Here is a 57,671-nt window from a genome sequence, read left to right on the forward strand (position 1 = left end):
TTGATTGGCTAAGGTAAGCGTACCCCATTGCTTCATGCCTGGACATTGAGCAATCTTGCCGTCGCAGTATTCTGAATAAAAAGGCTCCGCAAAATTACGTTTGCGCAGATATTGATTAAATACCTCATCTACCAGTACACTCATGCTTTCATAGATATTGCGGTTTTTTACGAAAGCCTGATCAAAGGCTGTCGAGTTGGTAATATCATAATTGTAGCCCTTGCTTGGATACCATTCGGTATATACACGATTCAAAGCCAAAGAAACCTGAGCATGGATATTGGCCAGCAGCGCTTCCCGCGGCCAAGTTGGATATACCTCTGAGGAGCAGACATTTTTAATATAATAGATAAAATCAACGGTCACATTTTCAGCACTGGCGGTCGGTCGTCCTAGATGCACTCTGATCTTACGGGGAATGACAACTCCCTTTAAAACAAATACATCACGATGCGGCGGATTGATTTCACCTTCCTCAACCATGCGGTAATCATTAACACAGCGGCGGTTTGCCGGTGATTGATTGATATTGTCACCACCGTAATTTGTCAGCAAATGATGATCAGGAATTAAATCCACCTCGTCGCTGGCAGGCGCTGTGCCGTCGGTTGGAACCATTGAAACCGGCAGTACGCTGAGTTCATCGGCAAAAATCTGAACGCCCTGAATAATCTGGGTTTGATAACCAGCCAGCATAATTTCTACACTGTAAATTTCATAGGGACGGGTGCGGTTGTTTTCATTAAGCGACAGCGAGCGCGCCGGCGCTTCCAGCTGCAGAACTTCTGTTTTACCCTCATCATCAGTAATCAAATAATCTTCAAAAACTATTTCATTGTTTAGGTCTTTATAAACACGCACAATAGCATTGCCGACAGCAATTGCCTGATCCGCCATTGTCGTGATCACCTGTAAAGTACCTTTTGCCATACTTCACCTCCTGTATTAAGCTATGTATCATTCAACATTTGATAAAGGTAAATGCCTAAACGATGAAAATTGTATACAAAAGGTACGCAAATGGAGTAGAATGGATGCGAGGTGAAACTATGCCTAATATCATAACGCATTATTTATTTGCGGAAAGTGTGAAACAGGAAATAAATGATTCCGCAACGCTTTCTGCAATCAAAGAATACCCAAATGAATATATTATCGGCAGCAATGGGCCGGATTTCTTTTTCTTTTACCATTTTTTCAGCCAGAAGCATGAAGATGTGCGCTTTCGCAGTTACGGCAATGTACTGCATAGCTCGCATGTCAATGATTTTTATCAAATGGCAATTGATGCGATGAAAGCGGAAAGCGATCCTGATGTAAAGGAAGCGATGCGCTCATACATAGCCGGTCATCTGTGTCATTGGGCCCTTGACAGTACCACGCATCCGTATATTTTTTATCGAACCGGTAATTATACGGGAAACAGTGCCAGCATGCATCATCGGTTTGAATCAATGATGGATACGATGATGCTGAAAAAATTACTTGATACGGATATCAGAAAATTTCATTTTCCATCACTTACCCGGCCGGGATTAATCAGTGACCGGGTTATTGCTAATGTGTACCGGCCAATTATTAAAGCGGTTTTTAATGATGACATTACACAGCAGGATATTAAGGACGCATTAGCTGACTGGGAGAAGCTGCAGCGCTGGCTGTATGATCCAAAGGGCTGGAAAACAAGGGTTGTCAAGCAGTATGAAAAGCTGAAACATCAGCCATGGCTTTACAGCGGCAATATTGTTCCCGCCAAGCTTGACAGCCGTTACGATGTATTGAATGAACAGCATCGTTTATGGAAATATCCGGCTGAGCCAAGCCGTGAGAGTACGGAATCCTTCATGGATTTGTTTGAAAAGGCAAAGAAGCTGGCTGGTAAAGTGATACAGGCAATGGACAATGTGAATGAGTGCCTATTGATTCTTGATGATAGGACATATGATAGCGGTGTTAAACCAGGAATCGCAATGACTGCGTTCGATTTGATTTATGAGGAGGAAGCATGAAATTTTTTGACCTGCATGCCGATATCGGCGATGATGTAGTAAAGAAGCATTTGAATCATGAAACCCATGTATTAAAGCGATACCATTTAGATAAGCTGAGACAGGGTGGTTTTGAGGGAGTCTGCATGGCCAGCTTTTTTGATGGTCATGAAACATGGCAGGATATGCAGCTGGAAATCCTTGCCTTGGAAGCAGAGCTGAATGAATCAAATGATTTTGTGAGAGTTTTGAATGCAGAGGATCTGTGTTCAAATAAAATAAAAGCATTAATGTCGGTAGAAGGCATGTGCGGAATTCTTGATGATGAAGTTAATAAAATACAATGGCTCTATGATCATGGTATCCGCTTGGCAACGCTGACGTGGAATGAAGGCAATGCATTGGCAAACGGAGTTAAGGGACAAGCAGATAAAGGCTTGAGTGCAAAGGGTAAAAATGTTATCCACAAAATGAATCAGCTGCATATGATCGCAGATGTATCACATGCCAATGAAAAAACTTTTTGGGATATCATGAATCTGAGTGACGGCTTAGTTATTGCTTCGCATTCCAATTGCCGCACCCTCTGCAACCATCCGCGTAATCTTGATGATGAGCAATGTCTGGCCATTAAAGCTAAGGGCGGTCTGATCGGGATGAATTCAGCCCGTTATTTTGTGGATCAAAATGAAGCAAATCAAACGGTGGCTAAACTTGCAGAACATGCGGCTTATTTAAAGACATTGGTGGGTGTTGAAACTATCGCCTGCGGTTTTGACTTTATGGACTTCTTTGAAGATGGCATTGGTACAGCAGCCAAGGGAATTGAAACGGCTCTTGACGCCCCGCGTTTTGCGCTGGCTTTAGCGGATGCCGGCTTTAGTGAGCTTGAAATTGAAAAGATTTGTTATACGAATGTTATTGAAAAATTCAGCAGCTATCTGAAATGACAGCTGCTTTCTGTTTAGAATTTACATTTTTATAATTGATAGTCATAAATAAAGAAATTCATTTTTGCTTGTTGATTCTTAATATTAAAAAGATGCTCTCGCTCACAGCGGCGAACCAATCCCTGATGCTCATAAAATCCATAATTACAGCTTGTATCTGTAAACAAGTAAAATTCATTAAGTTTTTGTTCTTTTAAATATTCAAGGGCAGCGTTAAAGAGTTGTTTGCCGATACCTTTGCCGCGGCATGAGCAATCAACCGCAAATAGGGAAAGCTCAGCTGGATATGATTTATTCACATCGGCTAAAAGCTGCTTATCGATACCGTTTACGCTGCCAAATATTTTAGATACTTTTCGCCCCTCTTTTGAAAGATACAAGGATAGAATAGATTTTATTTGTTTTAATCTATATTTTACGGGACATTTATGAATTGCTCTATTTTTGACTAAGATGATACCAACCGGTTTGTTGTTTAATAAGGCAATACGGGAAAAAGTATGATTTGTTAAGCAGCTGCTTAAAAATACACCAGCTAATTTTGCGGCGGTTTTAGGACTGCAGAATTCATCATAATGCCATGTTTTGCGAACAATGGCTTGTAATTCTTTAAAATCTTCTTTTTGATAATCTCTTAATGTGATTTGCATTTTAATTCTCCTTGTCATATCTATTTACAATTTGTATAATAATCTTTACAGTAACTGTAAAGTCAATGAGGAAAGTTAAATTATGAAAAAAAGCAATATTCAATTAACCACCGCGCAATTTGCGAAACTGCATGAAGTAAATAAACGCACCTTGCATTATTATGATGATATCGGCCTTTTTTCTCCTAATACAAAAGGGGAGAATGGGTACAGATATTATGATTTATCACAGAGTGTTGATTTTGAGTATATTCGGATGCTGAAAGAATTGAATATGAGTATTGAGGAAATTGAAGCCTATTATAAAAATCCTAACGCTGATAGTTTTCTTAAAATCGCAGATTCAAAAATAAAGGAAATCGATGCAAAGATCCAAAAAATGAAAGCAATTAAAAGGATTTTGAATGCCAAGATAGAGAATTTAATCTTTTGTGAAAACTTGCGGGAACAAATGATAAAGGTTGAAGAACACCCTTCTGAGACTCTATTGATCACGGCTTATGATTTTTCAGAGGACGATGTTTCAGAAGTGTTTGGTTATCTGAAGGACACATGGAGCATTGAACAAATTCGTATGGGAATTGGCGGATTTATTTCCCTTGATAAAGTTATTGATGAAAATTTTGAAAAATATGACGGTCTTTATACACTGGCTCTAAGCAGTAATTCATCAGCTAAGAAGACAATTAAACCGAAAGGTAAATATTTGTGCGGTTACCAAAAAGGAGCATGGGATCAGCTGCCTGGTATGTATAAGAAAATGCTTGCTTATGCCAAACAAAATAAGCTGACGCTTACAGGTTATGCTTATGAGATCGGCTTGAATGAGTTTGCCATCTCTGATCCGATGGAATATGTTACAAAGATCATGATTATGATTGAAGATACTATTTATTGACTGCAGATATTAAAGCAACTAATTATAAAAAGGACGCTGGTTAGGCGTCCGTAAGTTTTTATATCTGTCTTAATAGCTTATTTGATGAAGGAAGCGCGGTAAGCTGTTTCATTCATCTGTTTGATTTCCTCATCGGTGAAATGATAATGCTTTTTGATAAATTCGTATTCCTTTTTCAGATTTGTGTTTGACATTGTCATGTTGTCAGTGTTGATTGTAACGAGGATGCCATAATCAAATAATTTTCTTAATGGATAGTCCTTCATGTCATCCACCACTTTTGTATGCAGATTGCTGATTGGGCATACTTCAAGGACGATTTTCTCATCGCGAACCCGTTTCATTAATTCAGGATCTTCATATACACGGATACCATGACCCAATCGTTTGGCACCGAAATCCAAAGCAGCTTTAATGCTTTCAGGGCCGTCGCCTTCACCGGCATGAATTGTATATGGAACACCTAAAGCACGTGCTTTGGCAAATAAATCAGCATATAGATGTGTTTTAAACACAATTTCAGCACCGGCAATATCAAAGGCAATTACACCTTTGCCAAGATATTCCTTCACTAGCAGCAGGGTTTCCATATTGTCTTCAAATGAATTGCCGCGCATCGCACAAAGAATCAAGCCTGCCTTCATACCAGTTTCCTGAATACCGCGGTTTAAACCACGGATCGCGGCTTCCACAATTTCCTTTTGATCGGCAGTTCCGGCACATGATTTAGGGGCGAAACGCAATTCAGCCTGATCCAATCCCTGGGCTGCCAGATCAATCAATAATTCATAAGTAACCCGTTCAACAGCGGCCGGTGTGCGGATTACCTGCAGCGGCAGTGTGAAGCGTTCAAGATATTCTTCCAGACTGCGGCAGTCTTCAGGAACTTGAATAAAAGGCAGCAGCCCTTCTACACTATCAGCCGGCAGCGAAATATTCATTTCTTTAGCTAATTCATAAATAGTCTGCGGTCTAAATGACCCATCGATATGTAAGTGTAAATCTATCATAGTATCTCCTTGCAATTGACAGTTTTCGTCAGTGATTTAATTCATTATACATGAAAACAATTAAAATAGGTAGTCATTCATCAAATTAATTAAACGGAATAAGCCCTTCAATAAAAAGCTTACAAAATAGACTCTTTGCGGTTATATTTGAGAGTGGGAAAGGCATGGATTTAAATTTTAAAAAAACCAGTTTCTTTGACTGGTTCAGCTTATTGATGATGGCTTCAATTGCCTTTATTTGGTAATCGGGAAACAGTGGTTTTTCCCCTTACGCTTCCATTATACACGATTTGAAAATAAAAGAACAGACTGTTAGTTAGAAAAAGATAACGTATAATATTAAGTATAGATAAGGAGGGATTTTAGATGAAAGTCCAAATCTACGGTAAGAATGTTACAATTACTCCTGGTATGCAGGAAAAGGTTGAGACAAAGCTGAAATTCTTAGAGAAATATTTTATTATTGATGATAGTGTCACAGCTAATGTGTTGGTGAAAATCCACAAAAAGGATATTAAAATTGAAATTACAATCCCAACAAAGATGGCTGTTTTAAGAGCTGAGGTCGCCCACCCTGATTATTATGCGGCGGTGGATCTGGCAATAGATAAATTAGAGGATCAGATCAGAAGACAAAAGACACGCCTTGAAAGAAAGCATAAGGATAAATTAGCGATGGCCTTTATCGGTGAAGCATTAGAAGATGAAGAAGAGGATGTATTAGTTAAGACGAAGACGATTGCTCCTTCTGTAATGGATCTTGAAGAAGCTATCATGCGTATGGAAATGCTGGGTCATTCATTCTTTATTTATCGTGATGAAGAAAGTGAAACCGTATCCGTAGTTTATAAACGCAATGACGGCGGTTATGGCTTAATTGAAACTGAATAAACTAATAGTGGGAACAGAGTGATCTGTTCCTTTTATTTTGGGCATCTGAAGGTTGCATTTAATGTAGGAATTGAGCGGGATCAAAGCGATAGGAATGATGATTGAATAGGCAGGCTCATACGCTTCCTATTATCATTTACTATGTGGTTGTAACCCTTGATAAATGCTGACTGCTAAACATATCAATGAATCACTTATCTAAAATGTGGGCAAATAAATGATTGCTTCAAAATTCATATGATATGATAAGAATAAAGTTAGATAGAGGTGAAGCTGATGTGTGAAAATAAGTGGGAAGCATTAAAGCAAAAGGCTGCTCAGCAAGGCTGTATGTATATTCATGATGGTATGAAGGTTGGGTTAGGCAGCGGTTCAACCATGGTTTATGCGTTAAAATATTTGGGTGAGCTGGTCAAAGCAGGATTGCGGATACAAGCCGTTTGTTCATCTGATAAAACAGAAGCGCTGGCCCGTGAATTGAAGCTGCCGATGATTGAAGATCCATCTAAGATTTCCCTTGATATTAATCTTGATGGTGTGGATCAAATCGATCCTCATGGTAATGTTATCAAGGGCGGCGGGGCAGCGTTAACCAGAGAAAAAATGCTTGCCCAATGGGCAGCAAAAACAATCTGGATCATGGATGAGCGGAAAATAGTTGACAAGCTTGATCAATATCTGCTGCCGGTGGAGGTTCTGCCGTTTAATCATGAGCATATGCGCACCGTTTTGATTACGATGGGTTATCAGGTGACGCTAAGAAAGCATCAAGGTCAGCCGCTGATTACGGATAACGGCGGTTTAATTTTTGATGTTCGCATACCGATCGGTAAAACAATGAGTCAAGCTCATCAGGAGCTGATTCAGCTGGCAGGCGTCGTTGAAACCGGTTATTTTGAAAAACGGCTGTCAACAGCTGTCATTGCCGGCAGCGAGGGTATCAAAATCATTGATTTTAAGGATCAATGAACCTTTTAATTATGATGATGAATGTCAGAAGCGGCAGTGAATCTTAGTCTTGCATTTATTGGTCGCTTCTAGCTATAATAAGTAAACAAAGACCGGGTGAGAGTATGAAGATTTTGATCGTAGAAGATGATGCGGCAATTAATCAAATGATTTGTGATTATTTAAGGAAGCGTTCCTACCTTTGTAAATCTGCCTATTCAGGCAGTGAGGCTGAACTGATTCTTAATAATGAAAGCTTTTCTTGTATCATTCTGGATTTAATGCTGCCTGGCATCAGCGGTGAAGAATTGATGCGGAAGATTCAGGATAAAAAGATCCCAACAATTGTTTTATCAGCCAAGGATTCTGTGGAAAGTAAAGTTAACTTACTTCAAAACGGTGCAGACGATTATATGTGCAAACCCTTCGATTTACAAGAATTAGAGGTGCGAATTCAGGTTCAGATCAGAAAGCATATAAATACTGGTATGGATAAGTGTATGGGCAGTCTTGTGTTAAAACCGGATTATCGCAGTGTACAAGTTGAAGGGCATACCCAAACACTGACTAAGCATGAATATAAAATATTAGATTTGCTGGTCAGCAATCCACAGCGTGCGTTTACTAAAAAAGAAATTTATGAATATGCATGGGAAGATGATTATTATGGTGATGATAAAACAATTAATGTACATATCAGTAATTTGCGCAGCAAGCTGTCAAAATTCAGTAAGCATGAATATATTCAAACTATTTGGGGAATCGGATTCAAATTAAAAATCTGATTCTTTTTCTTTATACTTTCTTAACCTTTGCTTAGCTTTTATTAAATATTTGAATGATAAACTATTCATATAAAGGAGATGAACATGATGGCTGAGAATATTCTTGAGGTGTATGAGCTTACCAAAATGTACAATCATTTTACGGCTTTGGATCATATAAGCATAACCATTGAAAAGGGTGCAGTTTATGGCTTAATTGGGCAGAATGGCGCCGGTAAATCAACGTTGATGAAGTTAATCAGTGATTTGGCGCATCCAAGCAGCGGCAGTTTTAAGCTTTTTGGACATGCTCCTAATGATGATCCGTATGTCTATCGAAGAGTGGGAGTTTTAATTGAGAATTCAGGTCTTTATCCTTCATTAAATGCATTTGATAATATGAAAATGAAAAGCTTGGCTATGGGCTGTTTTAATCGAGCTAAAATTCTGAATCTATTAGCTTTATGCGGTTTGAAGGATTGTGGTTCAAAACTGACTAAAAATTTCTCTATGGGCATGAAGCAGCGATTGGGAATAGCCATGGCGCTGCTGAATGATCCGGAGTTTCTGATTCTTGATGAGCCGACCAATGGTCTTGATCCGCAGGGAATTCTGGAAATAAGAAATTTATTAATTAAATTAAACCGTGAACAGGGGTTAACGCTTTTAATAAGCTCTCATATTTTGGAAGAGTTGAGTAAAATTGCGACGCATTATGCGATTATCAAAAATGGCAGACTGGTAGAATGCTTAACCAGTGATGAACTTTTTGAAAAATGCAAGGATTGCTTGGAAATACATGTCGATGATTCATCAAAAGCGGTTTTATGCTTGGAGCAGCAATGTGGTGTGATCAATTATAATGTCTTGGCAAAGAATGTAATTCATATCTATGATCATTATGATAAGCCGGAAATTATTGTGAAGGAATTGGTAATGCGGGATGTGCTTGTTTACAATATAACAATGAATAAATTAAGTCTTGAAGATTATTATTTAAAGAAATGTGGTGATGAAGATGTTGATTAATTATTTAAAAATGGATATGTATCGGATGGTTCGGCAGAAATCGTTTTATGTATGTACAGCTATGTTGCTGATTTTATTTAATACATCAAATCATGCCATGAATAATTTCCTGTATTATTTCCCTAAGGCACTGCTGCTTCCATTTTCTGTCTTGTTATTCATGGCTTTATTTATTAATGAAGAAATTACCAGCGGTTTTATTAAACATATCTATCCGCTCTATCAAAAAAAATGGCAGATGCTTGCGGAACGTTTCTTATTTACATGTGTTGTATATTTAAGTATGTGGCTGTTTGTTGTTATTATAGCTCTGGTTTTAGGAGTGCTGAATATCTTTACAATAAGTGCGTTTTCTGTCTTTGATTATCTTGCTTATATTGTTATGCAAATGTTGGTGATTGCTTCGGTAAGCAGCTTTGTTACAATGCTGTATATGCTTACGCGAAGCCATGTGATTACTGTGCTTTATGTAATCGGGTATTCATTTTCTATCTTTTATGCACTGCATATGTATCTATCTGACGCGTTTATTTCATATTATGAATATACGTTATATCATATAGGGATTACACTGCCGGAGACATTTGATATGCTGACATATGGCAAATCATTGTTGATTATTATAACCAGCGCATTCTTATATAACGGTATCACCCTGTTGATTCTTAAAAAACGGGATATAGCTTAAAAAGCTTGAGAGGTAAATATATGGTCTTAATGCTGGCGGTGAGTTTGCTTATTAATATGGTATTGATATTTCTTTATACTTCATTAAAGCGTGATTTAAAGGAGCTTAGAAGTCAAATACAATATGCGAATGAAAATAATAGCCGTTTTCCTTTCTTTACCGGCAGTGTGAATCATGATTTGAAAAAGATTATCTGTTTATTGAATATTAAAAAGGAAGAAAGTATAAAAATAATGAATCAGATATGCCGGATGGATCAAAACTTAAAGGATATGATTGCTGATATCGCGCATGATATTCGCACACCGTTAACAAGTGTCTGCGGGTATGTGCAATTGTTAGAAGAATGTGATGATCAAGCAGATAAGGCCCGCTATTTTGAAATCATTAAACAGCGGCTGGCTTATCTTAAAACCTTGCTTGAGGAGCTGTTCTTCTATACTAAGCTGGTAAATGGCAGCATAGACTTTACTTTGAGTAAAGTATGTCCGGCCGAGGTGCTGCGTAAGACGCTGATGCATTTTTATAATCAATTTGAAGCAAAGCAGCTTGCTTTAACCTTAGATATTGAAAATGAAAATTGTATGATTGAAAGTGATGAATTGTATCTGCAGCGGATTTTAGATAATTTATGCGGCAATGTGTTAATGCATGGTGCTCATTATCTAAAAGTAACTCAGCATGTCTATGATGATTTTATCTGTATTCAATTTAAAAATGATTATGCAGGGGACGCTTTGCAGGCTGATCAGCTTTTTCAAAGATATTATACGAGTTCTGTTCATCAGCAAGGCAGCGGTCTAGGTTTAGCAATCGTGAAGGAGCTCGCTGAGGGATTGGCGGGAAGTGCAGATGCACAGATAGAAGCAGGTGAGCTTTGTATCAGTTTGTACTTTCAAAAACGTTTAACTCAATATGAATAAAAACATTGTGTTTTCAGGGAGGTTTTATGATAAAACGTAAGATCTTTATATTATTGCTTCATTTTTCAGATATTGGTTCTTTAGCAATGCAGTATTGTACTGACTTTTATTATACTCATGCTTCAATTGGACTGGAAGAGGATATGAATACATTTTATAGCTTTGTATATAAGGGTTTTTTAGTAGAAAAGCTGACATATTATGCGATGAAGGAGGCAAAAAAGGCATGCTTATTATATGAGATTGAGGTTAAGCCTGAAGTTTATCAGCAGGTCAGAGAGCAGCTGCTGGCATTTAAAAAGCAGGCATCTGTTTTCAGCTATACGCGTATCGGTTTATTGCTTGCCTTGCTGCATCTGCCTTTTAAATGGCCGGGACACTATTTCTGTTCACAATTTGTTGCAGAGATTTTAAAAAAGAGCGGAGCCGTGCGGTTAAATAAGCGATGCTGTCTCTGCCTGCCTTATGATTTTACTTTATTAGCTGAAGCGAAATGCTGTTTTGAAGGCAGCATAACCGGTTTACTTCATCGCTTCAATCTGAATTATAGTTAAAAAAGTCTATATAGGACGGTGCCGATCCCCATCATTAGATTTGGGTCTGACTTTCGGATGTTACCTCTGTTCTATATAGACTTTTTAGTTTGTTATAAAAAATGTGAATACGCGCGGGATTGTAATACAATCAGGCTTTCAGTATAATGAAACTGAATTTATTTCTTTTGCTTTTGGTCAGCTGCCTCTGACTGTGCGTTATCCAATTTACGGATTCGGGATTGAAAAACACTGGCTGCGACAAGAAAAAACACGGTCAGCATGCCAAATAAATAAGTGAAAAAGGCATTGCCTGCCCAGCGGAAATAGATTGTAAGGGCAAAGGTTATGCACCAGCAGATTAAAGCGGTGCGGCGGTGGGATTGGTTTTCTTTTTTCATAAGTCACCTCTAAACACGGTTAGTATAACATATTTCTTTATCATTGTGCGAATGAATCAGGAAAGGATGATTCCTATGGAAACAAAACGATTAATACTGCGTAAATTCGCTCAGCGTGATTTGTTTGATTTTTTTGAGTATGCGAGTCAATCTGATGTGGGAATCAATGCGGGTTGGAAACCCCATGTCAAAATCTCTGAAAGCTTTGAAATATTGAAAAATTTTATAGCCTCTGATGAAATTTTAGGCATCGAAGAAAAAGCAAGTCATAAGCTGATTGGATCAGTGGGGCTGCATCTTGATGAACGTTTTCGTCGCGGGATTGCCAGCCGTGAATTAGGCTATGTTTTAAATCATGATTATTGGGGGCATGGCTATATGAGTGAAGCGGTCAGCGCGGTGCTGTATGTTGGGTTTGTTAATATGCATCTGGAAATCATCACTTGCGGACATTATCCAAAAAATGATCGAAGCCGCAAAGTCATCGAAAAAAATGGCTTTAAATATGAGGGCCTGATCCGTCATCATTCACGTTTATATACCGGGGAGATCATGGATCTCTGTCAATATTCAATCACCCGCGAAGAATACATACAGAAAAAATAACCATCAGTGAGACGGTTTTGCTTTATGATATGTATAGCCGACGCCAATTATTGCAAGGATTAATAGAAAAGGCAGTACAATTCTCATATCATCAGGTTTATTTAAATCATCAATATCTGCCGCGCATGGATTCTTTGTGATTTCAATCAGTAATTCAATCTGGGTATCAGTAAAGCCGATCTGATGCAGCTGGGTAAGCTGACTATCATCTAATTCACTGCTGCCGTTGATGATCCTGCGGGCTTCCTCAAGCATCCCAGCATCAAATTCAAAACGATTGTTTGGATTTTTATGGCTTGTATCAGTGTCTGTTGCAATCGGTGTTTCTGATGCATGAACAAGTGCTGACTGGGTAAAGGAAAGGGTAAAAATCATTGTAAGCAGCAGGCCCATTACTAGTATGAATTTATAGAAATATTTATTTTTGACCATGCCATCACCTCGATTTTTAATCATTATAAGTGGTAATTGTGAAAATTAGCTGAACAATTGCGGAAAATATGATGAAAAAGACATATCATTTCGATATGTCTTTAAGCGGTAATTCAAACCAGAAGGTCGTTCCTTTATTTAATTCAGAGCTGACACCAAATTGAGCATGATGCTGTTCAAGAATACGCTTGACAATACTCAAGCCGATGCCGCTGCCGACTTTGGCACGCGTGTGATCGCTGTTGGTTCGATAGTAGCGTTCCCAAATTTTATCAATTTCTTCTTCGCGGATGCCTTCACCGGTATCAATGATTGCTATCTTTATCGTCTGATCATGGATGCTTTGTACGATGCGCACCGTTTTATCTTCACCAGTATAATTGATTGCATTGGTACAGAGGTTATAAAGTACCTGTGAAATCTGCAGTTCATCAGCTTCGGTATAAACTTTATCATGATAATCAAAGTGTATATGATAACCCTCTTGACTGGTTAATGCCTGAAGCCGCTCGATGACAGCAAGGATGGAATCGGTGATACAATACGTTTTTAACGTACATTCACTGGCGCCGGAACGCAGTTTAGAAAGATCAAGGACATCATTGACCAAGCGGCTTAAATGATTAGTTTCATCAAGGATCACCTGGATATTCTCCGGCGTGTTTTCACCTGGCAGATCCCGCATCATTTCCGCATAGCCGCTGATCATTGTCAAAGGGGTACGCAGATCATGAGAAATATTGGCAATCAATTCATTGCGCAGCTTTTCAACCTGCTGGAGATCCTCGGCGGCCTGATTCAGCGTTACTGACAGCTTCTGTACTTCACGGTAGCCATTTACGATTTGATGCACATCATAATCACCGCTTGCCAGCTGCTGCGCCTGTTCCGTAATTGTTAATAGCGGTTTAGTAATCTGCTTGGAAAGCAGCCAGCCAAGCCATAATGCAAAGAGGGACAGGATGACAGTAACCATAACTAAAAGGATTCGAATCAGATCGACAGTTGAATCCAGCGGTGTCAGACGGGCATCAAGCATAACGATATAAGTACGATTTTCGGTATGCACAATACCGGTATAACTGATCTGTTTAATAATCCGCATTGTCTGCTTGAATTTAATTGAACCGGGATCAGAAGCATTGATATCAAATACGGGTTCTTCCTTGAAAAATGTATTTACATAGATTCCGTTATGAATCTGCGCATCATGAATCCGCAGCATAAAATCATCCAGCGAGATCTTGGCGTTGCAGTCACGATTATTGATGCCTGAGTAGATTGAATTGCCAAATTCATCGGTAACTGCCACACAGACATCATCCTCACGGGAGATTTTTTCTATCAGCTTGTCCGCGTGTTTTTTATCAACCTCTTCAACAATGCGGTTGCCGGCGCGGGTTAATGAATCCTGCTTAACAAAGGTATAGATGTTTTCAAAAAACACAACCTCTACCAGCCATAAGAGAATTAAGGTCGTTAAGACAAAAACCAACAGGTAGAAGGGCAGCTTAACTTTAATCGAGCTGTTTTTAAGGTCGAACTGTTTCAGCTTATCTAATAAGCTTTTTATTTTATTCTTCAGTTTCAAATCGATAACCTACCCCTCGGCATGTGACGATGCAGCTGCCATAAGCACCAAGATTCTTTCTCAGTGTTTTGATATGGGTATCCAATGTGCGGTCATCACCATAGAAATCATATCCCCAAACCGTAGACAGACATTGTTCACGGGAAAGAGCAATTCCTTTATTTTTTACTAAATAGAAAAGTAAATCATATTCTTTTGGAGACAGATGCAGCTTCTCACCATCGACACTGACCGTCCGCGCAGAAAAACTGATTTTTAATCCTTTATAAGTAAATTCATTCAGATCGCTGCCCTGTGTTCTTTTGATGATTGCGGCAATCCGCATCATCAGTTCACGAACCGAAAACGGTTTGACTACATAATCATCAACGCCAATTTCAAATCCATGAATACGGTCATATTCTTCACCCTTAGCGGAGAGCATGATCACCGGTGTCTGAGCTGTTTTGCGGATCTCCTTGACCGCGGAATAACCATCAAGCTCAGGCATCATGATATCCATCAGAATCAGATCAAAGCGCATACTCGCGCATTTCGCGATGGCCTCAAAGCCATTCGCCGCTTCCACAACTTCATAGCCTTCAAAAACAGCATATTTTTTAATCAGGGTACGAATTTTTTCTTCATCATCTACGATCAGCAGCTTAGCCATTTCATTCACCTCATTCTTTTCTTAATTATGCCATAAATTTGTGAAGACTGGCTGAAATTCTTAAAAAAAGTCCAAGTTTTTAGTTTCTTTAGAGTATAATAAGTAATGAATACAGAGTAAGGAGCTATCATGGGGAAATTTTTGAAAGGATTCATATCAATATGCTGCTGTCTGATCTTCACTCAGCCATTATCAATTTCGGCTGATGAGATTGCCAGTCAGTATTATGTTCTGATGGATGCGAAAACATCAAGAGTGATTGAGGGCAAGGGTGAAGATGATCTTATTTATCCTGCCAGTATGACAAAAATCATGACGCTGCTTGTAGCGGTTGAACAGCTGAAGGATTTAGATGAAAAAATAACGATCACAGATGAAATGCTGGCGGGTTTGGCGGAAGCAAATGCCAGTGTAGCCGGTTTTGTCAGCGGTGAAACAGTCAGTGTCCGTGATTTGTTTTATGGCCTGATGCTGCCGAGCGGGGCTGATGCGTGTGTGGCATTGGCTGTGCGGATTGCCGGCAGTGAAGCGGCCTACGTGGAGCTGATGAATGAGCGGGCAGCTGAATTAGGTTTGACGCAGACGCATTTTGTCAACACGACGGGTCTGCATGAGGACGCGCATGTATCAACGGTAAGAGAGATTGCTTTGCTGCTGAAAGCGGCGCTGCGAAATCCAGTCTTTAAAAATATATTTGAGACTAAGGAAATTATCACTGAAACAACATGGGCCCATCCTGAAGGCATCTATCTGATCAGTTCTACCTTCCGCTATGCAGATCCATCTATGGATTATCTAATCGGCGGCAAGACCGGTTTTACTTATGAAGCAGGGCTTTGTTTAGCCAGTGCCGCTGAAAAAGAGAATATGAGTCTGATTCTAGTGACGGCAAAGGCGCCGGTTGAACTGGGTTATCAGCCTATTCATATTCAGGATGCGAAGCTGATCTATGACAGAGCTTTTGATGAGTATCATCAAGTGGTTCTGTTAAGTAAAGATGAAGCATTGCCGGCACTGACAATCAAACAGAAATTCAAAGCGAATGAGATTGATTTAAAGGCACCTGAGACAATCACAGCCATTTTGCCGAAGAACATTGAGCGGGAAAGCTGCAGCTATACTTATCTGAATGAATCACTGACACCGCCGATAACTCAGGGGGAATTGATTCAGACACTGATGATAACATGTCAGGGAGAAGCGATTGCCAGTCTGCAATTTACGGCCGAGGAGAATATTGAAAAGGATTTGCTTTTCCAGTTGTTTACTAAGGAGAATACAGCCCTGCTGTTTGTCATTCTATGCGCGGTAACCGCATTTATATATCGGTTTTTACACCGCAGGGATAAAATAAATAATGAAGTATAAAAGACGCATCAAGTGTCTTTTTCTTTATTTATTGGTTTAATGTTTAACTGGAATTTTCAGTTTTTATCATAGATGCAGCGTGTGCCCTGATGAGCCTGCATGCCGCCCAGACATTTCTTGTTGCAGGCCATGCAGTAATGAATTTCATTTTCACGTCCGGCATTGACTTTATTCAGCCATTGATCATCAGCTAACAGCTGCCGGCTCATTGCGGCTAATTGAATGCGTCCTTCAGACAGCTGTTTTTCAATCATATCAGGATGTGTCAGACGGCCGACGCCGCATAAGGGTTTATCACTTAATTCACGCACCTCATCACAATACTTCAGAAAGCAGCCTTCCGTTTTGAAGTATGGGTGGGTTAAGGGCGGTATTGTATCAGATAAGTCAGAATGATTTGCTAAAGCAACATGAAAAGCATCAGCACCGGCGGCTTCAAGCAGCGGCACGAAAACAGCTAATTCACTTTCTAATACACCGGCATTGCCGTAATGGGGATTTTCCTGACGAATTGCCAGCTTATAATCGATAGGCATATCGGGTACAGCTTCACGCACCGCCATGATTGCTTCACAGGCAAAACGGGCGCGATTTTCAGGACTGCCGCCATATTCATCAATGCGATGATTATAAATGCTTGAAGACATACTGCCGCACATGCGGTCGCCATGGATCTGAATGATATCAAAGCCAGCCTTCTGCGCCAGTTTTGCCGCCTCGCCAAACTGTTTAATAATTGTTTTGATTCGATCAATCGGCATTGAGGTTATATAATCCGCAGTCAGATCATTCAGTAAAGCGCGCAATTGATTTGGCGAATAACGGCCAGCTTTAATATCCGGCATATATTTCATCATACCCTTAATGTCAGAATCAGACATATGCAGCTGAGCCGCGGCTAACGCGCCGAATTCATGGATATGCGTTATCAGTTTTTGATAGGTTATAAAGCCATTTTCTTCAAATAGGGAAGACCCGCGCGCCGGTTCAATAGCAACATCGCCAAGAATGATCAAGGCAGCTCCGCCCTTGGCTATACGTCCCAGCTTTTCCATTGCTTCATTGGCTGAAAGTCCCAATGTCGTAGGGGCAAATACAAGCCGGTTTTTAAGTATTACGCCTCGCAGTGTAAAAGGTGAATTTAAAAAATCGTACATTCTTTATCTCCAATCCGCTGATCCTTTGATCAGAACTTTATTTATTGAGAAGTATTTGACTTTTATGAAGCATAAGCTTGTCAATAAATACTTGACAAAGTCAATAATACACCTTTATATGACTAAGTCAAGTAATTTGGTATTGGATTGAAGAACAAGGGATTCTAAAGCTTAAAAAGGGATATCTACCGACAGTCGATTGTAATTTTTGTCTATGCACGGTACTATTTTAGCGAGGTGATACAATGGTACAGATCGACAATCAGAAAATCGGCGCTTTCATTGCGGCAAAGCGTAAAGAAGGGAATATGACACAGAAGGAGTTAGGAGATAAGCTGTTTGTATCCGATAAGACGGTAAGTAAATGGGAGCGCGGCTTAAGCATTCCTAATGTGGTTTTATTGATTCCGCTTGCCGAGGTCTTGCATGTCAGCGTTACTGAGCTTTTGCGGGGTGAACAGATCAATGAGGATCAGGTATTGAATGCTGATGAGGTAGAGCGTTTAGTTACTGATTCTTTGGACTTAACGCTGCAGCATACGATAAAACAAAGACGTCAGGGCTGGCGGCTGGCTTATTTGATCTGCCTTTTAATTGGGGCTGCTGAAATTACTTTACTGCTGCGGATCGGCTTGACATGGCATGCATTAGCGGAAAATGTTTTGCTGTTTATGGGCATGATGTATTTGTTTGCCGGCTGGTTCTGCTTCTTTGCCAAAGAACTGCTGCCAAGCTATTATGATGAAAATAAGATTAATTATTATGCGCAGGGTGTTTTTCGCATCCATCTGGCAGGTCTGCGATTTAATAATAGTAATTGGCCGATTATCAGCATTGTTATGAAAGCCGGCATGCTTTTAGGCGCGCTTCTTTATCCATTCATTTGCTTAGTGAGCGTCACATATTTTGGCATCGCTTTTTGGGATACAATAAAAATTTTTGTGATGTTTGGTTTATTGCTTGCATTGCTGCTTGCTGTTTATGCGGCTGGCAAGAAATATGAATAAGAAGGGCTGATATTTGAAGAATCAAAGGGAGGTGCTTGTGTCAAGCATCTTTTTGCTTTTCTGTTATAAAAAATCCGACAAACTTTACTGAGCGCTTCCATTATACTCATAGGGGAGGTGAAACATGGAAAGTTATGTGGAGGTTGCTTTCATTCAAGCGCTTCTGGTCAATCTGGTAAGTGTGCTGACTGCCCTCTATGCGGCGGCCTATCCGCTGGCCTTAAGAAAATGTGTGAGCTATGCGGTTTTACTTGCGGCCCTTGCCAGCTTTTGTTTCCATCCTTGGGCTGCTGCTTTGCTGCTGATCATCGAAGGGCTGTGCGCCTGGCTGTTTTTTCGATATCGGCTCAGCGCTTATTTCGCATCAATCGCTCTGCGCCTATTGATAACTGGCAGCTGTTTCAAGCTGGCCGGCGGCAGTATCTATAACTTTACATGGTTTCCGCCCCTTGATTATAATCCGTTTTTGATCTGGCTGCTTTTGCTGATCATATTAGCGGCTTTGATTATGAAATGGGGACATACTTTGAACCAGCTGGCTTTTGTCTATGCGGTTGAATGCTGTTCACTGACGCTTCGCGGTTACTTAGACAGCGGCAATAACTGTGTGATTCAAGGCTATCCCGTCATGTTTGTACGTCCTAAAGTTTTTGAAAAAATCAAAGGCAGAGACATAATCAAGGGAAAAATGCATACATTGTCTAATGAAGTAGAAATAGAAGGAAAATTGAGTGATGTCAGGGTCAAAGGAGGAAATTGGATGAGTGTAATGGTAGTTGTTGGTGATCAGCATTTCCCGATGCAGGCAGACTGCTTGCTGAATCTGCGGCAGATAAGTGAGGTGGATAAACATGAAATTCATAAAACGAATCTTTGATTTTTTATTTCGGGAAAAGGCTGAGCAGGAGGTTTATTACATTCAGGGAAGTGATGTACTGCCGCAGCCGTTAAGCGCACAGGAAGAAAAGGAAGCAATCAAACGCTGGGAAGATGGCGATCTTGAAGCCCGCAATCTGCTTGTGGAACATAATCTTCGATTGGTTGTTTACATAGCCAAACGTTATGAAACCAACCCGATTTTTATGGAAGATCTGATCAGTATCGGTTCCATTGGTCTGATTAAAGCGGTGAACACCTTTAAGAGTGATAAAAATATTAAGTTAGTAACTTATGCGTCCCGCTGTATTGAAAATGAAATTCTGATGTTTTTGCGCAAGAAAAGCAAACGGCGCAGTGAAGTATCGCTGGATGAACCGCTGAATGTCGATTATGACGGCAATGAATTACTGCTGAGTGATATTATCGGTACAGATGATGATTTAGTAACTAAGGAATTTGAAAAGAATGAAAATAAACGTGAGCTGCTGAAGGCAATGGATTCCTTGAAGGACAGAGAAAAGCTGATTTTACAGATGCGCTATGGCATTGAACATGATGAATGTACACAAAAGGATATCGCGCAAAAGCTTGGTATTTCACAAAGCTATATCTCCAGACTTGAAAAAAGAATTATCGCTCAGCTTAAAGTGCAGCTGAATCATACAAAATAGATTGTTGATCCCCTTATTTTGTGCTAAACTATTCGCAATATTATGCGGAGGTTAGATATGAAACAAAAGGGGATTTTTTATACGATATTATCAGCGGTTTCTTTTGGCATCATGCCATTGCTTTGCTCACAGGCTTATGATTTGGGAGCCAATGCGGAAACGCTTGTATTTTTGAGAAATGTATTTGCGATTATGATCCTTTTTGTGCTGATGAAACAAAAGCACATTTCCTTTGCTATCAGCCGCAAGGATTTTAAGAATACGGCTCTGGTCGGCATCTTTGGCATAACGCTTACCGCTTTGCTGCTGTATAATGCTTATTCTTATATTTCACTGGGAACAGCGACGACCCTGCACTTCCTTTATCCCGCCTTTGTAGCTTTGATTAATTATGTGTTTTATAAAGAACATTTAGCAAAGTCAACGGTGTTGGTGCTGCTGGCTGCAACGCTGGGCATCTTCTTCTTTTTTGAACCGGGCAATGGTAATTCTTCAATAGGTATCCTTCTAGCTATCGCCTCCAGCATCTCCTACGCGTTTTATATGACGGGTGTGGAACGGCGCCGCTTAAATCAGTTAAATTCATACAAGCTGACATTTTATCTGGCGCTGATTGCCTGCTTTGTAATGTTTTTCTACAATTTAGTGTTAAATAAGATGGTTTGGCAGCTGCCGCTTGCCGCTTATGGGTATGCTTTTTTGATTGGTTTTGGCTGTTCGTTTTTTGCGGTATTTACTTTACAGCTAGGCATTAAGTATCTGGGTGCTTCTACGGCGGCTATTTTCTGTATGTTTGAGCCAGTGACGGCAGTGCTTGCGGAATGGATGTTATTCGGCGAGGCATTAAGCGTTAGTAAAATCATAGGCTGTCTGTTGATTTTGGGAGCGGTGAGCGTACTGATTTTATTGGATAAAAAGCAGTCATCAGCAAGCCGGGAAGAGCTGATTGAACAATTTGCGGATTAAAACGCAACAAGGGGTTGCTTGCCGGGCAGTTTTGGCAATGATAGAATGAGATAAAGGAGGCATTATCATGGAAACAAAAGAGGTAATCCTTGATTTACGCAAAAAACTGAAATTGTCTCAGGATGAATTTGCGGCTAGATTATTTGTCACAAGACAGGCAGTCTCACGCTGGGAGACAGGCGAAACGATTCCCAATGTTGATACGTTAAAGCTGATTGCGAAAACCTTTGACATCTCTGTGGATGAACTATTGGGTCAGCCAGTCAGCATTTGTCAAAGCTGCGGTATGACAATGACGAAGGAAAGTGATTTAGGGAGTGAAAGTGATGGCCGCCGTTCTCACGAATACTGCGCGTTTTGTTATCAGCACGGCGCCTTTACAGCAGATCTGACAATGGCTGAATTGGCTGAACAGAATTTACAATCACTGGCTGAATGGAATAAAGAAAACAACTTGAACCTGAATGTTGAAGAAGCGAGAGAACAATTATTGGCGTATCTGCCGACATTAAAGCGCTGGCAGGGGAAATAAATCTATGAGAATGGGCATTTAATGCTCATTTTTTTGTGTTACCCGCTTTGATGCAGTATAATAAAAATATAGAAAACAATGAATGAATTATTTATTGTTGGACAGTGGGAGGAATGTGTATGAAGAAGTACCTTATATTAAGTATTGCTGCAGTTATTCTATTTACCTCCGTATATTTCTACATCACTTTTAATCAAAATCCTATAACGCTTAATATTTATATTGAACCAACAAATATTTCCGAACAGAATATCAGTACGGTAACCTTTTGTACAGAGTATGATCAGAATGCGAAATTCAGTCAGACCATTGACGCGGATTTAATTCTTCAGCTGATGGAATTAGCACCTGAAGGCAACCCTAATAATCAGACGCCGTCAGCGAAAAATCATTGTACAAGTGAGACAAAGATATTGATTGATATGAACAAAACAACAAATGATGAGCTGATTGATCTATTAGCTCAAAAGGAAATTTTATATGGTATTGATGATAAAAAGGGCACGATAATTATCGAGAAGGATATGATTCACGTTTTGGATTAAATATAAAATATATTAAGATAGAGTATAGACCCTGAAAGGGGAGGGTTTAATGAAACGATATATTTTGGTCATGCTTGGCTTTTTGTTATTCAATTCCTCAGCATTATCTCAAAACGATCTACACAAGATTCATCCGGAAAATGATTATGTCTACTATTTAGATGCGGCAGTTGAAAATGAAACAGAAGGTGACTGGTTCAAAACAAGGACCGGTTCATTTTACTTGCCTTTTATCAATGTTGATAATGAAGAAGTATCCAAATTTAATCAGAATCTTGAATTATTGTATTATACATTTTATCCATATGTGGTAAATCATACGGATGATGAACAGGTGTATATTTTAGAAGCAAAGCAATTTCAATCAGAGGACATGGTAACTGTATTATTTAAGTTCATTAGAACTTACAACTATTATGATAGTATCATAGACACGGCTTTCACAATATTGCCTGTTAATATTGATTTAAATAATAATCGCATACTTACCCAAGAAGAAGTATTAAAGCGTTCAGGCTACACTATGTCTGAAATGATTGACTATATCGAAAAACAGATCTTGTTGAAGGGATATTATATTAATGAAACAAATGTATTTCCTTTAGAATTAGAGGACGGAGTTTTGCTTTGGGATAAATATACTCACCACTTACAACAATCACAGCGGCTTGAGTATTTTAATAGTTCTCCTACTATTCATTTGTTTTTTGATGATAACGGTCAGCTTAATATTATCGTGCCAATCAAGAGTATGCGTAATCAATTTATTAATCACCAGCCTGTTTATTATGAAAGCTTTGTTATGCCGATAAAGGAGGAAGCAGAATGAAATATTTAATAATTTTTCTGCTTCTGATGCTAAGCGGCTGTCAAAGTAGTGTAAATCATATAAATGTACGGCAGAAAGCTATTCAGCCAGTGTATGTATTATTAAAAGTGGATAAAAACAAACGGCTTTTCAGTACAGAGATTACCCCGCAAAATCAGGTGCAGCTAATAAACTCTTCCTCTGAAAAAGATGCGGTGAAAATAATTCCTGATCAAGAATATGTGTTTGTTTATAATGTTGCACAAGAAAGTACAGGTGTCTGCGAGGATTGGCTGAATTGTACAACCGGTGCTTTCATCTATCCATTCATCAATATCAATAATGAAGAAGCTTCACAAGTGAATCAAATGACATATCGCAGAGTAAGCGGAACTTATCAAAAAGACAAATTTATAGAAAATGATATAAAGGCAGTCCATGAATTTAAAACATATGAGAATGATCATTGCTTATCTGTGTTATTGAAATGGCAGAGTTTCTATTCAAAAGCAGCTGGTGGTATGTGGAATATTGATGATGATCGAATTTTTATAGCCTATAATTATGATTTTAGCACGCATAAAACATTATCAAATCTTGATTTATTAGCTACGTTTGGTTATACGGCGGAAACCTATGAAGAGAAGATAACTGAACAATTAGCGGAAATGGGAATTAATGTAGTTGATATTCCATTGGGCGTTTTTGATAAAGATGTAGAAGAAAATGAACATTATGTTTACTATTCAACAGAAAAATATCACTGGTTTGATCCGTATGGTGTACAGCTCAATGAAGAAAGTTCTTGCCTTTATATTGATGAAAACGGTAAACTATCTGTGATTCTTGGGGTGAATATTGGTGAAGATGTTAATAAGCGATACTATATCAAAATGAATGTTTAAGTGAATCAATAGACAAAAATGGTCAGCTAATATGCCTGACCATTTGTTATTTATGCTGTAAATAAAAGAAAATGCCCTGATTGAATATCCTTAGCAAGTTAGTTTTTTCAATCAGTCAAATAAATTTTTCATTTCTTAGTTTTAAAGTTTTTAACAGCTGTGCCTATCACTATGCCAACAATCATCCCTAAAACAAGTCCTAAACACATAAATGTCCCCATCTTGCCCTGAGAAATGCCTGCAAAACAGCCTATTGCCAGTCCAGCCAGCATCCCTGTAAACATCCAAATTGTAACCAATTGATTATTGCTGTTCATAAATGCTCCTTTTGATTTATCAAGATTGCTTTACTTTAACGCTTTAAACAAATCTGATTGTATTTTCTCAATTATATAACTGCTGAAACAATCCGTCAATTGCGGTACAGCTTGCGTCTTATGCTATCATATTAAACAGCCAGCAGCTGCAAAATGCTAAGCATATTTTCCGCAATTATCCTCTTTGAATTTGGTTCCTGCTGCCGCTGTAAATAAAAGGAAATGCCCTGCCTGCTGAATATCCCTAACAACTTAAGGGGACAATGAAATCATGCAGGAGGGATCGTTGTGAGTCGTTATAAAGTAGATATTTGTGGCATCAACACAAATGAATTGAAGGTTTTAAATAATGCGGAAATGGTACGTTTGTTCCAAGCCTTGCAGGCGGGGGATCTAAGTGCCAAGGAAACATTAATTCAAGGTAATTTAAAACTGGTATTAAGCATTGTACAGCGTTTCGCATCGCGCTGTGATAATATGGATGATTTATTTCAGGTTGGCTGTATCGGCTTGATTAAATCAATCGATAATTTTGATTTAAAGCATGAGGTGCGTTTTTCGACTTATGCGGTACCGATGATTATGGGTGAAATTAAGCGCTATCTGCGTGATAATCAGGTCATGCGGGTATCTCGTCACTGCCGGGATTTGGCTTATCAGATCTTCAAAATAAAAGAAGCCTATATGCATGAAAACAGCTGTGAACCAAGCATTGAATATCTGGCGCAGGCGTGTGAGGTCAAAGTCAAGGATGTTGTGGAAGCATTGGATTCAGTACAGAGTGTCGTTTCTATTTTTGAGCCGATGTATAACAGTGACGGTGATGAGATGATGCTTGTTGATCAGATTAAGGACAGCAAGGATGAAATTGCTTTGCTGAATAATCTGCTGACTTTAAAGAAGAGTATGAAAAATCTTCAGCCTAAGGAATTAGAGATTCTGCGTAAACGCTATTTTCTCGACAATACGCAAAGTGAAATAGCCCGCGAAATGGGGATTTCACAGGCTCAGGTGTCAAGGCTGGAAAAGAGTGCGATTGCCTGTTTAAGAAAAGAATTTGATTAAACAGGAACTTTTTTTAAATTTCACCATAGACTAGAATAGGTGATCATATGAAGCTGAATGAATTGCTGCACAAAAAAGTAATCAGTGTTGACGGCAAGGAGCTTGGCCTGATCAGTGATATGGAGCTGGATCAGTGTCTTTGTGTAAAAACGATTTATGTCTGTGAAATAAAACGGGGAATTGCACGTTTTTTGCCATGGCTGTTTAATGACTGCTGTGAAAAGATTAATGTCGAACAGATTACCAATATCGGAGAAGATGTCATATTAGTGAAGAAAGAACGTGTCTTTGTCGATAAAAGTCGATGAAAATTCTGTGAAAGAAAGGAAAGTTTTGACTTTTCCTTTTTTTTATTGGAAGGGATATGATATAATGAAAAAGCATATGGAGGAGTCATTATGGGAATCAAAGATAAATTTAAAGAATTTATAGCTCCAATGGATGAAGATGAAGTACTGGAACTAGACCCTGAGGAAGTTCAGGCAATCAGTAAATACGAAGCACCTAAGTCTAAAGTTGTTTCTAATGCCAGTTTTGATACAAAAATGGTATTGTTTGAACCACGTTCTTTTGATGAGGCTCAAGAGATTGGACGCCGTTTAAAGGATAATAAAGCTGCCGTGATTAATTTACATAAGTTACAGCGTGATTATGCTCAGCGTACAATTGACTTTTTGACAGGTGTTGTTTTTGCACTTGATGGAACGATTCAGAAAATTGGTCAGAATGTTATCCTGTGCGCGCCGAAATCAATTGGTGTAAATGGTAAGATCAACGTTGATGGTGAAGATGAACAATGATTGGCTGATTCATTTTAAAGGATATGAAGAACAAGCAAAACGGTTTGATGATCTAGTAGATGCGGTTGTGTTTAAGCATCGTCAGATTATCACACCTTTTTTAAATGAACCTGAGCAGGAAGTGCTGAAGAAGGTTGTTGGCAGCCGCTGTTTTATGAAGCTTGACGGCGGTTATCCAGAAGCGGAGAAAAAACGGGCGCTGCTATGTTTTGATGAATCAGAAGATCAAAAAGTCGATCTGACACTTTTGAAGGCGGAGTATGCTCAGACCTATGTTAAGCTGAGTCATCGGGATGCGCTGGGTGCTTTGCTGAATATTGGCCTGCGCAGCGATCAGTTTGGTGATATCAGTGTTAAAGAGGGTGTGATTTATGTATATACTGTCAGTGAGGTAGCACAATATATTATTGATGAATGCCGTAAGATTGGCCGGGCTTCAATCCGCTTTAAAATCTGTGATCAGCCGGCTGTCATTGAAAAGGATATCCGCTGGATACAGAAAATTGTCTCCGGCAATCGTTTGGATACCTTGGTTGCTGCTTGCTGCAATTTGTCCAGAAGCAAGGCTGCGGCTTTGATTAAGGGCGGAAATGTGCAGGTGAATCATCTTCTGCTTGAAGATTGCAGCGCATTGTGCAATAATAATGCTGTGCTTTCAATCCGCGGATATGGACGTTTTATCTATAAAGGTATATGCAAGCAGACAAAAAAAGAGCACTATGTGATTGAACTGGGACTATTTCAGTAAGGGGTGAGCACAATGTCAAAGATACAATTTGAAATAATGCGTAACGGTTATAACCGCTATCAGGTCGATGATTGCATCGGGCGCATGAGTGATGACCTTGACGAACTGAAAAAAAAGCTGGAGCTGTATACGGATCGCTGTGAAACATTAGAAAAGCAATGTCAGGATATGAAAGAAAAATATACGACATTGTCAGGTGAACTGCGGATGAAGGAACAGGCGGCTGAAGATATCGCACGGATTGCTTTGCGTGAGGCAAATGTGATCGTAGCGACGGCCCAGGATAATGCGGATGTGATTATTCAGGAGGCATTGGCTTCGGCTAAGCAGATTCTGCTTGAAGTCAGCAAGCTTGGTGAAGAAACCGGTGAGGTAAAAAGCCGGATGATGGAACAGCTTGAAGAACTGACGAATGCATTGGAATCGTTTGAAGTTCCGCCGCTGCCGGATTTGAGTTTATTAAAAGATTAAAAGTAAAAGCTGTGAATAAGACGTGCCTTATGAATGAATGCATAGAGATCTGATGGCTGGTGGAAATCAGAGTGAAGTTCATATGGAGATCACTTAGGAGCTGATTTTCTGAATTGAGTAGGGAAATCCGTAAAGCCTTGCGTTATAGGGGAAAGAGTGCACAGTGCAAGCTGTGAACTAAGGTGGTACCACGTTGTCAGCGTCCTTAGATGAGGACGTTTTTTTATGTTTCAGGGAGGAAAAGAGAAATGGATTTTAAAGACACATTACTGATGCCCAAGACTGAATTTGAAATGAGAGGGAAACTGCCAAGCAAAGAACCAAAATTTCAAGAGCGTTGGGAATCAATGCATCTCTATGAGAAGATGCTGGAAAAAAGAGCGGGGGCAGAGGATTTTGTATTGCATGACGGGCCTCCGTATGCCAATGGCGCTATGCATATCGGTCATGCGCTGAATAAGACATTAAAGGATATTATCAATCGTTCTAAGTTTATGGAAGGCTACCGAGTTGATTTTGTGCCGGGCTGGGATACTCACGGCTTGCCAATTGAAAATGCGATGCAGAAGCTTGGTTATGACCGTAAGAAAATGGAATTAGCTGAATTCAGAAAGCACTGCTATGATTATGCGATGGAGCAGGTAGCGAATCAGATGAAGGATCAAAAGGCACTGGGTACAGTCGCTGATTATGATCATCCTTATATTACATTACAGAAGGAATTTGAAAGCCGCCAGATTGAGATTTTTGGCAAAATGGCGATGGATGGTTTAATTTATAAGGGGCTAAAGCCTGTTTATTGGTCACCATCCAGTGAAAGTGCGTTAGCTGAGGCTGAAATTGAGTATCATGATATCAAATCACCGACTATTTTCGTTAAGTTTAATGTTGAAGACGGCAAAGGCTTGCTGAATCCAGAAACGGACAGTTTTGTTATTTGGACAACAACCCCGTGGACTATCCCGGCGAATCTGGCAATCTGCTTAAATGAACGTCTGGAATACGCTTTAGTGAAGAGTGAAAAGGGTAATTTGGTTGTCTTAAAAGAATTGGTTGACAGCTTATGGGAAAAATTTGGTTTACAGGAAAAAGAAATCCTGAAAACATTTAAGGGCAAAGAGCTTGAAATGATTACGACCAAGCATCCGTTCTATGACCGCACCAGTGTGATTATTCTGGGTGATCATGTTACGGCGGAAGCTGGTACAGGCTGTGTACATACGGCTCCGGGACATGGTATGGATGACTTCATCGTTGGCTGTAAATATGGCTTGCCTGCCTTGTGTCCGGTAGATGAGCATGGCTGTCTGACGGCTGAGGCCGGTGATTTCTTAAAGGGTCAGTTTGTGGATGACGCCAATAAGACAGTTGTGATGAAATTGGATGAATTAGGCGCGTTGATGAAGATGGAATGGATCACTCACTCCTATCCGCATGACTGGCGTACCAAAAAGCCGATTATTTTCCGTGCAACGGATCAGTGGTTTGCTTCCATTGATAAGATTCGTGAAAAGCTGCTGGAACAAATCAAAGAAGTAAAATGGACACCGGCATGGGGTGAGACACGCCTTTACAACATGATTCGTGACCGCGGTGACTGGTGTATTTCCCGTCAGCGTGCATGGGGTGTGCCAATTCCTATTTTCTATGCTGAAGATAATACGCCGATTATGGATGAAAAGGTGTTTAAGCATGTAGCTGGCCTGTTCCGTGAATTCGGCAGTAATGTATGGTTTGAACGTGAAGCGAAGGATCTGCTGCCGGCAGGCTTTACGCATCCTGGTTCACCGAATAACCAATTCCGTAAAGAACTGGATACGATGGATGTTTGGTTTGACTCCGGTTCATCACATACTGGTGTATTAGTTGAACGCGGCATGAAATTCCCGTCAGATCTATATTTAGAAGGCAGTGATCAATACCGCGGCTGGTTTAATTCATCTTTAATTATTGCTGTTGCGATGTACGGTGTTGCACCTTATCGCCAAGTATTAAGCCATGGCTTTATTCTTGACGGCAAGGGTGAGAAAATGTCTAAATCAGGCGGTAATTCAGTATCACCGGAAAAGGTAATGAAACAGTATGGTGCTGATATTCTCCGCTTATGGGGCGCTTCTATCGATTATCAGGCAGATGTTCGTGTATCTGATGATATTTTGAAACAATGTGCGGAAAACTATCGTAAGGTTAGAAATACTTTCCGTTTCTTGTTAGCCAATATCAATCCTGAAGATTTCACGGAGCATGAACTGGTAGCTGTCAAGGATCTTACAGATATTGATCAATACATGATTATCAAGCTGAATGAAGTGATTGAAGAGGTTATCAAGAGCTATGATGAATTTGATTTTGCGAATGTAACCAGCACTTTAACAAATTACATGACGAATGAGCTGAGTGCTTATTATCTGGATTTCACAAAAGATATCCTGTATATTGAAGCGAAGAATGATCCGCGCCGCCGTCAGGTACAAAGTGTTTTAGCTATGTGCTGTGATGCGCTACTGCGTCTGTGGGCGCCGATTCTCGTTCATACAGCTGAAGAGATTAATGATTTCTTTAAGCCAGGCAGTGAAAGCATCCATCTGCAGACTTTCCCTAAGGCTGTGGAAATGGAAAATGCGGAAGCGATTAAAGCGAAGATGGAACGTCTGCTGCTGATTCGCTCGGATATTTTTAAGGCATTGGAAGAAGCCCGTGCTGAGAAGATTATCGGTAAATCATTGGAAGCTAAGGTTCTTGTGAATCTGAGTGAAGAAGATGCGAAAATCGTTGATGAAATGCTGGGCGGCAAGTTTGCACAATGGCTGATTGTCTCAGAAGCGGTATTGACAAATACAGCCCTGAAAGCCTATGAGGTATGTTCAGTTGCCGTTGAAAAGATGGACGGCATCGTATGTCCTCGCTGCTGGACTGTTCATAATGATACCAATGAGCATGGTCTGTGCGACCGCTGTGCTGAGGTTGTAAAGAGGGAATATCCTGAATTCAAACCTGAATAGAAATAAAAGAATCCTCTTGATAGGCTGGTGCCTGTCAGGAGGATTTTCTTGTTAAGAAAAAAGAACTGATTGACAGTTCTTAGCAAATAAAATATTGTTAGAATAATTTTGAATTTTCATATGAATAGCTGATTAGAGGAAACAGCGATTATTGCCAAACCATTCCTCTCTTTCAGATATCAGCCTTTTTAAAATCATTAATTTTTCAGCAAGCATCGCTTTCTTTTTAACCATGTCTTCATTATCGTAATCTACAAAGGCTGCCCATTCATCTAAATTCTGACTTATATCATCATAAAGCGCTTGGCAAAATTGCAGCATATTTGTATGAGAAAGCTCATTGATGACATCTTTTTTATTTAACGGATAGCGTTCATCATCTTCACATATAATATGACAGTTCCAGTAGCTTACAGTACATAAAAAGCGGTTTGGTTCTAAAAAGCCTTTAACACAAAATGGCAGCATTGTTTCAAGACCGTGGATTGCCTGCGTCACCCATTCGATTGCAATATCATCAAGATAACTCAATCCATACACAGAAGTTCCGGCTAATTGAAAATCACTCCAGCCATGCATTGGTTTTGTCAGCATTAGTTCAGCCTCCCCTTAAATTGAGTGTTTATCCTCGCTTAGTTGATTTATGCTATTGGTTATTGCTGATTAAGAAGTTATTAAAGGTTTTCAGATTAATCAGCTGGAAATCATCGACCGCTTTGAATTTTAATCCCTTTGCTAATTCTTCATAAGCGTCTCTTGGATAACTGATAAAGGCATGCTCATGGCCGAGAATCTGAAAAGACAGCTTCTTATCGGAAAGGGCGGCAAAGTAGACGCCTTGACTCTTCTGAAGATTTTTCTCTTTCTGAAGCATAACCGCTTTAATTAATTCAATAACAATATCATTCAAATGATTTTCGAAAATCAAAATCTTTTCGATAAATTCAAAATAAGTACCGGCTATGCGGTATGTATAAGCTTTATCACTTGTATCCGGGAATGTCAGTTGGGCATTCTTACTTTCGTTAGGAATATAGTAAATCATGAAATGATTAGTTTTATCAGTATAAAGCAGCGGATAGTTTAAATGATACATCATCTTGCAATGCGGACATACAGCTTTAAATAATTTACCGGTCTTTACATCTTCTTTAAACTGCATCTCGGCATTCTCATCTATGGTAATGCTGTCCCAAAAAACAGCTTCTATGGCTTCCTGACAGGTTGGGCATTTTAATGTTTCTTTATGAAATTTACTCATTATTATTAATCTCCTTGTTCGTAATGATTATAACATAATGAGCTGGAGTTATCTATGCCGGCTGATTAAAGTCAAAGCTTAAGATTGTTTTGGCATTTTATTACGTTGATGATTGGAATTTATGGTAAAATATCTAAAGGTGATAAAATGAAAAGTTTATATGATTTAACCTTTAATCAGCTTCGTGATTTTTGTGTTGATCAGGGATGGAAAAAGTTCCGCGGTCAGCAAATTTTTGAATGGCTGTACCGCAAACGTGTCAACAGCATTGATGAAATGAGCGATCTGAGTTTAGATACAAGAGAAAAACTGAAAGAAATGTTTACGCTTGAAGCATGCGTCGTCAAGGAAAAACAAGTTTCAAAAGATGGCACAACAAAATATTTGTTTGAATTAAGTGACGGTTCGTTGATTGAAACGGTCATGATGGTGTATGAATTCGGCAAGAGTGTCTGTGTAACATCACAGGTTGGCTGCAACATGGGCTGTGATTTCTGTGCTTCTGGTTTATTGAAGAAGAAACGGAATCTAAGCAGCGGTGAAATCGTTGCCCAGGTGCTGGCGGTGCAGAAGGATCTTGATGCTGTGAATGATCGGGTGTCAAATATTGTAGTGATGGGTACCGGCGAGCCGTTTGATAATTTTGAGAATGTCATGGCTTTCTGTGAAATTGTCAACCATGACCGCGGGCTGGCTATCGGTGCTCGGCATCTGACGATTTCTACATGCGGTATTGTGCCGAAAATCAGAGAGTTTGCGAAGATGCAGGTACAGTATAATCTGGCTATATCGCTGCATGCGCCTAATGATGAGCTGCGCGATAAGCTGATGCCGATTAATAAGGCTTATCCGCTGAAAGAGCTGATGGCGGCGATTCGAGAATATTGTGAATTAAATAATCGGCGTTTAACGTTTGAATATATCTTACTAAGAGGAATTAATGATCAGGATAGTCATGCGGCTCAGTTGGCTAAGCTGATTCATGGCTTGAATGCGTATGTGAATTTGATTCCTTATAACGAAGTAGATGAACATGGTTATCGCAGTGTTGACCGCGCAAGCGCCATGCGTTTTTATGATAAGCTGATGAAGCAAGGTGTCCGTGCGACGATCCGCAAGGAGCATGGCGGCGATATTGACGCGGCCTGCGGTCAGCTTCGGGCGAAGCATGAGCAGCAGAGGATGGAGGGTGAGTAATGCATTTTTATGGAATGAGTGATATTGGCCTTGTACGCAGTGTCAATCAGGATAGCTTTTGTGCTACCTTTAATATCAATAACGACTTTATGGCCATTGTCTGTGATGGCATCGGCGGCGGTAAGGCCGGCGATGTGGCAAGCTCCTTGGCTGTTGAGAGTATGCGGGCCAGTTTTTTAAAGAATCCGAGCTTGAATAATGATGAGGATGTACAGCGCTGGCTGCATGAAACAATCAATGAAGTGAATGACGCGATTTTTACGCAATCGACAAGCAATCGTTCTCAGCATGGCATGGGTACGACGATGGTTGGCATATTAATTACCAGTTTAAATTCATATGTGTTTAATATCGGTGATTCAAGAGCCTATGCGATGTATGATGATCTGATTTGTCTGACCGAGGATCATAATCTTTTAAGCGACTTACTGCGCAGCGGTGAAGTGAGCCGGGAAACAGCGCATAATCATCCGCAGCGTCATGTGCTGACAAATGCCCTGGGTATATGGGATAATGTCCGGGTGGATATTGCCCGCATCAACAATGATTACAGTCAGCTGCTGATTTGCAGCGATGGTTTGCATGGCTATGTCAAGGAAGGGGTAATCCATGAGATTCTGCTGATGAATGAGGGAATCAAGGTTCGCACCCGTAAGCTGATTGACAGTGCATTGGCAGAGGGCGGTTTGGATAATATTACGGTCATTCTGATTGATCAAAGAGAAGGTGACCTGAATGGATAAGATGATTGCCGAGCGTTATCAAATCATTAAATCATTGGGAGAGGGCGGCATGGCTGATGTCTATTTAGCTGTCGATACGATTTTAAACCGTGAGGTAGCGATTAAAATGCTGCGCGGTGAGCTAAGTAATGACCCGGTAACCTTGCTGCGTTTTCAGCGGGAAGCGAATGCTGCCAGCAAGCTGAATCATCCCAATGTGGTTCAGGTGTATGATGTAGGCGAATATGAGGGCCGTCACTATATCGTGATGGAGCATGTGCGGGGACGGACGCTGAAACAGCTGATTCAGCTGCGCGGCGCTCTGCATAAGGAAGAAGCGGTCAATATCATGAAGCAGGTTGTATCGGCGGTTCAGCATGCGCATGAGCATCATATTATACACCGCGATATCAAGCCTCAGAATATTATGATCAAGGATGACGGCACCGTTAAAATCACCGATTTTGGTATCGCGCTGGCTCACGATGCCGTTCAGCTGACACAAAGCGATTCAGTGCTTGGTTCGGCTCACTATCTGGCACCGGAAACGACACGCGGTGAACCGGCTACCAATCAGATCGACATCTATGCCTTGGGCATCGTCTTCTATGAATTGCTGAGCGGTGATGTACCGTTCCATGGCGATAATCCGGTACAGATCGCGATGAAGCATTTAAGTGAAGAAATTCCAAGCATTCGTGAATTTAATCCATCACTGCCGCAGGCGGTTGAGAATATCATTATCAAGGCAACCGTTAAGAATCGCGCGCAGCGTTACAAAACCGCTCAGGAAATGTATGAGGATCTGTGCTGCTGTCTGCTTCCGGAATATGCGGATGTGCCTAAAACCACCTTTGATGAAGTTGTGAATGAGGGCGCTAAAACGATGGTGCTGTCACATGTCAGCGAGGCACCGGCTGAAAGTGAAAAGGAAGCACCGGCTGCCAATCGATTTATGAGTGTCGTCGGCGTGCTGCTAATTGCTATTACTATTGTCGCGACGGCAGCGATTATATACTTTTCAGGAATGTTTGGCAGTATGTTTGGCCCGGAAATGGTAAATATTATTGATGTGACGAATATGAATGTAGAACAGGCGCAGAATGAGCTTGTGGCCGCTGGTTTTGATGTTGTTATCAGTCAGCAGTATGAGAATTCAGATACGATTCCTGAAAATAATGTCATCCGCACCAATCCAAGCGTAAATACCGAGGCGGCAAAGGGTTCTACCGTTACGCTGACGATTTCCAAGGGCGCGCTGTTTACGGTTGAAGATTATACCGGCAGACAATTTGAAGAGGTTGAACAGCTGCTGCGTGAGAAGGGAATAAAGGTAACACCGGTTCAGGTTCAGAAGAATCCATCGGAAGTTGAAACAGGCACGATTATATCCCAGGATCTGCTTAAAGCGGGCGACCGTATCGATCCGTCAAGCCGCAATAATGTCATCCGTTTGGAATATGCTGTGGAGCCTGAATTTACAATGATTAACGTGGTGGGCTTATCCATTGAGGATGCGATGCGGCAGCTGATTGAAAAAGGGGCCACACCGATTCCTAACCAGCAGTCAACCGATGGATTAAGTGATGAGGAATTGATGAATATCGTTCCCGGAAAGGTAACAAAGACTGATCCTGCCCAAGGTACCTATTATAAACAGACCAAGGACAGTGTAATCGCTCTTTACTATTACTAATATGATTAAAGGAACAATTTTAAAAAATATATCCAATCAGTATATCGTGCTATTTGAAGATGGCACCAAGCAGCTCTGTGTTGCGATGGGAAAGCTCAGACAAGACCGCAAGCCGCTAGTCGGTGATCATGTATGGGTGGATGAATTTGACCATCAATTCGGTATTCAAAAGATTGAGGAACGTAAAAACTACTTGATTCGTCCGGCAATCGCCAATGTCGATCAGGCGGTAATCGTCATGTCCAGCAAAGATCCTGATTTTTCCACGGTGCTGATCGACCGGCTGATTTTTCAGATTGTCATGGCGAATATTACACCGGTACTCTGCGTCAGCAAAATGGATCTGGTAAGCGCTGATGATCCGATCCATGAAGCGATTGAAGATTATCGCCGCAGCGGTTATGAAGTATATGTCACCGGCCATGATTTTGATGAGAATGAACTAGTGGAATGCTTCAATGATAAAATATCGGTCTTAACCGGTCAAAGCGGTGCCGGCAAATCGAGTCTGCTGAACCGCATCAATCCGGAATTTGAATTAAATACTCAGGAGATCAGCAAGGCGTTAGGCCGCGGTAAGCATACGACACGGCATTGTGAGCTTTATGCTATCGGCAGCGGCTGGGTAGCGGACACACCGGGCTTCTCGTCTTTGGACTTTTCAAAAATGGATTTGTTGGAGCTGTCACATCGTCTGCCTGATTTTAAGGATGCAGCGATGCATTGCCGGTATCGTGACTGTGTGCATTTAAACGAGCCGGGCTGTGAGGTAAAGCAGGGTGTGGAGAATCAGCGTATTTCAGCAATCCGATATCAGAACTATGTAGACGTAGCGGCACTGATCAAGCAAGGCCGCAGGAGGTAATTTATGAGTGAATTAATCATTGCACCATCGATTTTATCGCTGGATTATTCAAAATTTGAATCACAGTGTGATGAATTGTGCGCCAGTGAAGCAAAATGGCTTCATTTCGATGTGATGGATGGACATTTTGTACCTAATCTGACATTTGGCCCGGATATTTTAAAAGGCTATAAGAAACGTTGTCCTGACTTAGTGATGGATGTGCATTTGATGGTTGAAGATCCGACTTTCTTTGCGCCGGTGTTTATCGATGCCGGTGCGGATGTGATCACCTTTCATTATGAAGTGTTTAACGATGAAGAAAAATGTATTGAGCTGGCAAGAAAGATTCATGCCTTGGGTGCTAAGGCAGGTATTTCCATCAAGCCAAAAACACTGGCTGAACGTTTAAAAAACATCCTTCCGGAAGTTGATTTAGTGCTGATTATGTCGGTAGAGCCGGGCTTTGGCGGTCAGGCATTCATGGCGGCGATGCTGGATAAGGTAAGGGTGCTGCGTCAGCAAATCGATGCGGATCAGTTAGCCTGTGTTATTGAAATTGACGGCGGCATCAAAGATCAGACCGGTAAATTGGCGGTTGACGCGGGTGTTGATGTTTTGGTAGCCGGCAGTTATGTATTTAAGGGCGATATCAAAGCCAATGTGCATACGTTAAAATGTCTCAAATAGTGCTTTTGGCCGGGTTGTGCAAACAAGTTCCCGCATTTGAACTGCCGCTGATCGGTATTGACCGCGGTGCGGTTACCGCCATGCGTTTGGGCTGTGAGCTGCTTGCGGCAATCGGTGACTTTGATTCCATCAGTGATGATGAGCTGCTTGAGCTTAAGGCCTATACGAAGGTGATACAGCTGAATACACACAAGAATGAGACTGACAGTGAAGCGGCAATCAACTACGCGCGTTCGCTTGGCTATGATGAGATCATTCTTTATGGCGGCTTAGGCGGCCGCATCGATCATGAATTGATTAATCTTTCATTACTGGTTAATCAAAGCAATATCACTCTGATGAATGAGCGTAACCGAATCCGCCTGATTGATCCTGGTACCTATCATCAGCAAAGGGACTATCACTATCTCTCTTTCATGCCGCTTGAGGAATGTGTGATTACACTGAAGGGTGTTGCGTATCCTTTAGATCATTGTATCGTTCATCCATGGGATACGTTTACCACCAGCAATGAAATTATCGATGAAGCAGAAATAATTGTTCATCAGGGGCGGCTGCTGATGATAGAATGTGATGATTAATGAAGGGCTAGGCGATTAGCCCTTTTCTTTTTGCCTGTGTTTAAAAAGACTGTCAACCTAGATGTCAGCAGTCAGTAACCGTAAGTATAAATGTTATAATTCAAAACATTTATTTATTATACCTTCACCAATAGAACCAGATACTGAAATATACATATTTAAAGTACCATCTTTTATGAATATACATGATTCATTATTAAGCTGGGTTCCGTAAATTTTCCATAATGCATCTAAATCAGTTTTCTCTTGATACCCAGCTTCATTTTCTAATAAACTGTTGATTTTACTTTGCAGCTCATCGATATCCAATTCCTTTCTTTTAAGAAATTGTTCATTGTCTAAAACCTGTTTTTCTGCTTTATCGATATGATAGCAAGCATAATTTTTCTTTGACGGTCCACCTACGTGATTTGCATATATTATGTCTTTTATGATAATTGTCAAAATATCACCTGTATCGTAGAGTTCAACCTTGCGGGCTGTAAATACACTCCAATCATCCTTTAACATATTCAAATCATTTTCTTGAATAATTGCATTAACTTCACTTTGTAAAATATCATTTAAAAATGCTAACTCTTCCGCAAGAAAAACAATGGTTTGAACATCAGTATATTCATTTCGCAGATGATCATCAAATATGTATACTTTATCATATATTTCATAATTAAAAATTTCTTCATCAGCTGCACTAATCGTTTCATCAATAGGGTTTTCAGTATTCTGATTTATTTCCGGTATTTGATTAGAGGGCTTTTCAATAATATTGGGATTATTCGAGGTACAGCCGGTTAAAAATAAGAAGGCAGTTAAAATAAGCATGTGTGCTTTCATCACAATCACTCCTTTATCAGGTTAATAAATATAAAATGCGGCCTCTTGGATGATCCAATTATAACATTTGCTTAATAGTTAGCAAATTGAAAGATAAGTTATAAATAGTTTTACTAATTATTTTTTAAATTAAAAACTGGTTTGACATTAAATACAATTTATCTTAATATTTCAACATAACGATAATGCTGTTTGCGAGGAGAAAATAGATGGAAATTACAAATTGTTCGACAATCTATGATGTCAGAAAATTAACGGTTGATGATATAGGTATGATTTATGAGCTGTGCCACAAGAATGAACTCTTTTATAAATATCATCCGCCTTTTGTGACTACTGCCAGTATTGCTGAGGATATGCAGGCACTGCCGCCGAATAAACAGCTTGAGGATAAATATTATCTTGGCTTTTTTGATCAGCAGCTGATTGCGGTGATGGATTTGATTCTGGATTATCCGCAGGCAAAGACGGCTTATATCGGCTTTTTTATGGTTGATAAGAAGGCTCAGGGAAAAAATATTGGTTCTAAGATAATTGAAGACTGTCTTAACTTTTTAAAATCAATGGGCTTTGAAAAATGCCAGCTTGCGATTGATCGGGGCAATCCGCAAAGCGAGGCTTTTTGGCTCAAGAATAAATTTGTGAAAACGAAAGAAGAGCGTCCTAATGCGCATTCTGCTTATGTATCGATGCTTCGTCAGCTTTGATTTTGCCTTTCGGTGTTAATTCACTGATCAGCGCTGCGCAAATGATTAATAAACCGCCGAAGAGCTGAATCGGCACAATGGTCTCATGAAGAATCAGCGCTGAAGTGAGAATCGCCGTCAGCGGGTCGATATAGGTCAAAAGCGCCGCTTTTTGTCCCGATAATTCTTTGATTGCGGAAAAGAACAGGAAATAAGCAAAAGCGGTATAGATAATACCGAGAATGAATAGATTCAGCAGGCTGGGAAGCGTTATTGATTGAATGCTGCTGCCGTTAAATAAACAGTAGGGCAGCAGAAATACGATGGATATACTTAACTGAATCAGGGTGCGTTCCAAACCGCTGGTATGATGAATCGTTTTATTTGCCAGCATGATAATGGCATAGAAAACCGCAGCGCTCAAGCCAAAGAAAATACCCTTAAGCAACGCCGGCTGCTGATCTAAATGACTGACATTGATAATCAGAATCAGCCCCAGAGTGGAGACAATGAAACAAAGCCATTGCCGGCGGTTCATCACTTCATGAAAAAGGAGGGCACTGAACAAAATAATCAGCGTTGGCGCGAAGTAGTAGCACAGCGTTGCGACAGAGACGGATACATATTGATAAGCGCTGAACAGCATCGTCCAGTTAAGCCCTAAAGCAGAACCGGATATCAACAGTCCCAGCCAGTCTTTTCGGCATGCCTGCCAGTCAATTTTCTGATGCAGAAGCACACGCAGCAAAACCAGTGTCACCACCGCGATGATTGCTCGGTATAACGCTATTTCAGCCGATGTCAGATTGATATTCTTTACAAACAGCGACATAGTGCCCCACAAGGCCATGGCGCTTAATAATTTGATTTGTGCTGTCCGCATATCATCATCTCCTAATAGTACCTTGTACCTAGTTTACCACGATGTCACGTAAGCGTAAAATAAAAACAGCCGCAGCTGTCTTATTGATTATATTGACGTTCACCAAAAATCTTAGAACCGACACGGATTAACGTTGTCCCATATTCAAGAGCCAGCGGATAATCATTGCTCATGCCCATTGATAAAGTATCCAGCTGATATTTCTTTTGATAGGTGGTATAGAAATCATGGGCCTGCTGAAAGCTCTTGCGGATCAGTGCCTCATCCTCACTGTGCGCACCAATCGTCATAATGCCTTTAACCTTGATATTCGCAAATCGCTGGGCTAATTCTAAGGCTAACGGCGCTTCTTCCACCGTAAAGCCGGATTTAGTTTCTTCATTGGCAAAATTAATCTGCAGCAGCACCGGCATGCATTTATTCTGCTTTGCCGCTTCCTTATCGATGGCAGCTAACAGATGCAAAGAATCAACGGAATGGATCAGGGAAGTCAGCCGCACGGCATCCTTTACTTTATTAGTTTGCAGATGACCGATCATATGCCATTCAAAAGGATCATTTTCATGCGCCTTTTCTTTCAGCTCCTGAACCTTATTTTCACCAAATACATGAATCCCTGCCTGCCATGCCGCTTCTACTTCAGCGCGGCTGCGGGTCTTGCTGACTGCCATCAGGCATACATCAGCCGGTAATTCAGACTTGATTTTCATTACTTCATCCTGTATCATAAATACCTCCGTGAATAGAAAAAAACAGGTTGCCCTGTCTTATATTCCTTGTTTTTTTAATGTTCTCAATGCACGAGCGGATATACGGATCTTTTGAGGTTTACCATCTACCATGACATTGACTTTTTGTAAGTTCACATTCCATTTACGACGTGTAGCACGTAATGAGTGAGAACGCTTGTTTCCAGATAAAGGACCTTTACCAGTAATTGCACAAACTTTTGACATACCGTAACCCCCTTTCAGCTTACTTGTACATGACTTGCCTAATTACTATATCATTTAATTTTTATAAAAGCAAGTAAAAGTGAAGAAAAAAATTCCGATTTTTAGTAAAAAAGGTTTATTATGCTTAAAACATCGCAGAAATCGATCTCCTTTTCCTTAAACCCATCGTAAATTCTATACATTAAGGTCGATATTTGTTACAATAAAACCGTTATGGAGGATGCACGATGATTAAAAAAATACTAACAGGATTGCTGGCTTTTGCTTTGTGTGTCAATACGGCAGGTCAAGGGCTGCCGATCAAGGCCGCTTCTTCACCTGATGAGGTAGCGATACAATTGCATGGCAGCGGAACATTAAATATATATAAGGATGCCAGCTGTACGGGTACTGTTTTAAGCTACATTAATATGTCAGGCAGCTATGGCGGCGATATGGCGTTGATTGAAGAAACCGCTTCTGCTTATAAGATAAAGATTGCCGGTGTGACTGGCTGGGTATCTAAAAACAGCGGTTTAACACCGTTAAGTATCAGTGAGGCTAAATATCCTTCTTATTACGGGGTTAACAGCAGCGGTGAAATATATCATCAAATCAGCGGTGATCCTACAATTAAGAAATATATGTCAACACAGGTAATGGGGCCTAAGCCTTCTTATCTGAAAAGCGGTACAAATTATTACAGCTATGACGGTAATTATTTCTATACCGATTATGAGGATATGATTGAGGATTACCGCAATGATACCTTTAAGCATGCGGTTAATACGGATGATCCTTATTATAATTATTATCAGTATCTGCCGGTTCACAGCAAGACGAATCTGAGCGCTGATGATATCAATGATTATGTGCGCAAGAGTTTGGGCTATACATCAATTCCTTCAAGCTATAAGAGCATGGGCTCAAAGGAGTCGATGCTAGTTGAATCCGGACAAGCTTTCCTTGATGTAGAAGATGTTTATGGTACAAATGCGGCATTAATTTTTGCGATTGCTTTAAATGAAAGTGCAAGCGGCCGCAGCGAATATGCGGTTGACCGCAATAATTTGTTTGGTTTGGGTGCTTTTGATGCTTCGCCAACCGACGCGAAAAAATATGCTTCTATTGAAAAATGCATTGAAACCTTTGCCAGTATGCATCTGAACTGGGGTTTCTTGGATTATTATGACAGCCGGTATAACGGCGGCCATGTCGGTGATAAGAACAGCGGGCTGAATGTAACCTATGCTTCTGATCCATATTGGGGAGAAAAGGCAGCCAGTTACTATTATAAATTGGATAAATACAGCGGCTTAAAAGATTACGGCAGTGAAACAATTGCTATTCATCCAACGGCTGAACGTATGCCGATCCGTAAGGAAGCATCAACGACATCAGCTTCGATTGGTTCAGTTGCCAGTGTCAGCAACCTCTCTTATGTCGTACTAGGAGAAGAAGGCAAGTTCTATAAGGTACTGCTTGATTTCCATTTAGATAAAAACCGCAATGTTATGAAGCATGATGAAAGTCTTTGGTATGAGCCTTATGATTTCAGTAATAATTATGGCTATATCTTAAAGAGTGATTTAGAAATCGTTAACGAGGGAAGCGGTTCAACGATTCCTTCCGGTTCAGATAAAGAAATTAGTTTCAGTGACAGTAATTTATTAAAGGCTGTCAATAAAGCGCTGGGCAGTACACGTTTGGCGGATCAGCCAGTCACTGAGAAAGAAGCGCAGACAATTACGGCTCTGACTATTGATGATGCTGTTGCATCTTTTAAGGGCATCAGCGCGTTAAACAAGCTGACTACTTTAGTGATGAATCAAGTACAGGCTGATGCGGATATGAGCGAATTAAGTGAGCTTGGACGCTTAAGTGATTTAAGTGTTACTGTTAAAAAGAGCGCTGAGCTTGATTTTATCAGTAAATGCACTTCACTGCATAAGCTGACAATCAAGAGTGATTTCATCAGCAGCGGTGATGAATTACCGTCATTAAAGAAATTGAAGAGTCTGACTACTTTAATTATTGACGGCGGTAAGGTGAGTGATGTTTCTTCATTTGAAACACTGCCGGTCACAAGTATTGAAATTATCAATCAGCTGATTGCTGTTGAATTAAAGAATAACTCATTTACAAACCCATTAAAGAACGCGAAGGGCAAGAGTATTGATTTAAGCGATGCTGATGCGAACGCGTCCTTCAGCTATGAAAATGATTTGGTTACAACTTCTGCCGCTTCGATAACAATTAATTTTGATGAGAACTTCAGCGGTACAGTCAGCCGTTTCAGCGGCAAGCTGACAAGCGGTACTGCAATTAATGCGAATCTGAATCAGCCTGGCTGGCAGCAGTTTGATACTGAATGGGTTTATGTGGAAAATAGTGCCTTGGTTAAGGGCTGGAAAAAGGTCGGCGATACTTGGTATTATTTCAAAGAGAATGGTTTAATGGCTAAGGGCTGGATTCAGGACAGTTCTAAGTCATGGTATTATTTGGATTATACGAGCGGTAAAATGCTGACTGGCTGGCGGGCTGACGGTTCTAAATGGTATTATCTGAATCCGGCGAACGGCATCATGCAGACAGGCTGGCAGACGATTGACGGCGCTCAGTATTATCTGTCACCAATGGGTGATATGGCAGTTGGTGATGTAGTCATCGATGGTCATTCTTATACATTTACCGATAAGGGGGTCTATGTTCGTGATAACGGTGTTGTCAATGAGCCTATCCCGAATGATCCGAATTCACCGGCCGATCCTATCGATCCAGCACTGCCGGTTAATCCAAGCGAGGAAGTGCCAAGTGAAAATACACCGATTGAATATCCAAAGGGTACATGGGTAAATAACGGTTCTTATGTGTATCAGCTTGCGGACGGCTCGAACTATAAGGGCTGGCTGCTGGAAAACAATTGCTGGTATCTGCTGGATTATGATACGGGCGTGATGAAGACAGGCTGGGTAGCTTCAGGCTCAGTTTGGTACTATCTGAATCCAGCGAACGGCATCATGCAGCTTGGTAAGTGGATTGATGATAACGGCAGCTGGTATTATGTTGATATTACGGGTGCGATGGTAACCGGCAGCAAGGTTATTGACGGTGTAAACTATACGTTTGCGGCAAATGGCGTGTTAGCAGAATAGCAACTTAAAGGCAGGGGGAGGATTTTATGTTCAGCAAAGACAATATTAAATTTAATATCTTCTTTTATATGCTGATTTTCCTTGGATGGGCATTTATCAGTGATGGTGAGCTGCCTTCCTTTGCCGCCTATTTTTTCCACCCTGTTATATTTGTTACGATACTTATTAATTCATTGTGGATCTTAGCGAATGTAATGTATGATAAGCATGATAATTAATTCAAACCGGAATGCTGAATCCAAAGCCTTCCGGTTTTATTTTAGAAACATTGAAGCACTCATATAAATTTGTTAAAATGAATTAAAGCCGTGAGGGGGAAGCTTTATGGAATATGATTATAAATATGATCTGCGTGAAACCGTCAGTGATTTGTTTAAGTGTCTGGTGTATAGCTATCTGTTATCTTTTCTTTTACTTATCCTGCGTACATTCATAGCGAGTTTGTTGCCGCTGCCGGCTGCCATGACGGAACAGCTGGAGCCAATGTTGGAATATCTTGATTTAGGGATTCCTTTACTTTATCTGTTTATTCGCTTAGGCAGAAATTACAGCTTTGATACAAAAAGCTGTTTTAAGCGGGTGGCTATTAAAGGTCGTGAACTGTTGTCACTATGCTGCTTGGATGCCGGTCTGGTATTATTGGTAATCTTAATCATTTCTTGTATCACAGTAGTCGTTATCATGTACATTCCAGAGGTTGGCGAAATTTTTGAGAACGTATCACCAACAAATGATTTACCGGCTGAAATCCTTACAGCAGTGGTTCTGGCACCAATTTTTGAAGAAATCGTTTTTAGGGGAATCATGCTGAATCTGCTGAAGCCGCATGGTACCCGCTTTGCGATATTACTTGTATCATTCCTATTCGCCATTGGACATCCCGGCCCCTTTGGCATGCTCAGTGCTTTTATAGGCAGTATTCTAATGTGTCATATTGTTCTTTATTATCAATCGATATGGCCGACGATTGGCATTCATGTCTTACATAATGCATTGGGCTATTTCCCTGATGCATTATTTGTCGTATTATTTCTTGCCATTCTTTGTTTCTTCTTATATTTCTTGATTAAAGGCGACTATAAGAAATATTTTAAATTGCCGATGGTTCCCAATGATCCAAATTGCTGGGCAAGTTTGGTGAGTCCTGGCAAAATTATATTGGTGCTACTTCTGATGATTAGTTCTTTAGTAGTTGGTTAAGCTTTTTATATTTTTAAAGATAAAAAGTATATCCCCATATTACGGGTTTACGTCATTAAAGAGCTGTATGGCTCTCTATTTTGATGGGCTTCATATCTGTGCAGCTAGTAGAATGCATAAGTGTTATAATTTACTGAACTCACCCTTTCTTTATGAAGATTCAGTTTCTGATTCATTCAAAAGTTTAGGATGTGGTATAATATAAATATATGTGGGAGTTAACTTAAATGAATGGAGTGCGAATGTGAAGCAAACATGAAATCTATGGGGGATTCGCACTAATAATTAACGAATAATAATGAAAGCAAAGAGGGTTTATAACTAAAAATAAAGAGTATAAATGTGATTTAATGATGATTTTGTTGGCTTATTGGTAATATTATTACTTTTTATGTATAATTTTGCTGTCGAGAGTCGTATGACTCTTGTGGATTGAAATATATAAGTAGGAATGTCTTGATTCAGGATGTAACGTCGAGAGTCGTATGACTCTTGTGGATTGAAATTAAAGCGTATCAGTCAATCTATGGTGAGAGTGAAGGTCGAGAGTCGTATGACTCTTGTGGATTGAAATTTCTACCCCTAAATACTCCATGAGGTATTCGAAGTCGAGAGTCGTATGACTCTTGTGGATTGAAATTTTGTAGACACGATGGATGTCGATGAGTCCAATGTCGAGAGTCGTATGACTCTTGTGGATTGAAATGAGAGATATAGTTAAGCTTAATCCATCAATCTCAAGTCGAGAGTCGTATGACTCTTGTGGATTGAAATGATGATCAACTGTGACTGATACTGAGCAATCTTGGTCGAGAGTCGTATGACTCTTGTGGATTGAAATATATAAGTAGGAATGTCTTGATTCAGGATGTAACGTCGAGAGTCGTATGACTCTTGTGGATTGAAATTAAAGCGTATCAGTCAATCTATGGTGAGAGTGAAGGTCGAGAGTCGTATGACTCTTGTGGATTGAAACTGTTATTATGATGGTGACGAGTACCACGTATTCAGTCAAGAGTCACAAGACTCTTTTTAATTTGTTTTTATATTTTTTAGGAAAAATATACCAATTTTGTAAATATGTTGAACTATCCTGAATATAAGCATTAAAATAGAAATGGTATCCCTGCTGGCTGAGCAGTCTATGCGCAGGGTTTGCACTTCTTTGTATATGTTTGTACTTTTTGATTGACCTTTTATCAAAAAAAGCTGTGGAAATATGTTTTTCCTATTTTTAAGTCACTTGAATTATGTTATTATATTATAGAATGAAAGTAATAATAGTTAGGGGGCTTCCTAAGATATGTCGGATAAGCAAATTTATGCATCAGTCGAAATTGCCGATCATGAAGTTCGACTTGTTGTCGGCGAGTTTTATGAAACTCGTTTTAATATCCTGCGCGTAGAGAAGGTCCGTTTTAATGGTGTTGAAGATAGTATCATTGTGAATGAAAGCAACGTTGTAACGGCTTTGATTAAAGCGGTTGACAACGCATCAAATATTTTAGGCTACCGGATTGAGCGAATTTTGCTGGCTATTCCATGTGTTGATGTAAAGCGTCACAGCCGCCGTGTCAATGTTATGGTTAAAAGCGGTAAGGTGCGTTTAAGTGATGTTCAAAATGGCATCAATGAAGCGATTCAGTACAGCCCAGAGGAAAATCTGGAGCTGGTGAATGTCGGCTGCATTAAGTATGTCATTAATGGAATTTCATCAAGAAAGCTGCCGCTGAATGAGGTATGTGATGCATTTTCAATGGAAATCGATCTGTTCTATGCCAATAAACGGATTCTTTATTCGTATGCACGCTGTGTAGAGAAAGCGGGTCTGCAGATTCTAGATATCTGTCTTGACGCTTATGCAATTGCGGAAGAGGCAGCGATTTTTGAACAGACGATTGAGAATTATATTGTATTACTGAATTTATCTCGTCAGAATACGACACTTTCTTTATTTTCGCATGGTAAACTATTGAGTTGTGAAACCTTGAATGAAGGTTATGGTTCATGGGTTTCAGCGTTGAAGGAAGATTATAACATTAAAACTGAAAATGCGGTTCGTCTGATTAAAGAAAATGCAACCTTTCAGGATGAACCTAATGGGAATCGTCCGGTTTTTATTTGGGCTGAAAATGATAAGCAGTGTACGATTACTTTAAATCAATTGAATAAGGTGATTACACCGCATGCCCTGGCATGGATTGAACGGGTTAATGACGCCTGCTCGCCGATTCTGTCAATGGGTGAAATGAAATACATACTTACAGGTGATGGTCTGGATATTCAGGGCCTGCGTCATCTGTTTCCAAAATTAAATGCCCCGGCCAGTGTTTATGTGCCGCAGACGATTGGCGGCCGCAGCTGTTCTATGACGGTAAGCTTAGGGATGTTCTATGCTTGGCGTACATTAAATGAAATACGGCAGGATACAAGAATCTGTACAGGTCAGCAAGAGGTTGAACAAGGTATCTTGGGTTCACAGAATCAAGACAGTGAAGAACATGGCTTTACTAAAAAATTAAAAAATATATTAATGAATGAAAAATAGGAGAGAGTGAGGACACGGTTATGAGTGATTTACAGTTTGAACAGGTAGCAAATATAAAAGTATTTGGAATTGGCGGCGCTGGCGGCAATGCTGTTAACCGCATGGTCAATGAAGGTGTCAAGGGTGTTGAGTTTTATGTGGCTAATACCGATCTTCAGGTTTTAAATCGGTCAGCAGTTGAAAATAAAATCGTTTTAGGCCGTGAAGTGACAAGAGGTCTAGGGGCCGGCGGCGATCCTGAAGTAGGACGCAAAGCGGCTCAGGAAAATGAATCTGAAATCCGGGAAGCGATGAAGGATGCCGATATGGTATTTATCACAGCCGGTTTAGGCGGCGGTACAGGTACTGGTGCGGCACCGCTGTTTGCGAAAATTGCGAAGGAAGAAGGCGCGTTAACCGTAGGAATCGTTACTAAGCCTTTCTCTTTTGAAGGACGCAAGCGTTCTGAATCAGCAAATTCCGGCTTGAGTGAACTGCGTCAATATGTAGACTCACTGATTATCGTGTCAAACAATAACTTACTTGAAGTAATCGGCCGCAAGCCGGTCGGCGAAGCTTTTGAAGCTGCGGATAATGTATTGCGTCAAGGTGTGCAGACAATTACCGATTTGATTGCGGTACCGGCAATGATCAACTTGGACTTTGCTGATGTTCGTTCTGTTATGGAAAACCAAGGATCAGCACTGATTGGTATCGGTATGGCTGAAGGTGATGACAAGGCTAGAGCGGCTGCTGAGAAGGCTATTCAGTCACCATTGCTGGAAGCTCAGATTACCGGTGCTAAGAATGCGATTATTAATGTTACCGGCGGTGAAAATATTACGCTTTATGATGCGGATGATGCCGCGGCTTATATCCGTGAAGCAGCCGGCAATGAAATTGATACGATTTTTGGTGTTGCTATTAATAAAAATCTTGGTGATGCAATTATTGTTACAGTTATCGCCACGGGCTTTGATGAAACTGCTAATGATCCTAAAACTGCTACAACACTGCGTTCAGCTGCTGTTAAGAAGGAACCGGTACGCAATAGTGCGCCATCCCGCAGTATTGAGGATTTGGATGACGGCGGTATTCCTAATTTCTTTAAGCATTAATCTATGAGACTGCTGTATATTGATTCTTCATTTTTTCTGGAAACGCCTAAATCAACAACAATGCTGATGCGGCTGGTGAAGTATCTGCAGGGGAATGAACCCGATGTACTGCTGATTAGTGTGACTCAACAGGTAGCGGTTAAGGAAGTGTTTCAAAGCTTTCTGCTGCTGATGGAACAGGTGGATCTGCATTTGATGGTATCACCGACCCGGATTCATCTTGGCAGCATCAATGGTGAAATCAATGAATTTTATGCAGGGATCAATGGCATTAAGCTGAAACCTAGAGAGGGTTCGGCAGTGGAGCTGATTGCTGAGGGTGATGATCTGAAGATTCAGCGTATTTATCTTGATTTTATGTATGAAGATAAGCGGGCGATTAAGATTCTTTCTGAAAAGGATTTGGAAGCTTTTTTAAAGAAGTATCTGTCAGTGCCTGTAAATCCTAAGAAATATTCATAACAGAACGGTTGATCCGTTCTTTTTTTGTATGAAGTGCATAAAGTATCTGTAAAGGAGCGTGAATATGGCTTATCGAAACAGTATCAAGGAAATAGCGGTACTGACGGATACCAATCTCAATCAAGGTTTAAGTCAGTCCGAGGCTGAAAAACGATGGCGCCGGGATGGTGCGAATGAACTGGTAGAGGAAAAAAAGGAAAGTCCGATTAAAATCTTTTTGGAACAGTTTAAGGATCCGATGGTAATTATTCTGATTATCGGTGCAGCATTATCCGTAACATTGGGTGAAGCGATGGATGCCTGCATCATTTTGTTTGTGATTATTATGAATGCATTGATTGGAACAGGTCAGGTACTGAAGAGTGAGAAGGCATTGGCAGCGTTGAAGCAGCTGATTCATCCAACCTGTAAGGTCATTCGTGACGGTGTACTTACGGAAATCAACAGCAGTGAGTGTGTGGTCGGCGATCTGATTGAATTTGAAGCGGGTGACTGTATACCGTGTGATCTGCGATTGATTTCTACAACGCGCTTAAAGCTGGATGAAAGTCTATTGACTGGTGAGAGTGAACCGGCGGAAAAGAATGAGTTTTTTGTGGCTGATGGGCCTTTGGGGCCTGCGGATCAGCGGAATATGGCATTTATGTCTACATATGTTACAAGCGGCAGAGGGCGGGGTATTGCGGTACACTGCGGAATGGATAGTGAAGTAGGTAAGATTGCTGCCCTGCTGAATAAGGATAACAATGAAATGACCCCCATGCAGCGAAGAATGGCAGAGATGGGCAAGATGCTGGGACTGTTGTCAGTCGTGCTCTGCGCCGTGATGTTTGCGGTGGGAGTCATTCAGGGCAAGAATATTTTTGATATGCTGCTGTTGGCGATTTCTTTGGCGGTAGCCGCAATTCCGGAGGGGCTGCCGGCGGTTGTGACCATTGTTCAGGCAATGGGTGTTACCACAATGTCTTCACAGAACGCGATTGTGCGTAAGCTGCATGCGGTGGAGACCTTGGGCTCGGTCAGTGTTATTTGTTCAGATAAGACGGGAACGCTGACACAGAATAAGATGAATGTTGTATCTACTTACTCTGACCGTGAATTTGACCAGCCGGTAACGAAGGAATTTCTGACGATCTGCGCGCTGTGCAACAATGTTGAGACACGCGGTGATACACTGTTAGGTGATCCTAGTGAAAAGGCGCTGGTTGAATTTGCGCAGCGTCATGGCATTGTGAAGCAGCAGCTTGAATGCTCACAGATCCGCATTGATGAGATACCTTTTGACAGCAGCCGTAAAAAAATGAGTACGATTCATGAGATAGGCCAGGAGAAGGTTGTCTATACGAAAGGCGCGGTTGACCGCATCATCAATCAATGTACCCATTTGTTGGTAAATGGTCAAAAGGTATTGATGAGCAGCTATGATAAAAAATGTATCATGGAGGCCAGTAAAATCATGGGGCAAAAGGCCCTTCGAGTGTTTGCCTTAGCGATGAAATCAGCCCACACACTGCGCGAGGATACACTTGAAAAGGATTGTACATTTGTCGGGCTTGCCGGGATGATGGACCCGCCGCGTGAAGAGGTAGCAGAAGCGATTGAAACATGCCGTAAGGCACAGATCAGAGTCGTGATGATTACCGGTGATTCACCGATAACCGCCTATGCGATCGGCCATCAGTTAAAGCTGGTGAGCCGGGAAGAGGATGTCATGAGCGGTGATGAAATTGATACTTTAAATGATGACCAATTGCTTCAGGCATGCAAGCGGGTAAGAATTTTTGCCCGTGTTTCGCCGGAGCACAAGGTGAGACTTGTCGAAAGCTTTAAAAAGAATGGCGGTATTGTAGCCATGACTGGTGATGGTGTGAATGACGCACCGGCATTAAAAAGCGCGGATATCGGTATAGCGATGGGTGAGAACGGCAGTGATGTATGCAAGAGCGCCAGTGATATTTTATTGACTGATGATAACTTTAAAACGATTGTCACGGCTGTGGAGGCAGGCCGCAATATTTACTTGAAAATTCAAAAGGCGGTTTATTATCTGCTATCCTGCAATTTAGGTGAAATCATGACTTTGTTTTTGGCCGTACTGTTATTGCCGCATGGCGTACCTGCCTTGTGTGCCATTCAAATACTGTGGGTGAATCTGGTAACGGATGCTTTTCCGGCTTTGGCTTTGGGTGTAGAACCGGATGATCGTCATGTTATGGAACAGAAACCCCGTGATCCAAAGGAAAGTCTGTTTGCCCATGGCGGTTATGCCTTTGTCGTATGCAATGGCTTATATATCGGCACGATTTCATTAGTTGCATTTAAGTACGGGCTCGCGCACAGTACGGTAATGGCACAGACTATGGCATTCATGGTACTCTCAATGTCACAGCTGTTTCATGCGATGAACTGCCGCAATGACAAGGTATCAATGTTCAGCATCGGCTTATTTAAGAATAAATGGCTGATTCTGACAATCGTTGTCGGTTTGGCATTACAGGTATTTGTCTGCCACTTCCCGCCGATGAATCTCTTGCTGAAGACGATGCCGCTGGCTTTAAAAGAATGGCTGATTGTGTTTGGTTTATCAGCCAGTACCATGGTTATTAATGAGGTCAGCAAACTTTTTAATCATTAATTGTGGTAATTGTATGTGATTTATGCTAAACTATCAAAGAACATAGGTCTTTAATGAAATCCAGAGAGGTTTCAAAGGCAAAAATCGTGATTTTTTTGCCAAAGGTTCTATGCTTTTGATAGGAGGAAAAATCATGGTAGAAGAAAAGAATAATCTGTTAATTGACGTGAATGAAAAGCCAAAGCCGGCACAATGGGCGCTGCTTAGCTTTCAGCACGTCTTTGCTATGTTTGGGGCAACGGTATTAGTTCCAATCATCACTGGTTTTCCAGTATCGGTTGCATTGTTTGCATCTGGTATTGGTACGCTGATTTATGTCCTTTGCACAAAAGGAAAAGTACCGGTATATCTTGGTTCATCATTTGCTTATATCTCAGCGGTCTTGATTGCCAAGGAAGCGATGGGCGGCGATGTCAGCGCGGCTCAGACAGGTTTGATCTTAGTGGGTCTGATTTATGTAGCGGTGGCCTTTATCGTTAAGGTTATCGGTAAGGATTGGATTGACAAGCTGCTGCCGCCGATTGTAATCGGTCCGATGATCGCGGTAATCGGTTTAGGCTTAGCGGCTAATGCGGTCGGCAATGCTCAGTTTGTAGAAGGCGGTGACTGGCGCGGCATGCTGGTGGCAGTAGCAACCTTTATCATCACTGCTTTGGTATCTACTAAAGCAAAGGGCTTCTTTAAAATCATACCTTTCCTGGTCGGTATCATCTGCGGTTATCTGATTGCTTTAGCGGTGGGTATCGTTGATTTTCAACCGGTGAATGACGTATTGGCAAGCGGTAAGATTTTCTCTCTGCCGCAGTTTATCCTGCCGTTTAAAGTGGGTAATTTTGATACCTATCAGCTTTATTTCGGCCCGGAAACATTTGCTTTGCTGCCGGTAGCTATCGTAACGATCTCTGAGCATATCGGGGATCATACGGTACTGGGCAAGGTCTGCGGACGCAACTTCTTAAAAGATCCTGGACTTGACCGCACCTTGATGGGTGATGGTATCGCGACTGCGGTTTCAGCTTTTCTGGGCGGCCCGGCAAATACGACTTATGGTGAAAATACTGGGGTTATCGGCATGACTAAGGTTGCTTCTGTATATGTAACGAGCGGCGCGGCAATTATCGCTATCTGTCTGTCATGCATCAACATTGTATCTGCACTGATTGAAACAATTCCTAACCCAGTGCTGGGCGGTATGAGCATCCTGCTTTACGGTGTCATCGCCAGCAACGGTCTGCGGGTTTTAATTGACAATCAAGTAAACTTTGACAAACAGCGCAATCTGATCATCGCATCAGCAATGCTGGTAATCGGCTTAGGCGGCGCGGTATTGCCAATGGGTAAACTGATCACTTTATCAGGTACAGCATTATCCGCCTTTGTCGGTGTTGTATTGAATCTGATTCTTCCCAAAGAAGATTAAATATCATGCCTGAAATCATCATCGGTTTCAGGCTTTTATTTTTAAGCAAGAGTCTGCTTTGAAATTGCTTGAATCAGATTTCTTAATCAACAAAAAAATGCACTATCATGACATAGTGCATTTTGTCTATTATTTTATAAGATTGAAATAAACATTTCTTCGTAGCTTGGTACTGGGAAGTTTTCTTTAGAAATTTCACTCTCAATGCGATCTACGGCTTTACGCAAGCTGTGACGCGCTGATACGATTGTTTCAAATGCATAATAACCTTTTTCACGATTCGTCGCGCTCTTGCTGACGGCTGTAAGCAGGTTATTTAATTCATCATAGCGTTTCTGAACATTATCGAGGATTTCTAAGAGCGTATTGATTTTAGTTTCATAGAAAGCATTTTTAATATTCAAAGATGCGTATGCATCAGAATAGAATTTGATTTCCTTAATTAATGCCGGCAATAAGGTTTTCTTAGTCATTGCCATCAGTGTGTTTGATTCAATCAGAACCTTCTTATAATACTGTTCATAGAGAATGTCTGCACGGGCTTTCAGTTCAACCTCGGAGAGCACTTTATTGCGTTCAAACAAACCGATAGCTTTATCACTGATCAATGATTCAATAGAATAGATATATGCAGGGATATTTGGCAAACCGCGTTCTTCAGCTTCTTTGATCCATTCTTTTGAATAACCGTCACCGCTGAATAGAATACGTTTATGCTCACGAATAACACGCTGGCAGATTTCTAATGCCTTATCGCGTACATCCTGAATATATTTCAGCGGTTCAAGTTCATTGGCAAATTCACTGAGACTATCCGCGACAATGGTATTCAATACAATGTTTGTAGTAGCTGCGGAAAGTGATGAACCAACCATACGGAATTCAAATTTATTACCAGTGAAAGCAAAAGGTGAAGTACGGTTGCGGTCACTAGTATCTTTCGGTACATAGGAAAGGTTGCTGATTGAAAAAGGTGTTGTTTCAACATTATGCTCGATTTTTAAGCTCTTCTCAAGCTGGAAAAGAATTTGTTCGAGTTCCTGTCCCATACAGATGCTGATGATTGCCGGTGGTGCTTCATTGGCTCCCAAACGCAGATCATTATTAATATCTGAGCTGGCCATCCTCAATAATTCAGGATATGTGTCAACGGCTTTGATAACCGCACAGACAAAAAGCAGAAAGCGAATATTTTCATGCGGTTTATCACCTGGTTCCAACAGATTTTGACCGTCATCGGTTACCAATGACCAGTTGTTGTGTTTACCGCTGCCGTTAACGCCTTTAAATGGTTTTTCATGAAAAATACAAGCCAGATCATGCAGATCCGCTACCTTTTTCAATACATCCATGATCAGCTGATTCTGATCCACTGCGATATTAGCATCGGCAAACAGCGGTGCGATCTCAAACTGGCAGGGAGCTGCTTCATTATGCTCGGTTTTGGCATAGATGCCCAATTTCCATAATTCCACGTTAACTTCCTTCATAAATGCTTTTACCCGGTTAGGAATCGATCCGAAATAATGTTCAGCAAGATCCTGACCGATCGGCGGCACATTGCCAAACAATGTACGGCCGGTATTAATCAAATCACTGCGCTGCTGATACAGATTTTTATCAATTAAGAAGTATTCCTGTTCCAAACCGACCATAGCGGTTACCCGCTTGATATCTTTATCCTTAAAAGCGTTGACGATGCGTGTCGCTTCTTTATTTAAGGCTTCTAAAGATTTCAACAGCGGTGCTTTCTTATCTAATGTTTCACCGTTATAGGAAACAAAAATAGTTGGGATACAAAGAATGTTATCGCGTACAAAGGCTGGTGATGTACAGTCCCAATACGTATAGCCGCGGGCTTCAAAGGTAGCTCGTAAGCCGCCGCTTGGAAAGCTTGAAGCATCGCCTTCACCCTTGATCAGTGATTTGCCGCTGAAACGGGAAATTGCCTGATAGTCGCCAGGTTCTACAAAAGCATCATGCTTTTCGGCGGTATTGCCGCTCATTGGCTGGAACCAATGTGAATAATGGGTTGCCCCTTTTTCCATTGCCCAAATCTTCATAGCATGCGCAATGGCATCGGCTGTATTACGATCTAAAGCGTCTTCCTTGCGGATCGCTGTTTTCCATTTAGTATAAACCGGATATGGAAGTCTTTCCTTCATGACCGACTCACTGAAAAGATTAATTCCAAAATCATCAAAAGGATGTTTATCATTCATAAGTTTGCTTGTCCTCCAATAGTTAGAATATACGGCATCATATCAAAAAAGTAAACAAAAAATTAAATAAATTTTATGTTCTGTTGATAAAATGAGAAAAAAATGACAAAAAATTCAATTTAAAATCATAAATCTGAATTAAAAGCTAAATTAGTATTCTTAGCTTTACCCACATTTTTTATAGTTATATCCATTGAATGAAGACATAAATTGGGATATAATAACAATAAGGGTAAAATAAGGAAATACGTTAAAGTATATTCCTGGAAAGAGGTTAATATGAATTTAAAAGGAACTAAAACAGAACAAAATTTAATGACTGCATTTGCGGGTGAATCACAGGCTACAAATAAGTACACTTATTATGCCAGCAAAGCTAAAAAGGACGGTTATGTTCAGATTTCCGACTTATTCATGAAAACAGCCAACAATGAAAGAGAACATGCGAAATTATGGTTCAAACTGCTTCATGACGGTATGCCTTCAACAGTTGAAAATCTAAAAGACGCGGCAGCTGGTGAAAACTATGAATGGACTGATATGTATGCTACTTTCGCAAAAGAAGCAAGAGAAGAAGGCTTTACTGAAATTGCTGAAATGATGGAAGGTGTTGCGAAGATTGAAAAACATCATGAAGAAAGATATCGTAAACTGTTAGCTAATATTGAAGGTAATGTAGTATTTGCTAAAGATGGTGTAGTTGTTTGGGAATGTCTGAACTGCGGTCATCTGCATGTAGGCAGTGAAGCACCTGAAGTTTGCCCGGTATGTAATCATCCAAAATCTTATTTCGCATTGGACGTAGAAAATTACTAAAATTGGAAATCCGGCTCATAACCGGATTTTTACTTTGTGAAAAGCTAAATTTATATTGATTTAATTTTTTTATTGTGTAGAATAGAGGGTACTTGTAGTAGCATTGAGTAATGCCTAGAAGGGGATGTGTATGAACTTTATACAAGAAAAGTTAGCAAAAATGCGAATTTCACGTAAAATAGCCTTAAGCTTTGTGGTAGTTATTTTGATGGGCGCATTTTTGCTGACATTGCCAATCAGTAATCGCGGCTGGACATGGCTGAATCCATTGGATGCCTTATTTACCGCAACCAGTGCAACGTGTGTGACCGGGTTGGTGACTAAGGTAACCGCTGATCAGTTTACGATGTTTGGACAGCTTGTCATCCTGCTGATGATTCAAATCGGTGGTTTAGGTTTGATGACAATTGTCGCTATCTTTATTATCCATTTAAAAAGCCGTCTGTCATTAAATGACAGGCTGATGATGAAGGAGATGCTGAATCAGGACTCTTTATCTGATATGCACAATTTTATTCGCAGTATTCTTCGGTATACGTTAATCTTTGAAGGCTGCGGCGCCATTTTGCTGGCCATTCGCTTCATTCCGCAATATGCGCCTGAATATGGGATTGTCAGAGGGATATTCAACTCGATTTTTATTTCCATTTCGGCATTCTGTAACGCTGGTTTTGATACCATGAGCGCTACTTCGCTGATGCCGTATGTCGATGATCCATTGGTGAATATCGTAGTGATGCTGCTGATTGTTTTAGGTGGTCTGGGCTTTGCTGTCTGGTTTGATTTGCGTGATCGTTTCAGAGATATGCGCAAAGGCAAGTTTACGCCGTCACGGTTTTGGAAATACTTATCTTTACATACGAAGCTTGTCTTGCTTATGACATCATTTTTGATTGTTGTACCGGCAGTGCTTATCTTTTGCGTGGAATACAATAATCCGGCTACATTAGGTGCTTTATCACTGCCAGGCAAGCTGTTTGCGGCTTTGTTTCAGTCGGTGACACTGCGTACGGCAGGCTTTGCATCCTTGGATATCGCGTCTTTGCATCAAAGCACTAAGTTCTTGATGATTATTTGTATGTTCATCGGCGGTTCGCCGGGCGGTACGGCAGGCGGTGTTAAAACGACAACGATTGCGGTATTGGCGCTGCTGGTTTTAAATCAGCTGAAAAATCGTGATGAGGTTGTTGCGTTTAAGCGTTCAATTACCCAAAGTGTTGTGATTCGTTCCGCGATGATTTTATTTATCAATCTATTCTCGCTGGTGATTGGTTTGTTTATCCTGACCTTGAGTGAAAAGGCAACATTCCTCCATTTGTTCTTTGAGGCAGTATCAGCGATGGCAACCGTTGGGCTCAGTGCCAATGTAACGCCGACCTTGACGGTTGTGGGAAAAGTGGTTATTATTTTATTGATGTATATTGGTCGTATCGGTGTTATCACACTGATCATTTCGATTATCAGAGGAAAAGGCAGTGCCCAGAAGACGCTGAGTTATCCATCTGGTCATGTAATCGTCGGTTAGGAGATCTAAATGAAAAAGCTAAATAATCGTACATTTGCAGTATTGGGATTAGGTATCTTTGGTTCAA

Annotated in this window: 60 protein-coding genes, 1 CRISPR repeat array and 1 other annotated feature (2 of these 62 running past the window's edge); of the genes, 44 read left to right on the plus strand and 16 right to left on the minus strand. The window is 40.6% G+C overall.

Features of this window, described 5'->3' with window-relative positions:
- Positions 1–930, minus strand: the beginning of a protein-coding gene (locus tag DAHG_RS18540; protein ID WP_022936721.1) for a peptidoglycan-binding domain-containing protein. The gene continues 1,179 nt to the left of window position 1, outside the view; 930 of the gene's 2,109 nt are visible here — the first part of the coding sequence; its start codon is at positions 928–930; its stop codon lies beyond the left edge, outside the window.
- Positions 931–1,049: 119 nt separating this feature from the next.
- On the opposite strand from DAHG_RS18540, the gene DAHG_RS02410 reads away from it, so the two are divergent.
- Positions 1,050–2,009: a zinc dependent phospholipase C family protein gene (locus tag DAHG_RS02410; RefSeq protein ID WP_026880768.1), complete on the plus strand. Its 960-nt coding sequence runs from the start codon at positions 1,050–1,052 to the stop codon at positions 2,007–2,009.
- On the plus strand, positions 2,006–2,938 hold the full coding sequence (locus DAHG_RS02415; RefSeq protein ID WP_022936723.1) for a dipeptidase: 933 nt from the start codon (positions 2,006–2,008) through the stop codon (positions 2,936–2,938). Before DAHG_RS02410 ends, DAHG_RS02415 begins: the two co-directional genes overlap by 4 nt.
- Positions 2,939–2,967: 29 nt before the next feature.
- Here DAHG_RS02415 and DAHG_RS02420 read toward each other — a convergent pair whose 3' ends face one another.
- Entirely contained in the window at positions 2,968–3,588 is a 621-nt protein-coding gene (locus DAHG_RS02420; protein ID WP_022936724.1) for a GNAT family N-acetyltransferase, read from the minus strand.
- A gap of 82 nt (positions 3,589–3,670) precedes the next feature.
- On the opposite strand from DAHG_RS02420, the gene DAHG_RS02425 reads away from it, so the two are divergent.
- Entirely contained in the window at positions 3,671–4,486 is an 816-nt protein-coding gene (locus DAHG_RS02425) for a MerR family transcriptional regulator (RefSeq protein ID WP_022936725.1), read from the plus strand.
- Between the two features lie 77 nt (positions 4,487–4,563).
- Here DAHG_RS02425 and add read toward each other — a convergent pair whose 3' ends face one another.
- On the minus strand, positions 4,564–5,496 hold the full coding sequence (add, locus tag DAHG_RS02430) for an adenosine deaminase (RefSeq protein WP_022936726.1): 933 nt from the start codon (positions 5,494–5,496) through the stop codon (positions 4,564–4,566).
- A gap of 366 nt (positions 5,497–5,862) precedes the next feature.
- Between add and hpf the strand changes: the two genes are divergently transcribed.
- From hpf to DAHG_RS18545, 7 genes are all read left to right on the plus strand, one after another.
- Positions 5,863–6,387, plus strand: a complete 525-nt coding sequence (gene hpf, locus DAHG_RS02440; RefSeq protein ID WP_022936727.1) for a ribosome hibernation-promoting factor, HPF/YfiA family — start codon at positions 5,863–5,865, stop codon at positions 6,385–6,387.
- A gap of 276 nt (positions 6,388–6,663) precedes the next feature.
- Positions 6,664–7,356: a ribose-5-phosphate isomerase RpiA gene (gene rpiA / locus DAHG_RS02445; protein ID WP_022936728.1), complete on the plus strand. Its 693-nt coding sequence runs from the start codon at positions 6,664–6,666 to the stop codon at positions 7,354–7,356.
- Positions 7,357–7,460: 104 nt separating this feature from the next.
- The gene (locus DAHG_RS02450) at positions 7,461–8,120 is read left to right on the plus strand and encodes a response regulator transcription factor (protein WP_022936729.1); all 660 of its coding nucleotides are present in this window, start codon (positions 7,461–7,463) and stop codon (positions 8,118–8,120) included.
- A gap of 84 nt (positions 8,121–8,204) precedes the next feature.
- A complete protein-coding gene (locus DAHG_RS02455; protein WP_034456326.1) occupies positions 8,205–9,128 on the plus strand; it encodes an ABC transporter ATP-binding protein in 924 nt (307 codons plus the stop codon).
- A complete protein-coding gene (locus DAHG_RS02460; protein ID WP_022936731.1) occupies positions 9,118–9,816 on the plus strand; it encodes an ABC transporter permease in 699 nt (232 codons plus the stop codon). The genes DAHG_RS02455 and DAHG_RS02460 overlap by 11 nt, the downstream gene beginning before the upstream one ends.
- 20 nt (positions 9,817–9,836) lie before the next feature.
- Complete coding sequence (locus tag DAHG_RS02465) at positions 9,837–10,739, plus strand: sensor histidine kinase (protein ID WP_022936732.1); 903 nt, start codon at positions 9,837–9,839, stop codon at positions 10,737–10,739.
- Between the two features lie 26 nt (positions 10,740–10,765).
- Positions 10,766–11,293, plus strand: a complete 528-nt coding sequence (locus tag DAHG_RS18545; protein WP_022936733.1) for a hypothetical protein — start codon at positions 10,766–10,768, stop codon at positions 11,291–11,293.
- 158 nt (positions 11,294–11,451) lie between these two features.
- Here DAHG_RS18545 and DAHG_RS02475 read toward each other — a convergent pair whose 3' ends face one another.
- Positions 11,452–11,673 carry a hypothetical protein gene (locus tag DAHG_RS02475; protein ID WP_022936734.1) on the minus strand — a complete coding sequence of 74 codons (222 nt, stop codon included), beginning with the start codon at positions 11,671–11,673 and terminating at the stop codon, positions 11,452–11,454.
- Positions 11,674–11,748: 75 nt separating this feature from the next.
- Here DAHG_RS02475 and DAHG_RS02480 point away from each other — a divergent pair, with 75 nt between their 5' ends.
- A complete protein-coding gene (locus DAHG_RS02480; protein WP_022936735.1) occupies positions 11,749–12,279 on the plus strand; it encodes a GNAT family N-acetyltransferase in 531 nt (176 codons plus the stop codon).
- 3 nt (positions 12,280–12,282) lie between these two features.
- Here the strand turns inward: DAHG_RS02480 and DAHG_RS02485 are convergent, their stop codons facing one another.
- From DAHG_RS02485 to DAHG_RS02495, 3 genes are all read right to left on the minus strand, one after another.
- Entirely contained in the window at positions 12,283–12,711 is a 429-nt protein-coding gene (locus DAHG_RS02485; protein WP_022936736.1) for a hypothetical protein, read from the minus strand.
- A gap of 85 nt (positions 12,712–12,796) precedes the next feature.
- Entirely contained in the window at positions 12,797–14,302 is a 1,506-nt protein-coding gene (locus tag DAHG_RS02490) for a sensor histidine kinase (RefSeq protein ID WP_022936737.1), read from the minus strand.
- Positions 14,286–14,954 (minus strand): response regulator transcription factor, encoded by a 669-nt coding sequence (locus DAHG_RS02495; protein WP_022936738.1) that lies wholly within the window; start codon positions 14,952–14,954, stop codon positions 14,286–14,288. Before DAHG_RS02495 ends, DAHG_RS02490 begins: the two co-directional genes overlap by 17 nt.
- A gap of 129 nt (positions 14,955–15,083) precedes the next feature.
- Here DAHG_RS02495 and DAHG_RS20395 point away from each other — a divergent pair, with 129 nt between their 5' ends.
- On the plus strand, positions 15,084–16,322 hold the full coding sequence (locus tag DAHG_RS20395) for a D-alanyl-D-alanine carboxypeptidase family protein (RefSeq protein WP_022936739.1): 1,239 nt from the start codon (positions 15,084–15,086) through the stop codon (positions 16,320–16,322).
- A gap of 56 nt (positions 16,323–16,378) precedes the next feature.
- On the opposite strand, the gene bilR is transcribed toward DAHG_RS20395, so the two are convergent.
- Positions 16,379–17,479, minus strand: a complete 1,101-nt coding sequence (bilR, locus tag DAHG_RS02505; protein ID WP_022936740.1) for a bilirubin reductase — start codon at positions 17,477–17,479, stop codon at positions 16,379–16,381.
- A gap of 245 nt (positions 17,480–17,724) precedes the next feature.
- On the opposite strand from bilR, the gene DAHG_RS02510 reads away from it, so the two are divergent.
- From DAHG_RS02510 to DAHG_RS02545, 8 genes are all read left to right on the plus strand, one after another.
- Complete coding sequence (locus DAHG_RS02510; protein WP_022936741.1) at positions 17,725–18,486, plus strand: helix-turn-helix domain-containing protein; 762 nt, start codon at positions 17,725–17,727, stop codon at positions 18,484–18,486.
- Positions 18,487–18,610: 124 nt separating this feature from the next.
- Positions 18,611–19,363: a sigma-E processing peptidase SpoIIGA gene (locus DAHG_RS02515; protein WP_022936742.1), complete on the plus strand. Its 753-nt coding sequence runs from the start codon at positions 18,611–18,613 to the stop codon at positions 19,361–19,363.
- The gene (sigK, locus tag DAHG_RS02520) at positions 19,338–20,036 is read left to right on the plus strand and encodes an RNA polymerase sporulation sigma factor SigK (RefSeq protein WP_022936743.1); all 699 of its coding nucleotides are present in this window, start codon (positions 19,338–19,340) and stop codon (positions 20,034–20,036) included. The genes DAHG_RS02515 and sigK overlap by 26 nt, the downstream gene beginning before the upstream one ends.
- 57 nt (positions 20,037–20,093) lie before the next feature.
- Complete coding sequence (locus DAHG_RS02525; protein ID WP_022936744.1) at positions 20,094–21,002, plus strand: DMT family transporter; 909 nt, start codon at positions 20,094–20,096, stop codon at positions 21,000–21,002.
- A gap of 67 nt (positions 21,003–21,069) precedes the next feature.
- Positions 21,070–21,534: a zinc ribbon domain-containing protein gene (locus DAHG_RS02530; RefSeq protein ID WP_022936745.1), complete on the plus strand. Its 465-nt coding sequence runs from the start codon at positions 21,070–21,072 to the stop codon at positions 21,532–21,534.
- A 119-nt stretch (positions 21,535–21,653) separates the two neighbouring features.
- Positions 21,654–22,079, plus strand: coding sequence for a hypothetical protein (locus tag DAHG_RS02535; protein WP_022936746.1), 426 nt, complete (start codon positions 21,654–21,656; stop codon positions 22,077–22,079).
- A gap of 49 nt (positions 22,080–22,128) precedes the next feature.
- Complete coding sequence (locus DAHG_RS02540) at positions 22,129–22,908, plus strand: hypothetical protein (RefSeq protein WP_022936747.1); 780 nt, start codon at positions 22,129–22,131, stop codon at positions 22,906–22,908.
- Positions 22,905–23,792: a hypothetical protein gene (locus DAHG_RS02545; protein ID WP_022936748.1), complete on the plus strand. Its 888-nt coding sequence runs from the start codon at positions 22,905–22,907 to the stop codon at positions 23,790–23,792. Before DAHG_RS02540 ends, DAHG_RS02545 begins: the two co-directional genes overlap by 4 nt.
- A gap of 128 nt (positions 23,793–23,920) precedes the next feature.
- Here the strand turns inward: DAHG_RS02545 and DAHG_RS02550 are convergent, their stop codons facing one another.
- Positions 23,921–24,109, minus strand: a complete 189-nt coding sequence (locus DAHG_RS02550; RefSeq protein WP_022936749.1) for a hypothetical protein — start codon at positions 24,107–24,109, stop codon at positions 23,921–23,923.
- 288 nt (positions 24,110–24,397) lie between these two features.
- On the opposite strand from DAHG_RS02550, the gene DAHG_RS02555 reads away from it, so the two are divergent.
- The 6 genes from DAHG_RS02555 to ileS all read left to right on the plus strand — a co-directional run bounded on the left by DAHG_RS02555 (position 24,398) and on the right by ileS (position 30,195).
- Positions 24,398–25,174: a SigB/SigF/SigG family RNA polymerase sigma factor gene (locus DAHG_RS02555; protein ID WP_022936750.1), complete on the plus strand. Its 777-nt coding sequence runs from the start codon at positions 24,398–24,400 to the stop codon at positions 25,172–25,174.
- A 47-nt stretch (positions 25,175–25,221) separates the two neighbouring features.
- Positions 25,222–25,482 (plus strand): hypothetical protein, encoded by a 261-nt coding sequence (locus tag DAHG_RS02560; RefSeq protein WP_022936751.1) that lies wholly within the window; start codon positions 25,222–25,224, stop codon positions 25,480–25,482.
- A gap of 90 nt (positions 25,483–25,572) precedes the next feature.
- Positions 25,573–25,974: a cell division protein SepF gene (locus DAHG_RS02565; RefSeq protein ID WP_022936752.1), complete on the plus strand. Its 402-nt coding sequence runs from the start codon at positions 25,573–25,575 to the stop codon at positions 25,972–25,974.
- The gene (locus DAHG_RS02570; protein ID WP_022936753.1) at positions 25,964–26,722 is read left to right on the plus strand and encodes a YlmH/Sll1252 family protein; all 759 of its coding nucleotides are present in this window, start codon (positions 25,964–25,966) and stop codon (positions 26,720–26,722) included. Before DAHG_RS02565 ends, DAHG_RS02570 begins: the two co-directional genes overlap by 11 nt.
- A 12-nt stretch (positions 26,723–26,734) precedes the next feature.
- Complete coding sequence (locus tag DAHG_RS02575; protein ID WP_022936754.1) at positions 26,735–27,193, plus strand: DivIVA domain-containing protein; 459 nt, start codon at positions 26,735–26,737, stop codon at positions 27,191–27,193.
- A gap of 2 nt (positions 27,194–27,195) precedes the next feature.
- Positions 27,196–27,403 (plus strand) — a binding site (T-box leader).
- Between the two features lie 38 nt (positions 27,404–27,441).
- Positions 27,442–30,195 (plus strand): isoleucine--tRNA ligase, encoded by a 2,754-nt coding sequence (ileS, locus tag DAHG_RS02580; RefSeq protein ID WP_022936755.1) that lies wholly within the window; start codon positions 27,442–27,444, stop codon positions 30,193–30,195.
- Between the two features lie 132 nt (positions 30,196–30,327).
- Here the strand turns inward: ileS and DAHG_RS02585 are convergent, their stop codons facing one another.
- A complete protein-coding gene (locus DAHG_RS02585) occupies positions 30,328–30,789 on the minus strand; it encodes a hypothetical protein (protein ID WP_022936756.1) in 462 nt (153 codons plus the stop codon).
- 52 nt (positions 30,790–30,841) lie between these two features.
- A complete protein-coding gene (locus DAHG_RS02590; RefSeq protein WP_022936757.1) occupies positions 30,842–31,456 on the minus strand; it encodes a CpXC domain-containing protein in 615 nt (204 codons plus the stop codon).
- 147 nt (positions 31,457–31,603) lie between these two features.
- Between DAHG_RS02590 and rlmN the strand changes: the two genes are divergently transcribed.
- From rlmN to DAHG_RS02620, 6 genes are read left to right on the plus strand one after another with little or no spacing between them, the layout of a single operon-like run.
- The gene (gene rlmN, locus DAHG_RS02595; protein ID WP_022936758.1) at positions 31,604–32,653 is read left to right on the plus strand and encodes a dual-specificity RNA methyltransferase RlmN; all 1,050 of its coding nucleotides are present in this window, start codon (positions 31,604–31,606) and stop codon (positions 32,651–32,653) included.
- A complete protein-coding gene (locus tag DAHG_RS02600) occupies positions 32,653–33,396 on the plus strand; it encodes a Stp1/IreP family PP2C-type Ser/Thr phosphatase (RefSeq protein ID WP_022936759.1) in 744 nt (247 codons plus the stop codon). The genes rlmN and DAHG_RS02600 overlap by 1 nt, the downstream gene beginning before the upstream one ends.
- Entirely contained in the window at positions 33,389–35,071 is a 1,683-nt protein-coding gene (pknB, locus tag DAHG_RS02605; RefSeq protein WP_022936760.1) for a Stk1 family PASTA domain-containing Ser/Thr kinase, read from the plus strand. Before DAHG_RS02600 ends, pknB begins: the two co-directional genes overlap by 8 nt.
- A gap of 1 nt (position 35,072) precedes the next feature.
- A complete protein-coding gene (rsgA, locus tag DAHG_RS02610) occupies positions 35,073–35,936 on the plus strand; it encodes a ribosome small subunit-dependent GTPase A (protein ID WP_022936761.1) in 864 nt (287 codons plus the stop codon).
- Positions 35,937–35,939: 3 nt separating this feature from the next.
- On the plus strand, positions 35,940–36,605 hold the full coding sequence (gene rpe / locus DAHG_RS02615) for a ribulose-phosphate 3-epimerase (protein ID WP_022936762.1): 666 nt from the start codon (positions 35,940–35,942) through the stop codon (positions 36,603–36,605).
- The gene (locus DAHG_RS02620) at positions 36,593–37,186 is read left to right on the plus strand and encodes a thiamine diphosphokinase (protein WP_022936763.1); all 594 of its coding nucleotides are present in this window, start codon (positions 36,593–36,595) and stop codon (positions 37,184–37,186) included. Before rpe ends, DAHG_RS02620 begins: the two co-directional genes overlap by 13 nt.
- Positions 37,187–37,279: 93 nt before the next feature.
- On the opposite strand, the gene DAHG_RS02625 is transcribed toward DAHG_RS02620, so the two are convergent.
- Positions 37,280–38,020 carry a putative periplasmic lipoprotein gene (locus DAHG_RS02625; RefSeq protein ID WP_022936764.1) on the minus strand — a complete coding sequence of 247 codons (741 nt, stop codon included), beginning with the start codon at positions 38,018–38,020 and terminating at the stop codon, positions 37,280–37,282.
- A 209-nt stretch (positions 38,021–38,229) separates the two neighbouring features.
- On the opposite strand from DAHG_RS02625, the gene DAHG_RS02630 reads away from it, so the two are divergent.
- Positions 38,230–38,727, plus strand: coding sequence for a GNAT family N-acetyltransferase (locus tag DAHG_RS02630; protein WP_022936765.1), 498 nt, complete (start codon positions 38,230–38,232; stop codon positions 38,725–38,727).
- Here DAHG_RS02630 and DAHG_RS02635 read toward each other — a convergent pair.
- The 3 genes from DAHG_RS02635 to rpmB all read right to left on the minus strand — a co-directional run bounded on the left by DAHG_RS02635 (position 38,684) and on the right by rpmB (position 40,545).
- Positions 38,684–39,589, minus strand: a complete 906-nt coding sequence (locus DAHG_RS02635) for a DMT family transporter (protein WP_022936766.1) — start codon at positions 39,587–39,589, stop codon at positions 38,684–38,686. The genes DAHG_RS02630 and DAHG_RS02635 overlap by 44 nt on opposite strands.
- Positions 39,590–39,669: 80 nt before the next feature.
- Entirely contained in the window at positions 39,670–40,317 is a 648-nt protein-coding gene (locus DAHG_RS02640; protein ID WP_022936767.1) for a YggS family pyridoxal phosphate-dependent enzyme, read from the minus strand.
- A 39-nt stretch (positions 40,318–40,356) separates the two neighbouring features.
- Positions 40,357–40,545, minus strand: coding sequence for a 50S ribosomal protein L28 (gene rpmB / locus DAHG_RS02645; protein ID WP_022936768.1), 189 nt, complete (start codon positions 40,543–40,545; stop codon positions 40,357–40,359).
- Between the two features lie 227 nt (positions 40,546–40,772).
- Here rpmB and DAHG_RS22035 point away from each other — a divergent pair, with 227 nt between their 5' ends.
- The 8 genes from DAHG_RS22035 to DAHG_RS02685 all read left to right on the plus strand — a co-directional run bounded on the left by DAHG_RS22035 (position 40,773) and on the right by DAHG_RS02685 (position 53,041).
- Positions 40,773–43,679, plus strand: coding sequence for a glucosaminidase domain-containing protein (locus DAHG_RS22035; RefSeq protein ID WP_022936769.1), 2,907 nt, complete (start codon positions 40,773–40,775; stop codon positions 43,677–43,679).
- A 26-nt stretch (positions 43,680–43,705) separates the two neighbouring features.
- Positions 43,706–43,897 (plus strand): hypothetical protein, encoded by a 192-nt coding sequence (locus tag DAHG_RS02655; protein ID WP_022936770.1) that lies wholly within the window; start codon positions 43,706–43,708, stop codon positions 43,895–43,897.
- Between the two features lie 106 nt (positions 43,898–44,003).
- Positions 44,004–44,879 (plus strand): CPBP family intramembrane glutamic endopeptidase, encoded by an 876-nt coding sequence (locus tag DAHG_RS02660; RefSeq protein ID WP_022936771.1) that lies wholly within the window; start codon positions 44,004–44,006, stop codon positions 44,877–44,879.
- 406 nt (positions 44,880–45,285) lie between these two features.
- Positions 45,286–45,855: a CRISPR direct-repeat array (repeat unit 33 nt; unit sequence GTCGAGAGTCGTATGACTCTTGTGGATTGAAAT).
- Between the two features lie 327 nt (positions 45,856–46,182).
- On the plus strand, positions 46,183–47,427 hold the full coding sequence (locus DAHG_RS02665) for a hypothetical protein (RefSeq protein WP_022936772.1): 1,245 nt from the start codon (positions 46,183–46,185) through the stop codon (positions 47,425–47,427).
- A 20-nt stretch (positions 47,428–47,447) separates the two neighbouring features.
- A complete protein-coding gene (ftsZ, locus tag DAHG_RS02670) occupies positions 47,448–48,524 on the plus strand; it encodes a cell division protein FtsZ (protein WP_022936773.1) in 1,077 nt (358 codons plus the stop codon).
- Between the two features lie 3 nt (positions 48,525–48,527).
- Positions 48,528–48,986: a hypothetical protein gene (locus tag DAHG_RS02675; RefSeq protein WP_022936774.1), complete on the plus strand. Its 459-nt coding sequence runs from the start codon at positions 48,528–48,530 to the stop codon at positions 48,984–48,986.
- A 64-nt stretch (positions 48,987–49,050) separates the two neighbouring features.
- Positions 49,051–51,621, plus strand: a complete 2,571-nt coding sequence (locus DAHG_RS02680) for a cation-translocating P-type ATPase (RefSeq protein WP_022936775.1) — start codon at positions 49,051–49,053, stop codon at positions 51,619–51,621.
- 133 nt (positions 51,622–51,754) lie between these two features.
- Positions 51,755–53,041 (plus strand): uracil-xanthine permease family protein, encoded by a 1,287-nt coding sequence (locus DAHG_RS02685; protein WP_022936776.1) that lies wholly within the window; start codon positions 51,755–51,757, stop codon positions 53,039–53,041.
- 134 nt (positions 53,042–53,175) lie between these two features.
- On the opposite strand, the gene DAHG_RS02690 is transcribed toward DAHG_RS02685, so the two are convergent.
- The gene (locus DAHG_RS02690; protein ID WP_022936777.1) at positions 53,176–55,263 is read right to left on the minus strand and encodes a glutamine synthetase III family protein; all 2,088 of its coding nucleotides are present in this window, start codon (positions 55,261–55,263) and stop codon (positions 53,176–53,178) included.
- A gap of 279 nt (positions 55,264–55,542) precedes the next feature.
- Between DAHG_RS02690 and rbr the strand changes: the two genes are divergently transcribed.
- The 3 genes from rbr to DAHG_RS02705 all read left to right on the plus strand — a co-directional run.
- Positions 55,543–56,079, plus strand: coding sequence for a rubrerythrin (gene rbr / locus DAHG_RS02695; protein WP_022936778.1), 537 nt, complete (start codon positions 55,543–55,545; stop codon positions 56,077–56,079).
- A gap of 130 nt (positions 56,080–56,209) precedes the next feature.
- Positions 56,210–57,604, plus strand: coding sequence for a TrkH family potassium uptake protein (locus tag DAHG_RS02700; protein WP_022936779.1), 1,395 nt, complete (start codon positions 56,210–56,212; stop codon positions 57,602–57,604).
- Positions 57,605–57,613: 9 nt separating this feature from the next.
- Positions 57,614–57,671: the start of a potassium channel family protein gene (locus DAHG_RS02705; RefSeq protein ID WP_022936780.1), read on the plus strand. Its footprint extends 620 nt past the window's final position; only the first 58 of its 678 coding nucleotides appear in the window; the start codon lies at positions 57,614–57,616; its stop codon lies beyond the right edge, outside the window.

The organism is Dielma fastidiosa (assembly GCF_000313565.1).
GTDB lineage: Bacteria > Bacillota_I > Bacilli_A > Erysipelotrichales > Erysipelotrichaceae > Dielma > Dielma fastidiosa.

Excerpts from the sequence above, each read along its gene's own strand:
- DAHG_RS02410 (WP_026880768.1), top strand. The coding sequence starts at position 1,050 with ATGCCTAATATCATAACGCATTATTTATTTGCGGAAAGTGTGAAACAG.
- DAHG_RS02415 (WP_022936723.1), top strand. The coding sequence starts at position 2,006 with ATGAAATTTTTTGACCTGCATGCCGATATCGGCGATGATGTAGTAAAG.
- DAHG_RS02420 (WP_022936724.1), bottom strand. The coding sequence starts at position 3,588 with ATGCAAATCACATTAAGAGATTATCAAAAAGAAGATTTTAAAGAATTA.
- DAHG_RS02425 (WP_022936725.1), top strand. The coding sequence starts at position 3,671 with ATGAAAAAAAGCAATATTCAATTAACCACCGCGCAATTTGCGAAACTG.
- add (WP_022936726.1), bottom strand. The coding sequence starts at position 5,496 with ATGATAGATTTACACTTACATATCGATGGGTCATTTAGACCGCAGACT.
- hpf (WP_022936727.1), top strand. The coding sequence starts at position 5,863 with ATGAAAGTCCAAATCTACGGTAAGAATGTTACAATTACTCCTGGTATG.
- rpiA (WP_022936728.1), top strand. The coding sequence starts at position 6,664 with ATGTGTGAAAATAAGTGGGAAGCATTAAAGCAAAAGGCTGCTCAGCAA.
- DAHG_RS02450 (WP_022936729.1), top strand. The coding sequence starts at position 7,461 with ATGAAGATTTTGATCGTAGAAGATGATGCGGCAATTAATCAAATGATT.
- DAHG_RS02455 (WP_034456326.1), top strand. The coding sequence starts at position 8,205 with ATGATGGCTGAGAATATTCTTGAGGTGTATGAGCTTACCAAAATGTAC.
- DAHG_RS02460 (WP_022936731.1), top strand. The coding sequence starts at position 9,118 with ATGTTGATTAATTATTTAAAAATGGATATGTATCGGATGGTTCGGCAG.
- DAHG_RS02465 (WP_022936732.1), top strand. The coding sequence starts at position 9,837 with ATGGTCTTAATGCTGGCGGTGAGTTTGCTTATTAATATGGTATTGATA.
- DAHG_RS18545 (WP_022936733.1), top strand. The coding sequence starts at position 10,766 with ATGATAAAACGTAAGATCTTTATATTATTGCTTCATTTTTCAGATATT.
- DAHG_RS02475 (WP_022936734.1), bottom strand. The coding sequence starts at position 11,673 with ATGAAAAAAGAAAACCAATCCCACCGCCGCACCGCTTTAATCTGCTGG.
- DAHG_RS02480 (WP_022936735.1), top strand. The coding sequence starts at position 11,749 with ATGGAAACAAAACGATTAATACTGCGTAAATTCGCTCAGCGTGATTTG.
- DAHG_RS02485 (WP_022936736.1), bottom strand. The coding sequence starts at position 12,711 with ATGGTCAAAAATAAATATTTCTATAAATTCATACTAGTAATGGGCCTG.
- DAHG_RS02495 (WP_022936738.1), bottom strand. The coding sequence starts at position 14,954 with ATGGCTAAGCTGCTGATCGTAGATGATGAAGAAAAAATTCGTACCCTG.
- DAHG_RS20395 (WP_022936739.1), top strand. The coding sequence starts at position 15,084 with ATGGGGAAATTTTTGAAAGGATTCATATCAATATGCTGCTGTCTGATC.
- bilR (WP_022936740.1), bottom strand. The coding sequence starts at position 17,479 with ATGTACGATTTTTTAAATTCACCTTTTACACTGCGAGGCGTAATACTT.
- DAHG_RS02510 (WP_022936741.1), top strand. The coding sequence starts at position 17,725 with ATGGTACAGATCGACAATCAGAAAATCGGCGCTTTCATTGCGGCAAAG.
- DAHG_RS02515 (WP_022936742.1), top strand. The coding sequence starts at position 18,611 with ATGGAAAGTTATGTGGAGGTTGCTTTCATTCAAGCGCTTCTGGTCAAT.
- sigK (WP_022936743.1), top strand. The coding sequence starts at position 19,338 with ATGAAATTCATAAAACGAATCTTTGATTTTTTATTTCGGGAAAAGGCT.
- DAHG_RS02525 (WP_022936744.1), top strand. The coding sequence starts at position 20,094 with ATGAAACAAAAGGGGATTTTTTATACGATATTATCAGCGGTTTCTTTT.
- DAHG_RS02530 (WP_022936745.1), top strand. The coding sequence starts at position 21,070 with ATGGAAACAAAAGAGGTAATCCTTGATTTACGCAAAAAACTGAAATTG.
- DAHG_RS02535 (WP_022936746.1), top strand. The coding sequence starts at position 21,654 with ATGAAGAAGTACCTTATATTAAGTATTGCTGCAGTTATTCTATTTACC.
- DAHG_RS02540 (WP_022936747.1), top strand. The coding sequence starts at position 22,129 with ATGAAACGATATATTTTGGTCATGCTTGGCTTTTTGTTATTCAATTCC.
- DAHG_RS02545 (WP_022936748.1), top strand. The coding sequence starts at position 22,905 with ATGAAATATTTAATAATTTTTCTGCTTCTGATGCTAAGCGGCTGTCAA.
- DAHG_RS02550 (WP_022936749.1), bottom strand. The coding sequence starts at position 24,109 with ATGAACAGCAATAATCAATTGGTTACAATTTGGATGTTTACAGGGATG.
- DAHG_RS02560 (WP_022936751.1), top strand. The coding sequence starts at position 25,222 with ATGAAGCTGAATGAATTGCTGCACAAAAAAGTAATCAGTGTTGACGGC.
- DAHG_RS02565 (WP_022936752.1), top strand. The coding sequence starts at position 25,573 with ATGGGAATCAAAGATAAATTTAAAGAATTTATAGCTCCAATGGATGAA.
- DAHG_RS02570 (WP_022936753.1), top strand. The coding sequence starts at position 25,964 with ATGAACAATGATTGGCTGATTCATTTTAAAGGATATGAAGAACAAGCA.
- DAHG_RS02575 (WP_022936754.1), top strand. The coding sequence starts at position 26,735 with ATGTCAAAGATACAATTTGAAATAATGCGTAACGGTTATAACCGCTAT.
- ileS (WP_022936755.1), top strand. The coding sequence starts at position 27,442 with ATGGATTTTAAAGACACATTACTGATGCCCAAGACTGAATTTGAAATG.
- DAHG_RS02585 (WP_022936756.1), bottom strand. The coding sequence starts at position 30,789 with ATGCTGACAAAACCAATGCATGGCTGGAGTGATTTTCAATTAGCCGGA.
- DAHG_RS02590 (WP_022936757.1), bottom strand. The coding sequence starts at position 31,456 with ATGAGTAAATTTCATAAAGAAACATTAAAATGCCCAACCTGTCAGGAA.
- rlmN (WP_022936758.1), top strand. The coding sequence starts at position 31,604 with ATGAAAAGTTTATATGATTTAACCTTTAATCAGCTTCGTGATTTTTGT.
- DAHG_RS02600 (WP_022936759.1), top strand. The coding sequence starts at position 32,653 with ATGCATTTTTATGGAATGAGTGATATTGGCCTTGTACGCAGTGTCAAT.
- pknB (WP_022936760.1), top strand. The coding sequence starts at position 33,389 with ATGGATAAGATGATTGCCGAGCGTTATCAAATCATTAAATCATTGGGA.
- rsgA (WP_022936761.1), top strand. The coding sequence starts at position 35,073 with ATGATTAAAGGAACAATTTTAAAAAATATATCCAATCAGTATATCGTG.
- rpe (WP_022936762.1), top strand. The coding sequence starts at position 35,940 with ATGAGTGAATTAATCATTGCACCATCGATTTTATCGCTGGATTATTCA.
- DAHG_RS02620 (WP_022936763.1), top strand. The coding sequence starts at position 36,593 with ATGTCTCAAATAGTGCTTTTGGCCGGGTTGTGCAAACAAGTTCCCGCA.
- DAHG_RS02625 (WP_022936764.1), bottom strand. The coding sequence starts at position 38,020 with ATGAAAGCACACATGCTTATTTTAACTGCCTTCTTATTTTTAACCGGC.
- DAHG_RS02630 (WP_022936765.1), top strand. The coding sequence starts at position 38,230 with ATGGAAATTACAAATTGTTCGACAATCTATGATGTCAGAAAATTAACG.
- DAHG_RS02635 (WP_022936766.1), bottom strand. The coding sequence starts at position 39,589 with ATGCGGACAGCACAAATCAAATTATTAAGCGCCATGGCCTTGTGGGGC.
- DAHG_RS02640 (WP_022936767.1), bottom strand. The coding sequence starts at position 40,317 with ATGATACAGGATGAAGTAATGAAAATCAAGTCTGAATTACCGGCTGAT.
- rpmB (WP_022936768.1), bottom strand. The coding sequence starts at position 40,545 with ATGTCAAAAGTTTGTGCAATTACTGGTAAAGGTCCTTTATCTGGAAAC.
- DAHG_RS22035 (WP_022936769.1), top strand. The coding sequence starts at position 40,773 with ATGATTAAAAAAATACTAACAGGATTGCTGGCTTTTGCTTTGTGTGTC.
- DAHG_RS02655 (WP_022936770.1), top strand. The coding sequence starts at position 43,706 with ATGTTCAGCAAAGACAATATTAAATTTAATATCTTCTTTTATATGCTG.
- DAHG_RS02660 (WP_022936771.1), top strand. The coding sequence starts at position 44,004 with ATGGAATATGATTATAAATATGATCTGCGTGAAACCGTCAGTGATTTG.
- DAHG_RS02665 (WP_022936772.1), top strand. The coding sequence starts at position 46,183 with ATGTCGGATAAGCAAATTTATGCATCAGTCGAAATTGCCGATCATGAA.
- ftsZ (WP_022936773.1), top strand. The coding sequence starts at position 47,448 with ATGAGTGATTTACAGTTTGAACAGGTAGCAAATATAAAAGTATTTGGA.
- DAHG_RS02675 (WP_022936774.1), top strand. The coding sequence starts at position 48,528 with ATGAGACTGCTGTATATTGATTCTTCATTTTTTCTGGAAACGCCTAAA.
- DAHG_RS02680 (WP_022936775.1), top strand. The coding sequence starts at position 49,051 with ATGGCTTATCGAAACAGTATCAAGGAAATAGCGGTACTGACGGATACC.
- DAHG_RS02685 (WP_022936776.1), top strand. The coding sequence starts at position 51,755 with ATGGTAGAAGAAAAGAATAATCTGTTAATTGACGTGAATGAAAAGCCA.
- DAHG_RS02690 (WP_022936777.1), bottom strand. The coding sequence starts at position 55,263 with ATGAATGATAAACATCCTTTTGATGATTTTGGAATTAATCTTTTCAGT.
- rbr (WP_022936778.1), top strand. The coding sequence starts at position 55,543 with ATGAATTTAAAAGGAACTAAAACAGAACAAAATTTAATGACTGCATTT.
- DAHG_RS02700 (WP_022936779.1), top strand. The coding sequence starts at position 56,210 with ATGAACTTTATACAAGAAAAGTTAGCAAAAATGCGAATTTCACGTAAA.